Source organism: Rhodanobacter ginsengisoli, assembly GCF_042657065.1.
GTDB classification, from domain to species: Bacteria; Pseudomonadota; Gammaproteobacteria; order Xanthomonadales; family Rhodanobacteraceae; genus Rhodanobacter; species Rhodanobacter ginsengisoli.
On sequence record NZ_JBHSNF010000006.1, the window covers coordinates 1 to 57,671 of the forward strand.

The following is a 57,671-nucleotide window of genomic DNA, read 5'->3' on the forward strand; positions in this document are numbered from 1 at the left end:
ATCGATTTCTACAACAACAAGCGCTTACACTCCGCCTTGGGTTATCGTTCTCCCGTCGAGTTCGAAGCCAGTGCGGCTAACCAACCGGTGTCCACTTTTGCGTAGGAACTCTCCGGCTCCGCCGCCGCTTAATTCCAGCGTTAGGCAAAAATGAAGAACGTCATATCAAGGGTTCTTTCGTCTCTCAACAGAGAGGCACCTACCGAAACTCATCTCTTGGTTTCACGGATGGCGGGCGCAGCTGGCGTGCTATTTGTCTGCTGCGGCATTGGACTCGCGTTTGATGCTCAATGGTCACGTATAGCGCATCCAGCATTGGTAGTCGCTCTATGCTTTGTTCCACTTACTATCGGAGCAGCTCTTATATACACGGCATGGCGCCTGCTCGTTGCCTCAAAGAGAGGTCGGAGCTAAATGACGCCTAACATTTCGTTCAAGGCGGACGGCTTCGCCGCCGCTTAATTCCAGCGTTAGGCCGATGGAAATTCACATGCGTGTGCCACGAATTACTCCCTTGATTCTTGTGGTTTTGTGCTCCACGGGCTTGGCACAAGCCTCGTCCCAGCAATGCGATGGCAATACGCCGGAAATTCAAGCATGTATGGAGAAGAAGCTCGATGAGGCAAACGCCCTGCTCGCCAAGTACCTAACCGCGGCACAAGCAAGGATTGACAAGGACTTCGGTTCTAAACCAAACCTCAGAGCCTCACAAGCAGCGTGGGCGCACTATCGCGACCTCGAGTGCGGAGACGTTTTTGAATTTTGGGTCCAGGGCACGTATCGAACAATTGCAAACTCCGAGTGCATGCTCCGCCTCACGCAACAACGCACCCATGAGGTCTGGCAGGCTTACCTCACCTACCAAGATTCCACTTCTCCGTTGCTCCCTGAGCCCCGGTAGGTATCTGGGCCAAGTGCACGCATTCGCACAGGCCTAACTATTCGTTCAAGACATAAGCGTTAGCTGCTATGGGGAAACCACTGATCGTCTGGAACGAAGATGAGCTAGCTTCCTTGTTGGAAGCGTGCGCTGATCTACCGGTCATTGGCATCGATGGGCTCAAGTACGCCGGCAAGTCCCGCCTCACAGATCGGCTCGGCGCGAAGCTTGGGTGGCAGGTAGTGCACGCGGATGATTTTATTCGTTTTGGAGCGAGGCCCTACCCGGAAATCTTGGATCTCCCTGCTCTAAGCGCTGCCATACAGCGCCCATCGCTTGGGCCCAAGCTCCTTGACAGCATTCTCCTCGGTACCGTTCTGGACGCATTGAGCCTTGCTCCCGCACCCTTTATCTATGTGCGCCGCCGCAATCCGAGCGGCTCACTTTACGACCCCGGGTACTACGAACACTTTGACCCCGAACAGATGCTCGCGGTGGCCGCCGAGCAGTACCTGTTGGCCGGCGCCAATCCTGATGAGCCCATGCTCGAGTGCGAACTCATCCAGTACCACCAACGCTATGATCCTGCCAATCGGGCGACTGCAGTCTTCGAAAATGTCGTCAGCAGCTAACAACTCATCCAAGCAGACGCGATAGTTCCTGCGCTTTGGTGAACACCTACTGGGCGCAGACCGTCCCGGCCGGGGCTCTTGCTTGTCCCGAGCGGGGACCCAGGTTGGAGCTCTCGGTTGGAGACCGAAGCTCGAGCAAGATGCCCGAACTTTGGTATCTCGCACAACACCTGGTTTTCAGTCCCAATCCCAGCCGCCGCGGCATTTGCACCAAAGCATGGCATTGCCCATCATGGTGCAATGAATGCGATGGCGTGGCACGGGTGGGCGGAGCAGATGACGACGGGGATCGCCCTGGTCGATGCGGAGTTGCGCCTGTGCTGGATCAATCCGGCGCTGGCCGAGGCGCTGGGGCTGGGCCGGCGCAGTGCGGTCGGGCAACCGTTTGGCGGGCTGCTGGCTGATCCGGACGGGGTGGCGGAAGGGCTCGCCCAGGCGGCGCGGGTGCTGCGCGAGCAGCGTCCGCTGCAGTGGCGCGGGGTGGCGCTGCTGGCGGCGGGCGGCGGCGAGATCATCGCGGACATCGCGCTGCAGCCGTTCGAGGACGGCCTGCTGCTGGAGGTGCATGTGCTGGCCGAGCCGCTGTCGCTCAGTTCGCCGTTGTCGGCCACGCTGCGCGGCTTCGCGCACGAGGTGAAGAATCCGCTGGCGGGCCTGCGCGGCGCGGCACAGCTGCTGCAGCGGCGGGTCGATACCGAGGATCTGCGCGCGCTGGCCGGGCTGATCATCGACGAGGCGGATCGGCTCGGCGCGCTGGCCAACCGGCTGCTGCACAACGACGGCGCGGCGCAGCTCGGGCCGGTGAACATCCATCATCTGCTGGAACGGCTGGCGGACCTGCTGCAGGCCGAGCCGCAGCCGCCGCAGTTGCGCCACGACTACGACCCCAGCGTGCCCGATCTGCACGGCGATGCGGACCGGCTGCAGCAGGTGCTGCTGAACCTGGCCCGCAATGCCCTCGAGGCCGGTGCGCACACGCTGACTTTGCGCACGCGGGTGGAACACGGCCTGCGGCTGGGCGAGCGGATGCTGCGCATGGCGCTGCGGGTGGACGTGCTCGACGACGGTCCGGGCGTGCCGGCCGCGCTGCGCGACACGCTGTTCCAGCCGCTGGTCTCGGGCCGGGCCGACGGCAACGGCCTGGGCCTGGCGCTGTCGCGCGAGATCGCCCACGAACATGGCGGCGAATTGCGCTTTGCGAGCCGGCCCGGCGAGACGGTGTTTTCGCTGTATCTGCCGCTGGAGCGCGGGCATGACTGAATTGCATTCGAGGTGGGCGAAACCATGAGCGAGGAAATCTGGATCGTCGACGACGATCGCGGCGTGCGCTTCGTGCTGGCCGAGGCGCTGCGCGACGCGGGGCTGGCGGTGCGCGAGTTCGGCGACGTCGCGGCGGCGCGCGCGGCCCTGCGCGATGCGCGCCCCGGCGTGTGGCTGACCGATGTACGCATGCCGGGCGAGGACGGCCTGAGCCTGCTCAACGAACTGAACGCGCAAGGCATCGGTCCGGTGATCGTGATGAGCGCCTACACCGATGTGGCAACCACTGCGGCGGCGTATCGTGCCGGCGCAGTGGACTATCTGGCCAAACCGTTCGACCTCGACCACGCGGTGGAAGTGGTGCAACGCGCGCTGGCCAGCGTGGCGTCGCCGACCGCCCCCGCCGGCAGCGGCGTCGCGCCGGGCCATGCACTGCTCGGCGAGAGCGCGCCGATGCGCGAGGTGTTCCGCCTGATCGGCCGCGTCGCCGCCAGCGATCTCAACGTGCTGGTCACCGGCGAAACCGGCACCGGCAAGGAGCTGGTGGCGCGCGCGCTGCACGAGGAAAGCGCGCGTCGGGACAAGCCATTCGTGGCCCTGAACACGGCCGCGATTCCCAGCGAGCTGCTGGAAAGCGAGCTGTTCGGGCACGAGGCCGGCGCGTTCACCGGCGCCACCCGGCGCGTGGCCGGGCGATTCGAGCAGGCCGAAGGCGGCACGCTGTTTCTCGACGAGATCGGCGACATGCCGCTGGTGCTGCAGACCCGCCTGCTGCGCGTGCTGGCCGGGGGCGAGTTCTATCGCGTCGGCGGGCGCGAGCTGATCCGCGGCAACGTGCGCATCGTGGCAGCCACCCATCAGGATCTCGCCGCCCGTGTCGCGGCCGGCCAGTTCCGCGCCGACCTGATGCATCGGCTCGACGTGGTGCGGATCGAGTTGCCATCGCTGCGCAGCCGGCGCAGCGACATTCCGCTGCTGGCGCAGCACTTCCTGGCGGCCAGCGCGCAGGAGCTGAAGCTACCCCCGAAGCGTTTCGCGCGGGCCACGCTGAAGCTGATTGCGCAGCGCGATTTCCCCGGCAACGTGCGCGAGCTGGAAAACCTCTGCCGCCGGCTGGCGGTGATCGCGCCGGGCAGCGAGATCCTGCCGGCCGACCTCGGCGGCCACGCCGGCGCACCGGCCAGTGGCGAATGGACCGATGCCCTGCGCGAGTGGGCGGTGGCGGCGCTGGCGGGCGGCGAGGCGGACATCCACGCGCGGGCCCGCGATGCGCTCGACCAGACCCTGCTGCTGGCCGCGCTGCAGGCCAGCGAAGGGCACCGCCAGCATGCGGCGCAGGCGCTGGGCGTGGGACGCAACACGCTGACCCGCAAGCTGGGGGCGTCGCGTACCCGACGAACCTAGGTAACACGCCTTGCTGCAGGAGCGACTTCAGTCGCGATGCTTTCGCGCTTGACCAGCTCGACGCCAAGAGCATCGCGACTGAAGCCGCTCCCACAGGTTCAGCGTCAGCCAAGCACGATGCGCAGCCGGTGGGTCTGGCCGTCGTCGGCCAGTACGATCGCGGCACCGGGATCGAGCGTCTGGCCGTCCATTTCCACGGCGGCCACGCCGGCGCAAACCCGCTCCGGATTTTCCACGCTGATCTCGTAGCGGCTGCCGTGCTGGCCGCCGCGATGCCGATAGATCAGTTCAAAGCCGGGCCAGCTGCTCGGGATGCATGGCGCGATGCGCAGCCGGTCGCCCTGCAGCTGGAAGCCCAGCACGGCTTCCAGTCCCGCGCGGTACAGCCAGGCGGCGGAGCCGGTGTACCAGGTCCAGCCGCCGCGACCGACATGCGGCGCCACCGAATAGACGTCCGCGCTGACCACGTAGGGCTCCACCTTGTAGCGCGCGATCGCCTCTGCACTGTCGCTGTGATGGATCGGGTTGAGCAGGTCGAACAGGCCGCCCGCGCGCTCGCCGTCGCCGAGCCCGGCCCAGGCGAAGATCGACCAGATCGCGCCGTGCGTGTACTGGCCGCCGTTCTCGCGCACGCCGGGCGGATAGCCCTTGATGTAGCCGGGGTTCTCGGCACCGTCCTGGTCGAACGGCGGGGTGAACAGGCGGGCCAGCCCATGCTCGTGATCGACCAGCAGGCGATCAACCGAGGCCATCGCCGTGGCCGCGTGCTGGCGAGGGGTGGCGCCGGCGATGACGCTCCACGATTGCGCGATGGTGTCGATCCGGCACTGCGTGCTTTGCTGCGAACCGAGCGGGGTGCCGTCGTCGTAATAGCCGCGGCGATACCACTCGCCATCCCAGGCTTGTTCCAGCGCATGGCGAAGGTCCAGCGCGTGGTCGCGCCATGTCGCGGCGCGTGCGGTGTCGCCGCGCTGTTCGGCCACCGGCGCGAACGCATCGATGGCGCAGATCAGGAACCAGCCCAGCCAGCTGCTTTCGCCCCGACCGCCGGCGCCGACCGCGTTCATGCCGTCGTTCCAGTCGCCGGTGCCGATCAACGGCAGGCCATGCTCGCCGCGCTCCAGGCTGGAATCGATCGCCCGTGCGGCGTGTTCGTACAGCGACGCCACCTCGTCCGAGCGCTCGGGCTGGAAGAACGCGTCGACCGCACCGTCGGCAATCGCCGGGCCGTGCAGGAACGGCAGCGGCTCGTCCAGCACCGCCTGATCGCCGCTGACGTTGACGTAGTGCATCGCCACGTAGGGGAGCCACACGCGGTCGTCGCGGATGCGGGTGCGGATGCCCTGGCCACCGGGCGGCAACCACCAGTGCTGCACGTCGCCTTCGGCAAACTGGCGACCGCCCGCGCGCAGCAGGTGCGCGCGGGCAAGATCGGGCCGGCTCACGCACAGCGCCATCACGTCCTGCAGCTGGTCGCGAAAACCGTAGGCGCCGCTGGCCTGGTAATAGGCCGTGCGCGCCCACAGCCTGCAGGCGGTGACCTGGTACAGCAGCCAGTCGTTGAGCAGGATGTCCATCGACCGATCGGGCGTGCGCACCTGCACCGTATCCAGCAGCTCGTTCCATTGCGTCGCGACCTCGGCGAGCACGTGCTCGACCTCGGTGGCACGGTATTTTTCGATCAGTGCCTGCGCGGCGGTTTCGTCGTCGGCATCGCCAAGCAGGAAGACCAGCTCGATCCGGGTCTGCGGCGGCAGTTCGATGCGGGTCTGCAGTGCCGCGCACGGATCCAGTCCGATGCCCAGCCGACCGGACAACGGGGTGTTGTCCAGCAGCGCCGCCGGCTGCGCCACGCTGCCCAGCGGGCCGAGCAGTTCGGCGCGATCGCCGCTGAGCGAATGCTGCGCGCCGGCCAGGTCGAAGAACGCCACGCGCCCGTCGAAATCCGCGCGCCAGCGGTTGCGCGCGAACAACGCGCCGCTGTGCTCGTCGCGCGAGGTGAGCACGAACGGCGCCGGCGTGCTGCCGTTCGCGCCCAGCGCCCATTCCACATAACCGGTGACCGACAGGCGCCGGGTGCGGTGCGAGCGATTGCACAGGCTCAGGCGCGACAGCTTCAGCGTGTCGGCGGTCGGCACGCACTGGGTCAGCTCCAGTTCGATGCCATGCGCATCGGTCTCGAACCGGCTCCAGCCCTTGCCGTGGGTCACCCCGTAGCGCGCCTCGGCGACGCGGATCGGCGCGGCGGTGGCGCTCCACAAGCCGCCGTTGTCCTCGTCACGCAGATAGATCAGGTCATGCGGGGTGTCGCTGACCGGATCATTCGGCCACGGCGTCAAAGGGTTCTTCTGGCTGTTCTGCGACCAGGCGTAGCCGCCGCCCTCGGCCGACACGATGAAGCCGAAATCCGGATTGGCGATCACGTTGACCCACGGCGCGGGCAGTGGCTTCGCGCCGTCCAGCTCGATCCGGTAGGCACGTCCGTCGTCGATGAAGCCGCCGTGGCCGTTGGCGAACTCCAGCGTACCGGCGGCCGGGAACCTGGCGCCGACCGGGAGGCTGGCGCGGATCGCGTCCGGCGCCGCCGTGGCCGGCGCGGGGGCGCCGCTCGGCTCGCCAACGTCAGCGCCCAGCACCAGCCGCGCCACCGTGAGCAGGCCGTCGCGCAGGTCCGCGCCGATGCCATCGTCGCGCAGGCAGAACAGTTCCGCCTTCGGCGCGCCGTCATCGTGCTTCAGCCATTGTTGTTGGGTGCTCACCCGCGGATCGAGTACCTGCTGCAGCTCATCACCCGCGGCGCCGGCGAGCATGTTGAGCAGGACCACGTCGATCGCCAGCTGCTGGCTGCGCCACCAGTGCTGGGCCAGCAGCAGCTGGTTCACCTGTGCCAGCGCGGCATGGTCTTGCACGCACAGCAGGGCGATCGGGCGGTCGCCGGATATGCCCGCACCCCACAGGGTCGGCGGGCCACCGTGACCACGCGCGCGCTGCGCCGGGGTGGCGCGCCGGCCCGGGTCGCTGCGCAACAGTGCCGTCATCCACTCACCGAAGCGCGACGCCTGGTCGGGCGAGCTGCCGAGCTGCCGCAGGTCGGCGTCGGCATGCCGTGCCGCGTCGACAAGCAGCCGTTCGCCGGCATCGGGGTCCTGCAGCTGCGTCGTCAGTGCCGTCGCACCGGCACGCGTATCGGCCAGCCGCGTCCACAGCAGCAGGCGGACGCTGGCGCCGGGGGCCAGCGTGAAGTGCTGGCGCAGGCTGAACACCGGATCGAGCACACAGCCGGTGGTGTTGGACAGCGCCGCGCCGGCCTGCATCGCCAGCGCGTCGTGCAGCGTGTGGCCGCGACCGAGGAAGCGGGCGCGATCGGTTTCATGCGTCGGCGCCTCGGCGTCCGCCGGCGCACCTTCGAGCTGCAACGCCTGGGCGGCCCAGATTTCTGCCTGGCTGTTGCTGCGTCGTCGCCGGGTGGCCAGCAGCATGCGGTTCGCGGCGTCCCATTCGGTCTGCACGAACATCTTGGAAAACGCCGGGTGTGCATCGTCGTCGCCACGCGGGCCCAGCACCAGTTCGGCATACGAGGTCAGCGAGAACGTGCGGGTGCGATCGCCGTGATTGCTGAGGCTGAGCCGGCGCAGTTCGATGTCGGCGTCGTGTGCCACGGCGACCTCCAGCACGCTGTGCACGCTGGCGTGGCGGCGCTGGAAACGGGCCCTGCCGGGACTGAAATCCATCGCGTCATCCGGCAGGGACGTGCCCATCGGCTGCTGCGTGGGCGACCACACCTCGCCGCTGGCCTCGTCGCGCAACAGCAGGAAACCGCCCCACGGATCGCGGGTCGGATCCTCGCGCCAGCGCGTCACCGCCATGCCCTGCCATCGGCTGAACCCGGCCCCGCGGGTATCCAGCATGGTGGTGAAGCTCCCGTTGGACAGCAGTTGCATCTGTCCGGCGGTGGGGCGTGGTGTCGATGGATGGGATGTCATGGAGGGCGCACTCCTGCAGGCGTCCGGCAGCGGACAGGCCGGAATCTCGCCCCAGCGTACGGCCGCGATGGGGTAATGCACGTGAAAGGACCGCGCGTCGGCGGCGCCGGGCAACGCTCTACACGAGTCTCATGCATTCGTCGCGGCACACTGTCCGACGACCTTCGGGGCAGCTCGAGCGCACGAATGCCGACCGCCGCTGTCTGAGCCCGGGCAGAGGTTCGGCGCAAAAAGTTGCGTCATGCCGGTGCCTCCGGGTCGCCCGTGCCGTACCCGATCCCTGCCACGCACTGCTGGATGCCTCGATGTCTCAGCTCTCCACACTGCCGGATGACGTCCTGCTCGAGCGCCTGCAGCGCGCGGCGTTCGGCTACTTCGTGGAGCACATGAATCCCGCCAACGGCCTGGTGCCGGATACCTCGCGCGCGAATTCGCCGGTGAGCATCGCGGTGGTGGGGTTTGCGCTGTCGGCCTATCCGGTGGCGGTCGAGCGGGGCTGGATGGAGCGCGCCGAGGCGGTGCGGCGCAGCCTGCTGGCGCTGCGCTTCTTCCGCGACAGCGACCAGAGCGGCAGCCCCACGGCCACCGGCTACAAGGGCTTCTACTACCACTTCCTGGACATCCACACCGGGGCGCGGGTGTGGCGCTCCGAACTGTCGATGATCGACAGCGCGCTGCTGCTCGCCGGGGTGCTGACCGCGGCCACCTATTTCGGCGCCGACAATGCCGCGGAAACCGAGCTGCGCGAACTCGCCGACCTGCTGTACCGGCGGGTCGACTGGTGCTGGTCGCAGGATGGCGGCGGCACCATCCGCCAGGGCTGGAAGCCCGATTCCGGCTTCCTGCACTACGGCTGGGAGGGCTACAGCGAAGCGATCGTGCTGTACGCGCTGGCGCTGGGTTCGCCCACCCACCCGATCTCCGCCGACTGCTATCCCGCGTGGACCGCCACCTACCAGTGGGAAAACCTGTACGACAACGATTTCCTGTTTGCCGGCCCGCTGTTCGAGCATCAGTTCTCGCACGCGTGGATCGACTTCCGCGGCATCCGCGACCGTTTCATGCGCGAGAAGCGTTCGGATTATTTCGAGAACAGCCGCTGCGCGGTCTTCGTGCAGCGCAAGTACACCGCGCTCAATCCGCACGAGTTCGTCGGCTACGACGAAAACTGCTGGGGCCTGTCGGCCTGCGACGGGCCCAGCGACGAGCGGCCGGATCTGCAGAACGAGCACCGGCGCCTGTTCGGCTATGCCGCCCGCGGCGTGCCGTACGGACCCGATGACGGCACCTTGTCGCCGCCGGCGGTGCTGGCCTCGCTGCCGTTCGCGCCGGACCTGACCCTGGCCGCGATCCGCAACATCCTGCTGCGCTACCCGCAGGTGCTCACCCACGACCGCCTTGCCACCAGTTTCAATGCCACCCTGGTCGACGGCGACGGACAGCCGTGGGTGTCATCCGGTCACTACGGGCTGGATCAGGGGATCGTGTTGATGATGATCGAGAACCACCGCAGCGAGTGGATCTGGCAGCTGATGCGCGGCTGCGCCTACCTCAGCGACGGCCTGCGCCAGGCCGGCTTCGGCGAAGGCTGGCTGGAGCCACCGATCGACGGAGGGGCAGCGACATGACCGCGACCTTCGACGCCACCGTGCACACGCCGCAGGACGCGTTCGAATGCAAGCGCATCGCCGACGTGCACCCCGCGGCGTGGAACAATCCCGAATCCCCGGATCGCTACCAGCTGGTGATCGTCGGTGCCGGACCGGCCGGGCTGGCCGCCGCCGCCGATGCGGCCGCACTCGGCGCCAGGGTGGCGTTGATCGAGCGGCACCTGATCGGCGGCACCTGCCTCAACACCGGCTGCGTGCCATCCAAGACCCTGATCCGGACCGCCAACGTGTACGCCGAGATGCGCGACGCCGCCCGCTACGGCGCGCAGGTGCCGGGCGACATCCGGGTGGATTTCGCCGCCGTGATGGCGCGGCTGCGGCGCATCCGCAGCCATCTCACCGCCGGCTCGTCGGTGCGCCGGCTGGCGGCCAGCGGGGTCGACGTGTACTTCGGCAACGTGCGTTTCGGCGGCGCCGACCGGCTGAGCGTCAACGGCCAGGAACTGCGTTTCGACAAGGCGCTGATCACGACCGGCGCGCGCCCGGACCTCCCCGCCATCCCCGGTCTCAAGCAGGCCGGCTTCCTGACCAACGCCACCGTGTTCGATCTCACCGAACTGCCGCCGCGACTGCTGGTGATCGGCGGTGGCCCGCTCGGCTGCGAGCTGGCGCAGGCGTTCCAGCGACTGGGCTCGCAAGTCACCATCGTGCAGGACCGGCCGCTGTTCCTCGAACGCGAGGAGCGCGATGCGGCGCAGATCCTCGCCGACGCGTTTGCGCGCGACGGCATCGAGGTGCGCCTCAACACCACGGCGACCGGCGTGCGGGTGGAGGGTGGCGACAAGCTGGTCGACCTGGTCAGCGCCGACTACCGCAGCACGATCCGGGTCGATGCGATCCTCGCCGGCGTCGGCCGCCGACCGAATGTGCAGGGGCTCGAGCTGGAGGCCGCGGGGGTCGACTACGACGAGTGCACCGGCATCGCGGTGGACGATCACCTGTGCAGCAGCAACCCGCGCATCTACGCCGCCGGCGATGTCTGCCTGGAGGACAAGTACACCGACATCGCGGCCGATTCGGCGCGCATCGCGTTGCGCAATGCGCTGCTCGGCGGGCGCGAGCAACTGAGCAAGCTGGTGATCCCCTGGTGCACCTATACCGACCCGGAAATCGCCCACGTCGGCATGTATGTGCGCGAGGCCAACCGGCGGGGCATTCCGGTGAAGACGTTCACCATCCCGATGCACGAGAGCGACCGCGCGATCACCGACAGCGAGGAGCGCGGCTTCGTCAAGGTGCATATCCGCGACGGCAGCGACAGGATCCTCGGTGCCACCATCGTCTCGCGTCACGCCGGCGACATGATCAACGAGATCACCCTGGCGATGGTGGCGGACATCGGCCTGCGCACGCTGGCCAAGGTGATCCACGCCTACCCGACCAAGACCGAGGCGATCCGCCAGGCCGCCCTGGCATACAACCGAACGCGGATGACGCCGCGGCTGCTGGCGCGGCTGCATCGCTGGCTGGCGCGCTGATCGCGGTCACGTCCGCCTGTCACCGGCCAGCCTGGAATCCGTCGTCCCCAACCGCAATATCTCCACCACACTTCACCCAAGGAAATCCTATGCAACTCGGCATGATCGGCCTCGGCAAGATGGGCGCCAATATGGCGGAACGACTGCTCAACGGCGGCCACAAGGTGACCGGCTTCGATCCGAACGCGCAGGCGCGCAGCGGGCTCGAAGGCAAGGGCGGGGCGGCGGCCGATTCGCTGCCGGCGCTGGTCAAGGCGCTGCCCACCCCGCGCGTGCTGTGGATGATGGTGCCGTCGGGCAAGATCACCGACGACACCGTCGACGCGCTGATGCCGCTGCTGGACGAGGGCGACACCGTGATCGACGGCGGCAACTCGAACTACAAGGATTCGCTGCGCCGGGCCGCGAGCTGCGCCGGCAAGGGCCTGAACTACGTCGACTGCGGCACCAGCGGCGGCGTGTGGGGCCTGGCCGAGGGCTACAGCATGATGATCGGCGGCGACGAAAAGGTCGTCGATGCACTGACGCCGATCTTCGCGACGCTGGCGCCGGGCAAGGACAAGGGTTGGGGCCGGGTCGGCCCGGTCGGCTCCGGCCACTTCACCAAGATGGTCCACAACGGCATCGAATACGGCCTGATGCAGGCCTATGCCGAGGGCTTCTCGATCCTGCAGCACAAGCAGGAATTCGCGCTCGACCTGGCCCGGGTCGGCGAGATCTGGCGCTACGGCAGCGTGGTGCGCTCGTGGCTGCTGGACCTGACCACCGATGCGCTGAACAAGAACCCCACGCTGGAAGGCATCGCGCCCTACGTGGTCGATTCCGGCGAAGGTCGCTGGACCGTGGACGAGGCGATCCAGCTGGGCGTGTCCGCGCCGGTGATCACGCTGTCGCTGATGGAGCGCTTCCGCTCGCGCGACGCCGACTCGTTCGCCGACAAGCTGCTGGCCTCGATGCGCAACCAGTTCGGCGGGCATGCGATCAAGAAGGAATAGGCAGGCGCGTTTCGGCAGCGGCGAACGCATCCGCCGCCGCCGGGGGGCGGGCCCGCGCGAGCCCCACTCAGCCGCGGAACCGGAACGCCTGGCGCTTCGTCCAGGCCGAGCCGGTCATGCGCCAGCGCGCGGCGTCACTGCCCGTCAGCGGCGTTCCTCCATCAGCGCCAGCAGGTGGCCGTCCGGATCCTTGAAGAACGTCATCCACAGTTCGTGATCGGGCATCCTGGCGACGAGATGGGCTTCGTCCTCGAACACCACGTCCCTGGCCTTCAGTTCCGCCACGGCCGGTTCGATCCGCTCGACCCGGAAGTAGTGGCATGCGCCGGGGGCGGCTTGCACCGTCTTCGCCGACCCGTCGAGCATCAGCCGGATGCCGGCACAATCGAAGAACACCAGGCTGCCGAAGCGGAACAGCTTCGGCAGGCCGAGCGCTTCGCCGTAGAAGGCTTCGGACCGATCGGCGTCGGCGACCGGCAGTGCGATCTGACCCAGCGTGGAGAGTGGCATGCTGACTCCTTGCGTTGCGGTGACGACGACTGCATCAATCCGGCCCGTGCGACGCGCTTCCGGCATCCGGCGGGTGGGTACACCGGCGATCCGCCGGCGTGCCGGCCGACACTTGATGCGTTGCGCGAACACGAGCGCCGGTCATCCAGGCCGACGAAGCAACAGAAACGCCCAGACCGACAGCGCCGCCGCGAAACCGGTGATCGCGAGGTACCAGGGATCGGTGGCCAGCGCCGGATTCTCCACGAACATCCGGGAAACGTGAGCGATTACAGTCACGGCGAAAATGATGCCGGTGAAGATCACGTAGAGCCGCATGACGGTCGTGCTCCTGTGTGGGTTTGGCTGCGCGGATTGGTCTGCGCCGTCACGCCGCGCCAGACGGCGACGCCTGCTTGAGCCCGGAACTAACCGACGTAGGGATAGATTTCGTCTGCGATCCAGTACCACGCCAGCGCGACGGCAAAAAGCGTACCGGCCAGCCAAAGCATCCACCGCGCGTGCAGCCACGGCGTGCGAAATGGCGAGCGTCGCATCGCGGTCTCGGCGAGGTAAGCGGAGCAATAGCAGGCGTTGGCAGCCAGCGCGAGGACAAGCAGCGTCAGCAAGTCCTGCACGGTGAGGGCGGGAAGAAATTGGGGCCAGGTAAAGGCGAGCCAGCCGATCACGACCAGGGCAAGCACCACGTTGTAGACGATGCGGCGCGGTTCCCAGTAATGCATCGCCTCGCGAAGAGTGGCCTTGAACGCGGACGGCTCGTCGAGCCGGGGCGGAGTGCTCATGCGCAACCTCCTGCTTTGCCTGGCCCAACGGCGAGTCGATTCCAGATCAGGGCCTCTGTGCGGGATGGTCGGCTTCCGGTCGCCCTTCGTCAAGCGAGTGGAATCCGCGCCGGCGCGATATCCCGGACGGGCCGGCGACACGCGTGCCGATGCTGCATGCCGCACCCGTCAGCCCAGTCGCAGCAGTTTCCTCACCGCCGGCAGATTGCGCCGGCTGATTTCGGGATTGAGTTCGGTGCCGTCCAGGCGGGCCAGGACGCGGCCGTCGGCGAGGGTCTTCAGGCCGAGCAGGCGGGCCGGCGGCACCAGGCAGTTGCGGTGCAGGCGGATCAGCTGGTCGGGGTAGGCGTCCTCCAGCTGGCGCAGCGATTCCTCGATCAGCAGCTCGCCGCGGCGGTGCTGCACGACCACGTATTTTTCCTCGGCGAGCAGGCACAGCACTTCGTCCAGCGCGATGCGCACCTGTTCGCCGCGCAGGCGGCCGTGCAGCCAGGCGGCCGACTCGAGCGGCGTGTCGGCGAGGCGGCGTTGCGCGCGCTGCAGCGCATCGCGCAGGCGTTCCAGCCGCACCGGCTTGAGCAGGTAATCGACCGCACCCAGCTCGAACGCCTTCAGCGCGTGCGCCTCGTAGGCGGTGCAGAAGATCACCTGCGGGCGGCTGCGCCCGGCCAGCCGCCGCGCCAGCGTGACGCCGTCGATGCCGGGCATGTTGATGTCGAGCAGCAGCAGGTCCGGTTGCAGCGTGTCGAGCGAAGCGAGGGCGGCCTCGCCATCGTCGAGGCTGCCAGCGATCTCCACGCCGTCGCATTCGCCGAGCAGCGCGGCCAGGCGGGCCCGTGCCAGTGGTTCGTCGTCGACGATCAGCACGCGCATCACGCCTTGGCTCCGGGCAGTTGCAGCAGCACCACGAAGCGGTCGCCCTGCGCGCCGGCCTGCACCTTCGCCAGCGGGCCATAACGGTAGGCGACGCGCTGGCGCACGTTGTCCAGCCCGTGGCCGTTGCCGGGCGTGGCGGGCGCGGTCGGCAATGGGTTGACGATCTCGATGCGGATGCCGTCGCCGTCCCTCCAGCCGAGCAGGCTCACCTCGCCGCCGCCGCGCAGCGGCTGGATGCCGTGGCGTACCGCGTTCTCGACCAGCGGCTGCAACAGCAGGCGCGGCAACGGGAAGTCGGCGGGCAGCTCGTCCAGCTCGCGCCGGATGCGCAGGCGCGTGCCCAGGCGCAACTGCTCGATCGCCAGGTAGCGCTCGATCAGCGCCAGCTCCTCACCCAGCGTGCCGTCGCCGATGTCGTGCTGGCCCAGCGCGGCGCGGAACAATTCGGAGAGGTCTTCGACGGTGCGCTCGGCCGCGGCCGGATCGACCCGGATCAGCGCGGCCACGGTGTTCATGCTGTTGAACAGGAAGTGCGGCCGGATGCGCGCCTGCAGCGCTTCCACCTGGGCCCGCGTGACCGCGGCGAGGCGCGCCTGCCACTGCGCCAGCACGTAGAAGTAACGCAGCATCGCGGCGCCCAGCAGGGCCGCGATCACCACGTTGTCGCGCACGAACACCATCATGCTGCTGCCGATCAGCTGCATCTGCAGCGAGCCGTCCAGCCAGCGTGCCAGTGCGCTGGCGGTCAGCACGATCAGCACGATCAGCAGCCACACGCCCACGTACGGCAGATGGCCGGGCAGCCGCTGCAGCAGGTGGCGCAGCTTGCACAGGGTGACCGCGACGACCAGCGCCAGCCACGTCACGAACAGCATGCTGACGCTGTAGGCGGGCCAGTCGCGCTGGTTGTCGCGCGCCAGCCACATCACCGTCACCGTCAGCGCGCCGACGATGAACAGCGCGAACAGCGCCGGCAGCTGGCAGAAGTCCGGCAGCGGGCTGTGTTCGGCGCGGCCACGCGGGCTGCGGTTGGGCGGGAAGGCACGCATGCGGCAAGTATGCCGCAAGCGCGGATGCGCGAATGAGTACGAAGAGCGGATTCCAGGTGTGGCTGGATGGCCGCTTGCGCCATTTTCTTCTACGTCATTTTGATCAGCGAGAACTTGCGCAATGGGCCGCTGGATTTGTTCGTGCAGACCCGATCAATCCACTTGCACACCCATGCGTGGCTGTTTGAGACCCGGATCAAGCCCACCCACCGGAAGCATCCGTTACTCTTGAGCCGGCACAGGGAATCCACGGAAGGGACGACGGTGACAAGATGGATCGATGACTCGTGGCGCAAATTGCATGACTGGGCCGGCCGGCAGGCAGCCAGTCTCAGGGGTGAAGCCCGCCTGATTGCGACCCGCGCCGACTGCCTGCAACTGGCGATCGAGCGCTCCGAAGGTCTCGCCACCGACCAGATTGTGCGGGACTTCCACGAACTGGATGTGCGCGAGGTCATCAACAACATCCTCGCGGTGCTGCGCCAGTGCCTGATCGTGATGATTACCAGCACTGGCGGTGGCGCGCTGATCGGTGGCATCGCCGGTGGCATCGGCGGCGTGGGTGTCGGCGCCATTCCCGGTGTCGCCATCGGCGCCGCGGCAGGCGCGCAGGTTGGCGAGTGGATCCTGATCGTGATGGGCCTGAAGGCACTGACGGAATACATCGTGCACGACATGCCCGCGATCGCCCGCAACTACCGCGAAGGCTTGTGCCGGGCCTGGCTGGCCGCCTCGTCGCCACCATTGCCCCAGCAGCAGGTCCGTGTCGATGCTTTCGCCCTGCAGAACGCCGCCGCCACCCTCGCCCGCGGCCACGTCGCGATGTTCGTCCTGCTGCTCATGGGCATAGTCGCCTACCTCGCCAAGGGCCGGGGCAGCATCGGCGAACTGGCCGACAACGTACGCAACGGCAAGCTGGGCTCACGCTTCGCCGATTGGATGGTGAGAAACGAAGAGAAATTGAAGGCGGAGCCGCGGTTGCAGACGCCAATCAGCAAACCAGGCAATGAAGCAGCGGATGGTCCGGTTGCTGCCAGGGCACGCCCTCGGAGAGTCGTGGAGAGCAAGCGGCCGGAACCCGTCAGCCTAACCCTGTCAGTTGCACAAAAACGTCAACTTGCGCGCGACTTCTATCTGAAACAGGGATATGGTCCAAAACGGGTTGACTCCCACTTGGCAGGCATAGATTTCGACAAGCCGGTTGAGGTGGTCACTTTGCCAAAGGGTACTCTGCTCGAGCAGTGGCAGGCCCCTCGGGCTGCCCAGGGCAACTACTACTCACCACCGGGGACACCGGCGGAGCAATTGGGGATTTCTCCAGTTGGGCTGGATCCTGCAACCGGACAGATCGCCGACAAGGTTGCCACAACGTATGTCACCAATAGCGAGGTCGAAGTCTTGAAGTCCACGGCAGCAGCAGTGAACGATACGTGGTCGGTTCCTGGTCAGGTCATTGCCACGGAGGGCAAAGGAACCCAGATGTTGAGCGCACAGAGCGGTGCTTTCGATGCCGTTGGAGGCGGTCAATGATCGAGCGCGGGGAAGCCATGAACTCGGTCAGGAAGGCACGGGCTCTAATCGGCGAACGCATGGCCGGGAATCCCGGCTACGGAGTTTATGTTCATGCCAGCGAGCAGTTGGAGCGGATGCTGAAAGATCTCGGCAGTCCCTATCTTCCACCTGCGGCGAAGCGCGAATGGGTTGATATCGGCCTGATGGCGGCCAAGGAACTGGAGGCTGTGGATCCGGATCTTGCGAACGCACTGATGGATGCCGATTACGACTTCAAACACGCCAACTGAGACCAACAAACGCGAAGCCCATGATGAGCGGGCCCCGTTCAATCCACTCTAACTTTGGCGCACGCCAATGGCACCTCGCCCCCGCACGTGGCGCTTCAGCCCAGCAGCGCGCCCAACCAGCGGCGCAGCTCGGCGATCTCGTCGGCGCAAACGGCATGAGCCATCGGGTAGCTGTGCCAGTCGACCGGATAACCCAACGATTGCAGAAGGTCGCGCGAGTCGACGCCGCGCTGCAGCACCACCACCGGATCGGCGGTGCCGTGGCCCCAGAAGATCGGCGTGTTCGCGTTCGCGCCGCTGCGCTCGTCGGCGAGTTTCGCGGCCAGCGGCAGATAGGTCGACAGCGCCACGATGCCGGCCAGTTTCTGCGCATGGCGAAGTCCCGCCGCCAGCGCAATCGCGCCGCCCTGCGAGAAGCCGGCCAGCACGATCCGCTCGCTCGGCACGCCACGATCGTGTTCGCGCTCGATCAGCGTTTCGACCTCGCCGATCGAGGCGCGGATGCCGGCAATGTCCTCGCGGGCCAGGGTGTCAAAGCCGGCGATGTCGTACCACGCGCGCATCGACAGGCCATTGTTGATCGTCACCGGCCGCACCGGCGCATGCGGAAACACGAAGCGCAGCGCCGGCCATGCGCCGTCCACCAGCTCCGGCACGATCGGCACGAAGTCGTTGCCGTCGGCGCCGAGGCCATGCAACCAGATGATGCTGAAGACGGGATGGGCGGCGGTTTCGCGTTCGACGGTGGGCAGGGTCATGCGGGTACTCGTGACGGGATCAACAGGACGCAAGCTTAGCGCGATCTCCCCTCGCGACCGCGGCGCATCCGTATCCCCGCGCACGGCAGGCGCGCGCTCGCGCGCTCGGGGCGTGGTCGCAAAACGCTCGCGGCCCTGACTTCTGGCACGGTGGGCGCGCCTCGCCGCCGTGCTCGGTTATGCTGGTTTTTTTGCCTGGGGAAGATCCATGCGCCGACTGCTGCTTGCCGCCCTCGTTGCCTTCACCGTGCTGCCCGTGGCCGCCGCCGAGTCACCTGCGGCGGCCTCGGGTCCGCTCGATCTGGAAACGATCATGGCCAATCCGGACTGGATCGGGCAGGCGGTGGAAAATCCGTACTGGAGCGTGGACGGGCGCAGCCTGTACTACGCGCTCAAGCGCGACGGCAGCCCGGTGCGCGATCTGTACCGGGTCGACCCGGCCAGCGGCACCAGCGTGAAACTGGACGCCGCCGCGATGGCCCGGGCCGACGGACCGGCGGTGTTCGATCGCGCGCACCGGCACGCCGCCTTCATCCTGCATGGCGACGTGTTCGTGGTGGACCTGGCCACGGGCCGGCGCAGCCAGGTGACGCTGACGCCGCAGCGTGAATCCTCGCCGCAGTTCTCCGCCGATGGCCGCGCGCTGCAGTTTCGCGCGGGCAACGACTGGTATCGCTACGACCTCGCCAGCGCCGTCACCGCGCCGGTGGCGCTGCTGAAATTCGCCGACGACCCGCAGGCGAAGAAGCCCGACCAGCTCGGCGAGCTGCAACTGAAGCTGTTCAAGACCCTGCGCGATGACAAGGCCGACGAGCAGGCGCTGCGCGACGAGGGCAAGGCGCTGGATGCCGCCGATCCCGGGCGCGCGCCGCTGCCGTTCTGGCTGGGCGACAAGGTCACCCCGGTGGATACGGAACTGTCGCCGGACGGCCGCTGGATGCTGCTGGTCACCAAGCCGAAGGATCATGCCGCCGGCAAGGCGCCGCTGGTCAACCACTACGTCACCGACAGCGGCTATGTCGAGCCGGAAGACGCGCGCAGCTACGTCGGCCGCAACGATCCGGCGCCGCAGTCGCTGCTGCTGCTGGATCTGCGCGACCACCGGACGTATCCACTGCAGACCGACGGGCTGCCGGGCATCGGCGAGGACCCGCTGGCGGCGCTGCGCAAGCAGGCGGTGGCCGCGCTGGAGAAGGCCGGCAAGACCGACCAGGCCGAGGCGCTGAAGGCTCCGAAGCTGCGCCCGGTGCGCATCGTGGCCAGCAGCGAGGATGGCGGTGGCGGCGGCATCGTATGGAGCGACGACGGCAGCCAGCTGGCGATCCAGCTGCGCGCGATCGACAACAAGGATCGCTGGATCGCCACGGTGGATTTCGCCAACCACAAGCTGGTTACCCAGGATCGCCTGACCGATCGCGCCTGGATCAACTGGAGCTTCAATGAATTTGGCTGGCTGCCCGACAACCGCACCCTGTGGTTCGAGTCCGAAGCCAGCGGTTGGGCGCAGCTGTACGTCAAGCCGCCAGGCGGCAAGGCGCATGCATTGACCGGCACCGGTTACGAGGTATCCGATCCGGTCGTATCGCGGGACGGCAAGTGGTTCTACCTGCTCGCCAACAAGCAGGCGCCATATTCCTACGATGCATACCGGCTGCCGACTGCTGGTGGCGAGCTGCAGCGCGTTACCCGTTATGAGAGTCTCGGCTGTGCCGAGTGCGGCGTGCCGTTCGTGTTGTCGCCCGATGGCAGCAAGCTCGCCGTGCTTTACTCAACGTCCTACATTCCACCGCAACTGGCGGTGGTGGATGTCGATGGCTCCGCCGCGCATGAACTCACCGACACACGCACCGCGAAGTACAAGGCGATGCATTGGGTCGAGCCGAAGTTCGTCAAGATTCCGAGCAGCCACGGCCATTTCGGTATCTGGGCCAAGTATTACCAGCCGGCGGACCATGACACCTCGCACAGCCATCCGGCGGTGCTGTTCGTGCACGGTGCGGGTTACCTGCAGGACGTGACCAAGAGCTGGTCGTACTACTTCCGCGAGCAGATGTTCCACAACCTGCTGCTGCAGGAGGGCTATGTCGTACTCGACATGGACTATCGCGCCTCCGCCGGCTACGGCCGCGCGTGGCGCACCGCGATCTATCGCCAGATGGGTCACCCGGAACTGGAGGACCTGCTCGACGGCAAGGCCTGGCTGGTCAAGCACCAGGGCGTCGATCCGCAGCGGGTCGGGATCTACGGCGGCAGCTACGGCGGCTTCATGACCGAGATGGCGCTGCTGCGCGCGCCGGGTGCCTTCGCCGCCGGCGCCGCGCTGCGCGCGCCGTCGGACTGGACCAGCTACAACGACGAGTACACCTCGAACATCCTCAACGACCCGCAACTCGATCCCGAGGCCTACCGCACCAGCTCGCCGATCGAATACGCCGACCAGCTGCAGGATCCGCTGCTGATCGCGCACGGCCTGATCGACAACAACGTGATGGCCAGCGATTCGATCCGCCTGTACCAGCGTTTCATCGAGCTGCACAAGAAGAACTTCTGGATCTCGCTGTACCCGGTCGAGCGCCACGCGTTCGAGCACGCCGATTCCTGGCATGACGAATACCGCCGCATCGACGAGCTGTTCAACACGTACGTGAAGCCGTTGAAGGCGGACGCCACGGGCCACTGATCCGCACCATCGGCGAGCGCGGGGCCCGGCCATCACGGTGGCGGCGACCTGGCGCTCGCCGTCCTTCGACGGGATCGAGCGGAGGTGCCGATCGAGCTGCCAGGCCGGCCGCGGCGCTTCCGACCGGCCCGCCGCGGCATGACTTCCGGCAGGACTGTCACTGTCAATTGCAATGTTATATCGTTACCCTCTGTCGCTTCTCTTGCTGAAGATGCTCTGGCATGAACGAGACGTGGGTTGATGTGCTTGCCAGGGTCCGGGGAGGGAGAGCGCAGCGCGCCGACGGCGTGTCACGGCTTCGCGATGGCTTGCCTTCGGCGCTCCGCTGCGGCGGTGCGGCGTTGCTCCTGCTGCTGGCCGGCTGCGCGGTAGGCCCCGATTTCAGCAAGCCGTCCGCGCCGGACGTCCACGGCTACACCCGCCGTCCGTTGCCCGCCACGCTGGCCAGTGCCGATGTTGCCGGCGGGCAGGCGCAGCAGTTCGTCGAGGGCGGCGACATCCCCGCCGACTGGTGGACGCTGTTCCACTCGCCGCCGCTCAATGCGCTGATCGAGCAGGCGCTCGCCCACAATGCCGATCTCAAGGCCGCGCAGGCTGCGCTGGCGGTGGCCAGGGAAAATACCAAAGCGGGACGCGGCGCCTACTATCCCAACGTTTCGGCCGGCTTTTCGGCGAGCCGCGAGCAGGATCCGCCCGGCGCGCTGGCGGCGGTGCCCAGCAACAACGCGTTTCTGTACAACCTGTTCACGCCACAGGTCAGCGTGTCGTACGTGGCCGACGTATTCGGCCTGAACCGGCGCACGGTCGAGTCGCTGCAGGCGCAGCAGCAGGCCGTCCGTTTCCAGATGCTCGCCACGCGCATCACGCTGAGCACCAACGTGGTGGCCGCGGCGGTGCAGCAGGCCTCGCTGCGGGCGCAGATCGAGGCGACCCGTGAGCTGATCGCGATCAACACGAAGATGGTGAAGATCCTGCGCTATCAGCTGGCGAAAGGTTATGCCGGGCGGCTCGACCTCGCCGCGCAGGAATCGCAGCTGGCCCAGCTGCAGTCGACGCTGCCGCCGCTGCTGACCCAGCTCGCGCAGCAGGACGACCTGCTGGCGGTGCTGGCGGGCCGGTTTCCCAGCCAGGCCGAGGCACAGACGTTCGACCTTGCCAGCCTGCAACTGCCGCAGCAGTTGCCGCTGAGCCTGCCGTCGGCGCTGGTCGCGCAGCGACCGGACGTGGGCCAGGCCGAGGCGAACATGCACGCGGCCAGCGCCCAGATCGGCGTGGCCATCGCCAACCGCTTGCCGAACATCACCTTGAGCGCGAACGCGGGCAGCACGGCGCTGGCGATCAACCAGCTGTTCAAGTCCGGCACCGGTTTCTGGAGCGTGGGTGCGGATCTGGCCGCGCCGATTTTCCAGGGTGGCACCCTGCTGCATCAGGAGCGCGCCGCCAAGGCCGCCTATGTGCAGGCGGCCGAGCAATATCGCGGCACGGTGCTGACCGCATTCCAGAACGTGGCCGACACCCTGGCCGCCCTGCAACATGACGCCGAGGGCCTGCAGGCGGCCGCCCATGCCGCGGATGCGGCCAAGGTGACCCTGGATCTGTCGCAGCGCCAGTACAAGGACGGCTACGCCGGCTACCTGTCGCTGTTGAGCGCGGAGCAGGGCTACCAGCAGGCGCGCATCGCGCTGGTGCAGGCGCAGGCCAGTCGCTACGCCGACACCGCGGCCCTGTTCCAGGCGCTCGGTGGCGGCTGGTGGCATGCCGCCGATGCAGGCCAGTCCGACGCCGTGCCTTCCGAGCCGGACCCGACCCATGCCGGTCATGCCCCCACCACCCGGGACAGCGATGAAAAGTAGATCCGCTTGCGCGCCGCCTTCCGCGCCGCGACGCCCTGCCATGTTCGTGTATGCCGTGGTGACGGCTCTGCTGTCAGGGGCATTGGCCCTGTCCGGCTGCTCGTCGAACAGTGACCACGATGCGCAGGACGCCGCCACGACGCCGCACGACGTGACCCTGAGCCAGGCGCAGCGTCAGCACATCCACCTGCATACGGTGGCGTTGTCCAGCTTCCATCGCGCGATCGAGACGACCGGCGTGGTCGATTTCGACAACGACCAGGCGACCAGCGTGCTGGCGCCGTTCTCCGGCCCGGTGTCACGGCTGCTGGTCTCGCCCGGCGACAAGGTGCGCAAGGGACAGCCGCTGGCGCTGGTGGATTCGCCGGACTTCTCCGCTGCCATCAACGGCTACCGCAAGGCGCTGATCACCGCCCGCAACGCGCGCCGGCTGGCCGATGCGGACAAGGATCTGGTGCAGCACGAAGGCGTCTCCCGGCGCGAGGCCGAGCAGGCGCAAACCGACGCGGTCAGCGCCGAGGCCGATCGCGATGCCGCGCTGCAGGCTCTGGTCGCGCTGGACGTCGATGCCGGCACGATCAAGGCAATCCGGGCCGGTCGCCCGGTAACGAGCGCGCAGGGCATCATCCGTGCGCCGATCGCCGGCACCGTGGTGGAGAAGCTGATCACGCCGGGCCAGCTGCTGCAGGCCGGCAGCACGCCGTGTTTCACCGTGGCCGACCTGTCGCGGGTGTGGGTGATGGCGCAGCTGTCCGCCGCCGAGCTGGCGGCGATCCGGGTCGGCGATCCGGCGCAGGTGGATACCGGCTTGGGCGCCGCCGGGTTGCCGGGCACCGTGGACAACATCGCTGCGGTGGTCAATCCGGACACGCGTGCGGTGGCCGCGCGGGTGCTGGTGCACAACCCGCAGGGCTTGCTGCGCAAGCAGATGTACGTGCGCGTGCGGATCCAGTCGCGGCAGGCCAGCCAGGGCCTGCTGATCCCGGTCTCGGCGATCCTGCGCGACGACGAGAACCTGCCGTTCGTGTATGTCGCCCAGCATGACGGCGGCTTCGCCCGGCGCCACGTGACCCTGGGCCCGCGCAGCGGCGACGACTACCAGATCAGCGAAGGCCTCGAGCCCGGCGACCAGGTCGTGGTCGATGGCGGCATCTTCGTCCAGTTCATGCAAAACCAATGAGCGACCATCTGCCGCCCATGCCGCCGCGCGCGGCGTCGCTGATGAACCGGATCGTGGGCGCCTCGCTGGCGCAGCGCTTCCTGGTCGCGCTGCTGATGCTGATCCTGGTCGGCGCCGGCGTGCGCGCGCTGCATCGCCTGCCGGTGGACGCCTATCCGGACCTGTCGCCGCCCAGCGTCGAGATCGTCACCCAGTGGCCCGGACACACGGCGGAGGAAGTGGAGCGCCTGCTCACGGTGCCGACCGAGCAGGGCATGACCGGCATTCCGAAGACCGACAATACCCGTTCGATCTCGCTGTACGGGCTGTCGGTGGTGACCCTCACGTTCGACAACGGCACCGACAACTATTTCGCGCGCCAGCAGGTGTTCAACCGGCTCGGCGATCTGGATCTGCCCGATGGGGTGAAGCCGTCGGTATCGCCGCTGTCGTCGCCTTCCGGGCTGATCTATCGCTACGTGCTGCAAAGCTCCGACCGCTCGCCGATGGAGCTGAAGACGCTGGAGGACTGGGTGGTCGAGCCGCAGTTCCGCTCGGTGCCCGGCGTGGCCGACGACTCCGGTTTCGGCGGCGGCAGCATGCAGTACCAGGTGCTGCTCGATCCGGCGAAGATCGCCGGGGTCGGGCTCACCGCGCAGCAGGTCCAGGCCGCGCTGGCAGCCAACAACAGCAACGCCGGCGGCGGCTTCTACTCGCAGGGCGGCCAGTTCTATTACGTGCGCGGGTTCGGCCGGCTGCAGACGCTGGAGGACATCGGCAACGTGGTGCTGGCGGTGCATGACGGCAACCCGGTGCTGGTCAAGGATGTGGGTCGCGTGGTCATCGGCATCGCCCCCCGTCTGGGCGAGTTCGGCTACGAGAAGCAGGATGACGCGGTGGAGGGCGTGATCTCGCTGCGCACCGGCGAAAAGACCCAGGATGTGCTGGAACGGGTCGAGGCCAAGACGAAGGAGCTCAACGAACAGATCCTGCCGAAGGACGTCAGGATCCATTCGTTCTACGACCGCAGCGACCTGATTGCGCTGACCACCCAGGTGGTCAAGCAGAACCTGGTGCGCGGCATGCTGCTGGTGGTGGTGATCCTGATTTTCTTCCTGTACGACGTGCGTGCCGGGTTGATCGTCGCGGTCACGATTCCGCTGTCGTTGCTGGTCGCCTTCATCTGCCTGGATCTGCAGGGTGCCTCGGCCAACCTGCTGTCGATCGGCGCGGTGGATTTCGGGATACTGGTCGACGCGGCGGTGGTGATGGTGGAGAACATCTACCGCCAGCTCGCCGATCGCGCGGGCACGAAATTCAATGTGATCGAAGTGATCCGCGACGCCGCCGCGGAAGTGGACCGCCCGCTGTTCTACGCGGTGGCGGTGATCGTGGTCAGCTTCCTGCCGATCTACGTGTTGTCCGGCCCGTCCGGCACGCTGTTCAAGCCGATGGCGGACACCATGGTGTTCGCCCTGATCGGCTCGCTGGCGATCACCCTGACCCTGCTGCCGGTGCTGTGCTCGTGGTTCATGCGCAAGGGCGTGCGCGAGCGGCCCAACCGCGCGTTCGAGGCGATCAAGTCGGTCTACATCAAGGGGCTGGATTTCTGCCTGGCCCGGGCGTGGGCGACCACGATCGCCTCGGTCATCCTGCTGGCGCTGTCGCTGCTGCTGATCCCGCGCATCGGTGCGGAGTTCATGCCGAAACTGGATGAGGGTGCGCTGTGGGTGCGCGCCACCATGCCGTACACCATCTCGTTCGACGAGTCGGCCAAAATTGCGCCGAAGATCCGCGACATCCTGCACTCGTTCCCCGAGGTCACCACGGTCGCCTCGGAGCTGGGTCGTCCCGACGATGGCACCGACTCGACCGGTTTCTTCAACGTCGAGTTCTATGTTGGGCTGAAGCCTTATTCGCAGTGGCGCGGGAAGTACCGCGACAAGGCGGCACTGATCGCGGCGGTCGACAAGAAGCTGGAGGCGTTTCCCGGCATCACCTTCAACTACACCCAGCCGGCCGAGGATGCGGTGGACGAGGCCGAGACCGGCCTGAAGAGCGCGCTGGCGGTGAAGGTGTTCGGTCCGGACCTGCACACGCTGCAGCTCAAGGGCAAGGCGATCAAGCACGTCCTGCAGAAGGTGCGCGGCATCCACGACGTGACCCTGGTGCAGGAGCTCGGCCAACCCAGCCTCAGCATCAAGATCAATCGCGCCGCAATCGCCCGCTACGGCCTGAACGTGGACGACATCAACGGCCTGATCCAGACCGCGATCGGCGGCGACGTGGCGACCCAGGTGATCCAGGGCGAGAAGCAGTTCGACCTGGTCGTGCGGCTGGATCAGAAGTATCGCGACAACCCGCAGGAGATCGGCAACATCCTGGTGGCGACGCCCGGCGGGCAGCAGCTGCCGCTGAAGGAGTTCGCCGACATCCAGGTGACCAATGGCGCCTCCTTCATCTACCGGCAGGACAATTCGCGCTACATCGGCGTGCAGTTCTCGGTGGCGGGCCGCGACCTGGCCGGCGCGGTCGAGGACGCGATCGGGCAGGTCGACGCCAAGGTGAAACTGCCGCAGGGCTACCGACTGGACTGGGGCGGCGAGTACAAGGAATACACCGCCTCGCGCGCGCAGTTGAACATCATCGTGCCGCTGACGGTGGGGCTGATCTTCCTGCTGCTGTTCACCCTGTACAGCAACTTCAAGTTTCCGTTCATCACCGTAGTCGGCGTGGTGCTGTCGGCGCCGGTGGGCGGCATCGTGGCGCTGTGGCTGACCGGCACGCCGTTCTCGGTGTCGTCCGGGATCGGCTTCCTCGCGCTGTTCGGCGTGTCGGTGCAGACCGCGGTGGTGTACATCTCCTACGTCAACGAGTTGCGTCGCAACGGCACCACCCTTGGCGAAGCCATTCGCGAAGGCGCGATCCTGCGCCTGCGCCCGATCATGATGACCGCGCTGGTGGCGGCGCTGGGCCTGTTGCCCGCGGCCCTGGCCACCGGCGTGGGCACCGACACCCAGCGGCCGTTCGCGCTGGTCATCGTCAGCGGCCTGTTCACCCGCTTGCTGATCAGCGTGTTCCTGATGCCGGTGCTGTACACCCTGGTGGCGCGTCCGCACGACCGCCTGGAAGTGTGATGGAGCGGTCGACCGCCGCACACCGGCTGGGCACGGCCGCGTGGCTCGGCCTGCTGCTGTTCGTCGTCACCGCGGTGGCGGTGCAGCCGATGCGCGAGGACCTGCACTGGCTCGATGCGCCGCTGAGCCTGTACCTGATGGGTCCCGGCGGGCACTGGCTGCAGGCGGCCTACTTCGTGCTCGCCGCGGCGCTGGGCCTGCTCGGCGCGGGTTACTACCTCGCGTTGTCGCGCCGGGCGCGCAGTGCGGCGCCATGGCTGCTGTTCGTCGGCGCCGGGCTGGGCCTGTGCGTGACCGCGCTGGCGCACAGCAACCTGCCCGGGCGCGAGCCCACGCTGGAAGGCTGGCTGCACGGCACGGCGGCACAGACCGCGTTCCTGTGCGTCACCACCGCGATGCTGCTGCAGTCGTGGCGGTTGCGCGGCGACCCGCACTGGCGATCGCGTTTCCCCGCGGCGTTCGCGCTGGCGCTGGCGTGCTTCGTGGCGATCTGGGTCGATGCGTTGTGGCATGGCATGCCGCGCGGACTGGAGCAACGGCTGGTGATCGGGTTGATCCTGGTCTGGCTGCTGCAGGCCGCCCGCTGGCTGCGCGTCGGGCCGGCCCGGCGATAAGCCGCATGCCCGGCCAATGCGGCCGGGCTTCGGATCATCTGACCACCAGGGTGGCGGTCATGTCGGGGTGGAACTTGCAGAAGACGACGACCGTGCCGGCGGTGGCGATGGAGCGCACGCTGCGGCCCGGTTTCAGGTCGACATCGAAGCGGCCATCGCGCGCGGTGGCGCTGTGTTCGAGGATGTCGCGATTGACCCACTCGATGATGTCGCCGGCGCGCACGCCGCTCGGCATCGGGCCGTACTGCATCCGGTCGATCACGATCACGTGCACGCGATGGGCCGGCGAGCTGGTTGTCGGCTTCGCCGCGCCGGTGGCGCCGACCGGTGCAGACGCACCGATCAGCGCCAACATGCCGGCAAGCAGGATCGTCATGCGCAGCATGGGACGCTCCCTACTTCAGCAGGCTTTGGGCCAGATGCTCGGCGTGCATCTGGTGCGACTGGAACAGCTTCAGCCCGGTCTGCAGCAGGGACTTCAGCTGCGCGTTCCGCGCCGATGGAATCAGCGTGCCGCTCAGCGCGGCGTTGACCGCCCGGTGGTAGGCCACCTCGTTGGCGACATAGGCCCGGTCATACGCCGCACCGCTGAGCGCAGCCAGCTTGTCCTGCTCGGCGGCGGCATCGCTGGAAAGCGACTGGCTGGTGGCATTGTCCTGCGGCGTCACGCCGAGCTGCTTCACCAGCGCCAGCGCCTGCGCGTTGACCGCCGCATGATCGCGGGCCATTTCCTGCGCGAACGCGAGTACCGCCTGGTTGTGCGATTTTGCCAGCGCCTGCGTCGCCGCGGTGACGTCGATCGCGCCCGCGGTATAGGCGATGTGCGCGATCTGCGCATCGTTGATGGCGGGGGCCTGCCGCGCCTGGGCGCCGGCGAGCGTGCCCAGGCCGAGGGCGAAGATGAGGATGGGCAGTGACTTGTTCATGGCGATTCCTGTGGGTGAGCGGCGGGCGGTGCCTGCCGGTGCCCATGGGATGCAGCAGCGGCGCCCAGGTTCCGGTCGCGGTCCCGGGCGCGGGCGGGAACCTCGTCCGTGGTGTGCGCATCGGATCAGCTGTCACCCCCATGGAACAACCCGTCGCATGCTCGATGCCGATCACGCCCATCGCCGCTCCGTTGCCGTGTCGCCGGCGGCCAGCGAAACACCCCACCCGTCGCGCGCCGAGGCGGAAGCGGCCGTGCGCACGCTGATCCGCTGGGCGGGCGACGAGCCCACGCGCGAAGGCCTGCTGGCCACGCCGGCGCGCGTGGTGCGCGCCTACGAGGAATGGTTTGCCGGCTACCGCTGCGATCCGGCCAGCTTGCTCAGCCGCACTTTCGAGGAAGTCGGCGGTTACGCCGAGCCGGTCCTGTTGCGTGATATCCCGTTGCAGTCGACCTGCGAGCACCACATGGCGGCGATCCGCGGCGTGGTGCACATCGCCTACCTGCCGAATCACCGCGTGGTCGGCATTTCCAAGCTGGCCCGGCTGGTCGAGGCGTTCGGCCGGCGTCTGCAGATCCAGGAGCGGCTCACCGTCGAGATCGCCGACACGCTGGCCCGGGTGTTGCAGCCGCGTGGCGTCGCCGTGGTGGTGCAGGCCCGCCATGAGTGCCTGTCCTCGCGCGGAGTGCGTCAGCACGGGGTGTCGATGCTGACCCGGCGCCTGCTCGGCGAATTCGCGCTGGAACCGCAGCGGCGGGAGATCCTGGCCGCGCTGGCCGGCTGAGCCGGGAACCTTCCGTGCTGCAGCTGCATCCGATCAGGAGTAGAAGGAGAACACCATGCAGGCATCCATCCATGCGGTACCCGTCGACTACCTCGCGCTGGACGACCACGCGCTGGTGGCGCTGGTCCGTGGCGGCCAGCGCGAGGCGTTCGGGCAGATCATGCAACGCTGCAACCAGCGCCTGTTCCGTATCGCGCGCAGCGTGATCGGCGAGGATTCGGAGGCCGAGGACGTGCTGCAGGAATCGTACCTGCGTGCCTACCGCAAGCTGGATTCGTTCCGCGGCGACTCGACCCTGTTGACCTGGCTGACCAGCATCGTGCTGAACGAGGCGCGCGGGCGGTTGCGACGGCGGCACCGCATGGTCGGGCTGGACCAGCTCGACGCGGCGCCGGACGACACCCACCAGATCATCCGGTTTCCCTCGAAATTCGGCAGCGAGGACCCGGCGGTCTCGGCCGCGCGGGTGCAGATCCGCCACCTGCTCGAGCACGCCATCGACGCGTTGCCCGAGGCGTTTCGCACGGTCTACATGATGCGCGACGTCGAGGAATGCACGGTGGAGGAAACCGCGCAGCTGCTGTCGATCAGGCCGGAAACGGTGAAGACCCGCCTGCATCGCGCGCGGCGCCTGCTGCGCACCTCGCTGCAGGGCACCCTGGCCGCCACCATGAGCGAAGCGTTCCCGTTCATGGGTCAGCGCTGCGCCCGTGTCTCCGCGGCGGTGATGGCGCGGCTGAACGCCGAATCCACCGGTACCTGACGCCGCGATGCGAGCGGCGTTCAGCCGGGCTTGCGCAGCCCGGCCGCCTCGCGCGCCAGCAGTTCGATGCCGGCCCAGTCGCCCGTTGCCAGCTTGTCCGCCGGGGTCAGCCACGAGCCGCCCACGCACAGCACGTTCGGCAGCGCGAGGAAGTCGCCGGCGCTGCCCAGGCTGATGCCGCCGGTGGGGCAGAAGCGGATCTGCGGCAGCGGGCTGGCCCAGGCGCCGAGCAGCTTGTGGCCGCCGGCCGGCACGGCCGGGAAGAACTTCAGGTGGCGATAGCCGCGCTCGAGCAGGCTCATCGCCTCGCTGGCGGTGGCGACGCCGGGCAGCAGCGGCAGCGCGCTGTCGTCGGCGGCATCCAGCAGGTACGGCGACATCCCGGGCGACACCGCGAAGCGTGCGCCGGCCTGCAGCGCGGCGTGCAGGTCGCGCGCATTGAGCACGGTGCCGACGCCGATGATGGCGCCTTCCACTTCGGCGGCGATCGCGCGGATCGCCTCCAGTGCGGCCGGCGTGCGCAGGGTCACCTCGATCGCGGGCGTGCCGCCGGCGACGAGGGCACGCGCCATCGGCACCGCGGCCTTCGCGTCGTCGATCACCACCACCGGGATCACCGGCGCCAGTCGCATGGTGGTCTCGATCTGCTGCTGCTTGGCTTCGATGTTGTTCATGGATAGGATCGCCGCGGGTTAAGGGGTGAGTTGCTTGTGGGAGCGACTTCAGTCGCGATGCTCTTCTCCAGCTTCAGCAAAAGGCATCGCGACTGAAGTCGCTCCCACGGGGTCGGAGGATTGTCACAAGACGCCGGCGCCCATGTCGGCCGTGGCGGCGGCCTGGCGGAACAGGCCGAACAGCTCGCGGCCCATGCCGCTGTGCTGGGCCGACAGGTCCGCGTGCTGCGGCAGGCGCGCATCCAGTTCATGCGCCTCCATCAGCACGTCCAGACGTCCATTCACCGCATCCAGCCGGATCAGGTCGCCGTTGCGGATCTTCGCGATGTTGCCGCCGGCCACCGCCTCGGGCGTGACATGGATCGCCGCCGGCACCCGGCCGGACGCACCGGACATGCGGCCGTCGGTGAGCAGGGCGATGCGATGGCCGCGATCCTGCAGCAGTGCCAGCGTCGGGGTGAGCTTGTGCAGCTCCGGCATGCCGTTCGCCTGCGGGCCCTGGAAGCGCACCACCGCCACGAAATCGCGGTTCAGTTCGCCGCGCTTGAACGCGCCGGCCACCTCGTCCTGGTCGTGGAACACGATCGCCGGCGCCTCGATCAGCAGGCGGTCGTCCGGTACCGAGGAGACCTTGATCACGGCGCGGCCGAGGTTGCCCTCGAGCATGCGCAGGCCGCCGTCGGCGCGGAACGGTTCGTCGACCCCGCGCAGCACGCCGCGGTTGCCGCTCTGCTTCGATACCGGCACCCAGCGCAGCGCGCCCGCATCGTCCAGCTGCGGCAGCTGCGCATAGCCGTCCAGGCCGGTGCCGAAGATCGTCTTGACGTCGCCATGCAGCAGGCCGGCGCCGAGCAGCTGGTCGATCAGGAACGCCATGCCGCCGGCCTGGTGGAACTGGTTCACGTCGGCATAGCCGTTCGGGTAGACGCGGGCCAGCAGCGGGATCACCCCGGACAGCGCGTCGAAATCGTCCCAGCGCAACTGGATGCCGGCGGCGTGGGCGATCGCGACCAGATGCAGCAGGTGGTTGGTCGAGCCGCCGGTCGCATGCAGGCCGATCACGCCGTTGATGATCGCGCGCTCGTCGATGATGTGGCCCAGCGGCAGGTAGTGCTCGCCCAGCGCGCTGCTGGCGGCGGTGCGACGCACCACCTCGGCGGTCAGCGCGTCGCGCAGCGGCGTGTCCGGTGCCTCGAAGCTGGCGCCGGGCAGGTGCAGGCCCATGATCTCCATCAGCATCTGGTTGGAGTTGGCGGTGCCGTAGAAGGTGCAGGTGCCCGGCGCGTGATACGACGCGGCCTCGGCCTCCAGCAGCTCTTCCCTGGTGGCCTTGCCGTCGGCCCAGGCCTGGCGCACCTTCGACTTCTGCTCGTTCGGGATGCCGCTGGGCATCGGCCCGGACGGCACGAACGCGCCGGGCAGGTGGCCGAAGCTCAGTGCGCCGATCAGCAGGCCCGGCACGATCTTGTCGCAGATGCCCAGGTACAGCGCGCCATCGAACATGTCATGCGACAACGACACCGCGGTGGCCATCGCGATCAGGTCGCGCGAGAACAGCGACAGCTGCATGCCCGGCCGGCCCTGGGTCACGCCGTCGCACATCGCCGGCACGCCGCCGGCGACCTGGGCGGTGAAGCCGCTGTCGCGGGCGATCGTGCGGATCAGCGTGGGGTAACGCTCATACGGCTGGTGCGCCGAGAGCATGTCGTTGTAGGCGGTGATGATCGCCAGGTTGGCGCGATGGCCGTTGCGCAGCGCGTCCTTGTCCTCGCTGCCGCAGGCGGCGAAGCCGTGGGCGAGGTTGCCGCAGGACAGATGCCCGCGCTGCGGGCCGCTGCGATCGACGGCGTCGATCCGCTCCAGATAGGCCGTGCGGGTGGCCGCGCTGCGCTCGCGCAGGCGTTCGGTGACTTCGGCAACAACGGGATGCAGCGTGCTCATGACTTGAATCCAGAAAATAGTGGAGAGGAGTGAGAAACGAGTGGGCTTACCCCGTCGTCACCCGAGTCGCCTGTTGCGGACCCACTGGCTGCCAATGAAGCGGCAAGCGAGTAGGAATGAGGGCTGGCGAAAGCAATCGAGGGCGTTGGCAAAACTCATTTCTCACTTCTCGACTCTCATTCCTGCCTTCAAGGGCACCAGTACACGGCGACCGGCACGCGCGGCTGGGTCAGCACGGCGCGCACCGGATAATGCTGGGCGGCGCCCAGCCCCAGGCGGGCATCGGCGAGCAGGTCGCGTTTCTTCTCGCCGCTGACCAGCAGGTACAGCGCGCGGGTGTGCAGCAGGGTCGGCAGGCTCAGCGTGATGCGCGGTTCATCGGCGCCGGGGGCCCGCATCGACAGCACCGGGGCGCGGCCGTCCAGATCGAGCGCCGCGGCGAGGTGGTCGCCGCCGGGAAAGAACGACGCGGTATGACCATCCTCGCCCATGCCCAGCACCACCGCGTCGAACGGCAGCGGCAGCGCGTCGATCCGCGCGGTCGCCGTGCCGAGGCCCGCATCCGGTGTGGGGTCGCCGGTATACAGCGGGACGAACCGCGCCGCGGCGGCGGCACCCTGCAGCAGCTGCGACCGGACCATGCGGGCGTTCGAGCGCGGGTCGCTCTCGGGCACCCAGCGCTCGTCGACCAGGGTGACGTGCACGTTCGCCCAGTCGAGCGCCTCGCCCGACAGCCGGGCCAGGAATGCCTTCGGCGTGCTGCCGCCGGAGACCGCCAGGACCGCGCTGCCGCGCTCGGCCAGGGCCTGGCGCAGGCAGCCGGCCACGCGCTCGGCCAGCGCCACGGCCTGGGCCTGGCAATCGCTGAAGCTGTGGGTGGTGACGTTCAAATCGGTGTGCATGGTGAGGTGGCTCGCCAGCCGCCGGCGATGCGGCGCGGTCGTCGTGGGAGGGGGAAGGGACAGTGTGCCGCAGGCCCCGGCATGCCCGGGTGAAGCCATGGTGAATGCGCCGGCCTACTCACTTTCGTCGTGCCAGGTGCGGCCATCGCGCTCGATCAGGGCAACGGCGGCGCTGGGTCCCCAGGTGCCGGCAGCATACGGGCGCGGCGACTCGCTGCTGTTGGCCCAGCCGGCGAGGACGGGGCCGGCCCAGCGCCACGCCGCCTCGACTTCATCGCGGCGCATGAACAGGGTGGGATTGCCGCGCACCACATCGAGCAGCAGGCGCTCGTACGCATCCGGCTGCTGCACACCGAACGCCTCGGCGAAGCTCATGTCCAGCGGCACGTTGCGCAGGCGCAGCCCGCCGGGACCGGGGTGCTTGATGGTCAGCCACAGTTTCACGCCTTCGTCCGGCTGCAGCCGCAGCACCAGCCGGTTCTGCGCCAGCGTGCCGGAGTCCGCCGAGAAGATCGAATGCGGCACCGGCTTGAACGCCACCACGATTTCCGACACACGGCTGGGCAGGCGCTTGCCGGTGCGCAGGTAGAACGGCACGCCGGCCCAGCGCCAGTTGCCGATCTCCGCCTTCAGCGCCACGAAGGTTTCGGTGTTGGACTTGGTGTCGCCCAGTTCGTCCGGGTACCCGGGCACGCTGGCGCCCTCGGCCACGCCGGCGCGGTACTGGCCGCGCACGGTGAGCTGGTTGACGTTGCTGTCGTCGATGACCTTCAGCGAATTGAGCACCTTCAGCTTCTCGTCGCGCACCGCGTCGGGCTCCAGCGACGAGGGCGGCTCCATCGCCACCATGCACAGCAGCTGCAGCATGTGGTTCTGCACCATGTCGCGCAGCGCGCCGGCATGGTCGTAGTAGCCGGCACGGTGACCGACGCCCACGGTTTCGGCCACGGTGATCTGCACGTGGTCGATGTGCCCGGCGTTCCACAGCGGCTCGAACAGCGCGTTGCCGAAGCGCAGCACCAGCAGGTTCTGCACGGTCTCCTTGCCGAGGTAGTGATCGATGCGGAAGGTCTGCGATTCGTTGAAGACCCTGCCGACCGCGTCGTTGATCCGGTTCGCGCTGTCGAGATCGCGGCCGATCGGCTTTTCCAGCACCACGCGCGACTTGCCCTGGTTGAGCCCGTGTTCGCCGAGCCGTCCGCAGATGTCGACGAACAGGTCCGGCGAGGTGGACAGGTAGAACACCCGCACATGCTCCGGCTGCGACTTGATCAGCGCGGCGAAATCCGCCCAGCCATCGTCCTTGCGCGCGTCCAGCGAGCGATAGCCGACCTGCTGCAGGAACACGTCGAGCTTGGCCGCGTCGCAGATACCGACCAGCGCCTGGCGCAGCAAGGCACGGTAGCCGTCGTCGTCGAGCGCCTCGCGGGCGATGCCGATGATCCGGCTGCTGGCGGGAATCTGGCCGTCGAGAAAGCGGTGGAACAGGGCCGGCAGCAATTTGCGCACGGCGAGGTCGCCGGTGCCGCCGAAAATCACCAGGTCGAACGGTTCGACCAAGGGGGGGGAAGCAGTCACGCAGTCACCTCGACATGATGCCGGATGGCGGGCAGGGCCGGATGGCACGATCGCCCGGGGTGCCGTGGATCATACCAGTGAAATACCAGGTCGACTACGGTCATGCATACGAATTCATCGACGCGGCGTGATCGGATGAGTCCGGGGTTGCGGCGTGGGGGCCCGGTCGGGCGGCGGGTGGACGGGCTTGCGGTTAGTGGTTTGCTATTGGTATCGTGCCGGCATGGAAACCGCCCTGGCCAACGAATACCGCCGGATCTGCCACGATCCGACCACCCATCAGCCGCTGGCCTACCTGCGCCTGCGCCGCGCGATCCGCAACATCGTCGAGCATCGCGACATCGAGCCGGGCCAGGCGCTGCCCAGCGAACGTGATCTTTCGGTGGCGCTGAAGCTGTCGCGGGTGACCGTGCGCAAGGCGATCGCCGGGCTGGTCGAGGAAGGCCTGCTGACCCAGCGGCACGGCGCCGGCACCTTCATCGCCGAACGCATCGTCAAGCCGATGTCGCGCCTGACCAGCTTCACCGAGGATCTGCGCGAGCGCGGCCTGCGGCCACGTTCGGAATTCTTCGAGCGCGGCATCGGCGAGGTGACCCCGGAGGAGTCGATGGCGATGAACCTGTCGCCCGGCTCGCTGGTGGTCCGGCTGCATCGCGTGCGCTACGGCCAGGACGAGCCGCTGGCGATCGAACGCAGTGTGGTGCCTGCCAGCGTGCTGCCGGATCCGATGCTGGTGCACGACTCGTTGTACGAGGCGCTGGAACTGCTCGGCTGCCGTCCGCGCCGCGCGCTGCAGCGGCTGCGCGCGGTGTCGCTGAATGCCCAGCAGGCGCGACTGCTGCACGTCAACGTGGGCAGCGCCGGACTCAACATCGAACGCCGCAGTTTCCTCGACGACGGTCGCGTGGTCGAGTTCACCACCTCCTGGTATCGCGGCGACATCTACGACTTCGTTGCCGAACTGCAAACCGATTGACCGACCCGGAACCCCACGCCATGCAAGCCAGCGACACCCTGATGTACCGCGAAGCGCACGAGGCGGCCGATGTGGTCGCGCGCCAGTTCGCCGCGAACGAGGCGGTGGTGAGCGCGCTGGCTCGCACGCTGCGCGCGCAGCCGCCGCGTTTCATCGTCACCTGCGCGCGCGGCAGTTCCGATCACGCCGCGGCGTATGCGAAGTACGTGTTCGAAACCCAGCTCGGCATCGTCACCGCCTCGGCTTCGCCGTCGGTCACCTCGATCTACGCAGCCGAACAGCAGTGGCGCGACGCGCTGTTCATCGCGATCTCGCAGTCGGGCAAGAGCCCCGACCTGCTGCGCAACGCGCAGGCCGCGAAGCTGGCCGGCGCGCGGGTGGTGGCGCTGGTGAACGTCGAGGATTCGCCGCTGGCCGCGATCGCCGACACGGTGATCCCGTTGCACGCGGGTCCGGAGCGCAGCGTGGCGGCGACCAAGAGCTACATCGCGGCGCTGGCCGCGGTGCTGCACCTGTGCGCGCGCTGGCATGGCGATCCGGCGCTGGTCGCCGCGCTGCAGCGCCTGCCCGACGCCCTGCGCGCCGGCTGGGACGCCGACTGGTCGCCGTTGAGCGAGGGCCTGCTCGGGGCGCACAACCTGTTCGTGGTCGGCCGCGGCTTCGGTCTCGGCATCGCGCTCGAGGCAGCGCTGAAATTCAAGGAAACCTGCGGCCTGCATGCCGAGGCGTTCAGCGCGGCCGAGGTGAAGCACGGGCCGATGGCGCTGGTCGGCCCGGCCTTTCCGGTGCTGGTCTTTGCGCAGGACGACGACACCCTGCAAGGCACCCTGGCGGTGGCCGACGAGTTCCGCCGCCGTGGCGCGCAGGTGTTCGTGGCGGCACCCGGGGTGGACGGCGCGGGCACGTTGCCGGTGCCCGGTGGGCTGCCGGCGATGTGCACGCCGCTGCTGATCGTGCAGAGTTTCTACCGCGCCGCCAGCGAGCTGGCGCTGCGTCGTGGATTCAATCCCGATGTGCCGCCGCATCTCAACAAGGTGACCGAGACGGTCTGAGCCACGCCATGACACTCGCCCTGATCAATGCCCGCGTACTCACTGCGCACGGTTGGCATGACGACCTCGCCGTGCTGCTGGATGGCGCCCGGATCGCCGATCTGCTGCCGCTGTCCGATCCGCGTCTGCGCGATACGCCGCAACAGGACCTGGGCGGCGCCATGCTGCTGCCCGGCTTCATCGACGTGCAGGTCAACGGCGGCGGCGGCGTGTTGTTCAACGACAGCCCCACGGTGGCGACCATCCGCCGGATCGGCGCGGGGCATCGGCGCTACGGCACCACCGGCTTCCTGCCGACCCTGATCAGCGACGACCCGGACGTGATGCGCGCGGCGCTGGCTGCGGTCGAGCAGGCGCTGGCCGAAGGCGTGCCCGGCGTGCTCGGCATCCATCTGGAGGGGCCGTACCTGGCGCGGGCGCGCAAGGGCGTGCACGACCCCAAATATTTCCACCGGCCGGACAGCGAGGAACTGGCCCTGCTGAGCGCCGGGCATCGCGGTGTGCGGCTGCTGACGCTGGCGCCCGAATGCGTGCCGCTGGCCAGCATCCGCGCGCTGGCCGCCGCGGGCGTGATCGTCAGCGCCGGGCACACTGCCGCCGACTATGCGACCGTGCGCGCGGCCCTGGCCGGCGGCGTGCGTGGCTTCACCCACCTGTTCAACGCGATGACGCCGTTCGGCAGCCGCGAGCCCGGTGTGGTGGGCGCCGCGCTGGAAGACCCGAACAGCTGGTGCGGGCTGATCGTCGATGGCCATCACGTGCATCCGGCCAGCCTGCGCGTGGCGATCGCCGCCAAGCCCCGCGGCAAGATGCTGCTGGTGACCGACGCGATGCCGCCGGTGGGTTCGGACTACCCGGATTTCGTGCTCAATGGCGAGATCATCACGATTCAGGACGGCATCTGCCAGACCGCGCAGGGCGTGCTGGCCGGGTCCGCGCTGGACATGGCCGGCGCGGTGCGCAACACGGTGCAGCTGCTGGGCCTGCCGCTGGACGAGGCGGTGCGCATGGCCAGTACCTACCCGGCCGACTTCCTCGGCCTCGGCGCCAGCCACGGCCGCATCGCCGCCGGCTATCGCGCCGACCTGGTACTGCTGGACGACGACTATCGCGTGCAGCAGAGCTGGATCGGCGGTGTAGCAATGTAGAGCTGCCTGTGGGAGCGACTTCAGTCGCGATGCACTTCAGTTGTGGCACCAAAGCAGAAGCATCGCGACTGAAGTCGCTCCCACAGCTTGAGAGTGTTCCTGCCCATTCCGATCTGCTGTGGATTGCCCAAATAGCCATCCGAAGCTACAGTGGCGCGGTTCAGGTGTCCCGACGGTGTCACGCCGAAGGGATGAAACGGGAAGCCGGTGCGCGGTGTTCATCACTGCAAGGCCGGCGCTGCCCCCGCAACGGTAAGCGAGATTCACGAACGGCGAACGCCACTGTGCACAGCACGGGAAGGCGCCGTTCGGGGCATGCGGATCACCGCAGGCCGCTCGCGAGCCCGGAGACCGGCCCGAACGATTCCTGGTGGCTCGCGGTGGGCGAGGCCGAACCACGTGTGTGGCGTGCCTGCCTGCCCGTTGTTCCGTCTTTTCCTCCCGCCGGTTGCCAGCTCATCGAACGCATGAGCCGTGCGCGGGTGCGCGGCCGAGGAAGAAAGCATGAAGAAGTCTTTGCTGGCAGCGGCGCTGCTTGCTTGCACGACGGCCGCCCAGGCCGCCGATCAGAACAACCCGGCCGCGCTGAGCCCGGTGGTCGTCACCGCCACGCGTACCGCGATCAACGTCGACGACGCGCTGTCGTCGGTCAGCGTGATCACCCGCGCCGACATCGAGCGGCTGCAGCCGCTGTCGCTGCAGGACCTGCTGACCGGCCTGCCTGGCGTGAGTTTCGCCAATTCCGGCGGCTACGGTCAGCAGACCTCGCTGTTCATGCGCGGCACCAATTCCTCGCACACGCTGGTGTGGGTCGATGGCGTGCGCATCGGTTCGGTCGGCAACGGACTGGCGGCGATCGAACAGATTCCGGTCGAACAGATCGAGCGCATCGAGATCGTGCGCGGCCCGCGCTCGAGCCTGTACGGCGCCGACGCGATCGGCGGGGTGATCCAGATCTTCACCCGCCATGGTTCACCCGATGGCGGGCTGCGACCCTCGTTCAGCCTCACCACCGGCAGCGACCATCTGCTGCGCGGACAGGCCGGCCTGTCCGGCGGCAGCGATCACGCCTGGTACAACCTCGGCGTGGGCGCCCAGTACACCCGCGGCATCAATGCCTGCCGTGTCGGCGCCGCCGAGGCGTTCGCCGGCTGCTTCGCCGACGAGCCGGATCGCGACGCCTACCGCAACAAGAACCTTGCCGCCAGCGGCGGCTACCGCTGGGACAACGGTACCGAGCTCAGCGGCAACTGGCTGCGCAGCCTGGGCGAGATCCATTTCGACGGCAGCTACCAGAACCGCAGCCGCACCGTGCAGCAGGTCGCCGGCAGCCGCCTGAGCTTCCATCCGCTGGGGGCGTGGCAGACCACGCTGAGCGTGGGCCAGAACCTGGATCGCTACGACAACTACGAGAACCGCGATTTCGTCGGCTACATCTATTCGCGGCGCAACCAGGCGTCGTGGCAGAACGACATCAGCCTGGCCACCGGCCAACTGGTCACGCTGGGCCTCGACTGGCAGGGCGAGCACATCGACAGCGACACCGGCTTCCTCGCCACCCGGCGCCACGACACCGGCGGCTACGCGCAGTACCAGGCCACGTTCGGCCGCAACGAACTGAAGCTGTCGGCACGGCGCGACCACAACAGCCAGTTCGGCAACCACAACACCGGCGCCGCGGCGTGGGGTTACCACTTCGATGACGGCCTGAAATTCTCCGCCAGCTACGGCACCGCCTTCCATGCGCCGACCTTCAACGACCTGTATTACCCGTACGGCAGTGGCAACCCGGACCTCGAGCCGGAGAAATCGCGCAGCGCCGAGCTGGGCCTGAGCCAGCAGCGCGGCGACTGGAACTGGGCGCTGAACGCGTACCAGACCCGCATCGACCAGCTGATCGCGCTGGACAGCAACTACTTCCCGAGCAACCTCAGCAAGGCGCGCATCCGCGGCGTCGAAGGCCAGCTCGGGGTCGACCTGGCCGGCTGGCAGCTGCAGGGTTACCTGAGCTGGCTGCAGCCGAAGAACCAGGACGGCGGCCCGAACGACGGCAAGGTGCTGCCGCGGCGCCCGCAGCACACCGCGCGGGTGGATCTGGATCGCCGCTTCGGCGCGGTCGGCCTCGGCGCCACCGTCTACGCGGCCGGGCGCAGCTATGACGACGCGGCCAATGCCCATCCGCTGGGCGGCTACTCCACCACCGACCTGCGCGTGAGCTACCACTTCAGCACGGACTGGCAGGTCGAGGCACGCCTGGCCAACGTGTTCGATCGCCACTACGAGACGGTGTGGTACTTCAACCAGCCCGGTCGCAGCGTGTTCCTGACCCTGCGCTACAGCCCCGCGATGAAGTGAGGCCCGCCGGCAACGAAACGGCCTCCGTCGCGATGCGCGCGCCGACATGGGCAAGGCCATCGCGACGGAAGCCGCCCGTCCGCAAAGATTCCCCGTCACGCACCGTCTCCCTGCGACGGCAGCCACCTGCCGAGGCGGCCCTGCCGCTATGCTTGCGCATCAGGGAGACCACGTGAACATTTTTGCCCCCATGATCCGCCGCCCCGTCGGCACCTCGCTGCTCGCGATCGGGCTGATCCTGGCTGGCTTCATGGCCTACCTGCTACTGGGCGTGGCGGCGTTCCCGTCGATCGAGTTTCCCGGCGTGGTGGTGGTGGCGCAGATGCCCGGCGCCAGCGCGCAGACCATGGCCAGCACGGTGGTGGCACCGCTGGAGCGGCACCTGGGCCGCATCCCGGGCGTGAAGCAGATTGCGTCCACGGCCAACGAAGGCGGCGCGCAGATCCAGGTGCTGTTCGACTTCGGGCGCACCACCGACGACGCCGCCCGCGACGTGCAGGCGGCGATCAACGCGGCCGCGGCCGACCTGCCGCCGGGCCTGCCGACGCCGCCCCAGTACTTCAAGTTCGATACCTCGAAGATCCCGGTGCTGCTGGTGACGCTGACCTCGACCAGCCTGCCGCCGGACCAGTTGTACGACCTCACCGATACCCTGCTGAAGCCCGCGGTGGCGCAGATCCCCGGCGTGGCCCAGGTGCAGATCGGCGGCGGTACGCCGTATGCGGTGCGCATCGCGCTGAACGCGAACGCGCTGGTGATCAAGGGCATCACCACCAACGACGTGGCCAATGCGTTGCGCGCGGCCAACGTCACCTCGCCGCAGGGCACGCTGAGCGATGGCGTCAGCCAGATGACGGTGACCGCCAACGGTGCGCTGCACACGCCGCGGGATTTCGCCGGGCTGGTGATCGCCAGCCGCCACGGCGTGCCGGTGCGGCTGGCCGACGTGGCCACCGTCAGCAGCGGCCAGCAGGATCGGTACGCGGCGGCGTGGTTCAACGGCACGCGGGCGGTGACCATGCAGATCAGCAAGCGGCCGGAGGCCAATGCGGTGGCCACGGTGCGGGCGATCCGCGCCGCGCTGCCGAGACTGGGCCGGCTGCTGCCGGCCGACGTGCGGATCACCCCGATCTTCGACCTCACCCCGACCACCGAATCGGCGCTGCACGAGGTCGAGGTGGCGCTGCTGATGAGCATCGTGATGGTGGCGCTGGTGATGCTGGTGTTCCTGCGCCGGCTGCGGCCGACCCTGATCGCGATGCTCAGCGTGCCGCTGTCGCTGGCCGGTGCGTTCGTGGTGATGTGGGCGATGGGCTTCACCCTGAACATCTTCTCGCTGGTGGCGCTGGTGCTGTGCGTGGGCTTCGTGGTCGACGATGCGATCGTGGTGATCGAGAACATCGTGCGCCACATGGAGCAGGGCATGGCGCCGCTGCAGGCGGCGCTGACCGGCGTGCGCGAGATCGGCTTCACGGTGATCTCGATCACGCTGTCGCTGATCGCGGTGTTCGCGCCGATGGTGTTCGGCAACAACCTCTTCACCGTGCTGATGCGCGAGTTCGCGGTGACCCTGATCGCGACGATCGTGATCTCCGCCGTGGTCTCGCTCACGTTGACCCCGGCGCTGTGCGGGCGCAGCCTGCTGCACGAGCGGCCGGGCAGCCGCGTGCCCGGCCGGCTGGAACGCCTGGCCGAGCGTTTCGACGAGGGGCTGCTGGGGATCTACCGGCGTTCGCTGGACTGGGCCATGCGCCACCGCCGGGTGATGCGCTGGCAACCGCCGATCCTGCTGGCGCTGACCGTCGGCCTGGCCATCGCGGTCGGCAAGACCGCGGGCGGCGGCTTGATGCCGCAGGAGGACACCGGGCTGATGCGGGTGCAGATGACCGCCAGCGCGAACATCTCGCCGACGCAGCTGGCCACGCGCACCCGCGAAGTGGCCGCGACGATCCGGGCCGACCCGGCGGTGCTCGACGTCACCACCATCCTGGGCGGTCTCGGCAGCAACGGCGCGATCGGCAACCAGTCGCGCCTGTTCGTGGACCTCAAGCCGCTGGGCGACAAGCCCGGCGACCGCCACGCCTCGGCGCAGCAGGTGGTCGACCGGTTGGCCACGCACTACAAGGACGTCACCGATCTGGACGTCACCCTGACCACGGTGCAGTTCTTCGGCGGGGGTGGCGGCGCCGGCGGCGGCGCCGCGCAGTATTCGTTCCAGCTCGACAGCACCGACGGCACCCCGCTGCAGGCGCCCACCCTGCGGCTGGCGCGGGTCATGCGCGGCATGAAGCAGTTCCGCGACGTCGCCAGCAGTTTCGACGGCATCGGCAAGCAGCAGCTGGTGCAGGTCGATCGCGATGCGGCCGCGCGGCTGGGCGTCGGCATGGGCCAGATCGACTCGGTGCTGTACAACGCGTTCGGCCAGAATCAGGTCTCCACGATCTACTCCGACATCAACCAGTACCGGGTCGTGCTGACCGCCGACAGCGGCAGGACACCGAGTCCGCAGGGCCTGCTCGAGACCTACGTGCGCAGCAACCAGGGCCGGATGATCCCGTTGTCCGCGCTGGCCACGATCCGGCCCCATCTGGCGCCGGTCTCGGTCGATCATTTCGACCAGCTCGAATCGGCCTCGATCAGCTACAACCTGGCCAAGGGCATCACCCAGGCGGACGGGCTGAAGCTGGTCGACCAGGCGATCTTCGCGGCCCACCTGCCGCCCGGCGTGCAGAAGAAATACACCGGCGACAACCAGAACCTGGTCGAGGCGCTGAACAATTCGCTGCTGATGTTGCTGGCGGTGATCCTGGTGATGTACGTGGTGCTGGGCGTGCTGTACGAGAGCCTGATCCATCCGCTGACCATCCTGTCGACCCTGCCGGCCGCCGGCATGGGCGCGTTCCTGGCCATGCTGGTCACCCACACCCAGCTCACCCTGATGTCGATCATCGCGGTGCTGATGCTGATCGGCATCGTCAAGAAGAATGCGATCCTGATGGTCGACTTCGCACTGGTGGCCGAGCGCGAGCACGGCATGTCGCCGCCGGAGGCGATTCGCGAGGCGGCGCTGGTGCGTTTCCGTCCGATCACCATGACCACCCTGGTGGCGATGGGCGCGGCGCTGCCGCTGGCGATCGGTTTCGGCAGCGGCTCGGAGCTGCGCCAGCCGCTGGGCATCGCGATCCTCGGCGGCCTGCTGGTATCGCAGCTGCTGACCCTGCTGAGCACGCCGGCGATCTACCTGTGGCAACACGATCGACGCGAGCGCAAGGCGGCGCGACAGCGTCTGCGTGCCGAGATCAAGCGCCAGCGCGAGCTGCAATGGCAGATGCCGGCGTTGCCGAAATAGCCGGCGTGCCACCCCTGCCTTCCGGCATGGAAGGGACTTCAGGCACATACGCCCGGGCGCGCCGGATGGCATAACGTCGCCATGAATGGAACTCTCCCCACTTCCCCGTGTTCATCGTGCCTGTGTCCATCGCAGGGAGTCCCGGCGTACGCTGAATACCTGTCCGGCTTGCAGGTCGCGGCTGCGCCATGAATGTCTTTGCACCTTTGATCCGCCGCCCGGTCGGCACCTCGCTGCTGGCCATCGGCCTGATCCTGGCCGGGTTCTGGGCCTATCTGCTGCTCGGCGTGGCGGCGTTGCCGTCGCTGGATTTTCCGGGCGTCTATGTCGGCGCGAACATGCCCGGGGCCAGCGCGCAGACCATGGCGAACACGGTGCTGGCGCCGCTGGAACGCCACCTGGGCCAGATCCCCGGCGTCGACGAAATGTACGGCAACGCCACCGAGGGTTCGGCTTCGGTGAGCGTGCGCTTCAACTTCAGCCGCACCGCCGACAGCGCCGCCCGTGACGTGCAGGCCGCGATCAACGCGGCCGCGGTCGACCTGCCCGCGGGCATGCCGTCGCCGCCGCAGTACTTCAAGTTCGACACCTCGCAGATCCCGATCCTGTTCCTCACGCTGACCTCGACCGGGCTGCCGCAGGACAAGCTGTACGACCTCGCCGACACCCTGCTGAAGCCCGCGGTGGCGCAGATCGACGGCGTGGCCCAGGTGCAGGTGTTCGGCGGCACCCCGCATGCGGTGCGGATCGAGCTGGACAATCGCTCGCTGGCCGCCAAGGGGCTCACCGCGAACGACGTGGCCAACGCCCTGCGTGCCGCCAACGTCAATTCGCCGCAGGGCATCCTCAGCGACGGTCGCACGCAGATGACGGTGACCGCCAGCGACGGCCTGCAGGATCCGTCCGAGTTCGCCCATCTGCTGATCTCGGTGAAGAACGGCACGCCGGTGCGGCTGTCCGACGTGGCCAGGGTCTACGGCGGCCAGCAGGACGAGTACCAGGCCGCCTGGTTCAACGGCATGCACACGGTCGGCCTGCAGATCACCAAGCGGCCGGAGGCGAACGCGGTGGCCACGGTCGAGGCGATCCGCGCGCGGCTGCCGCAGCTGGCCGCGTCGATGCCGTCGAACGTGAAGATGATGCCGGTGTTCGATCTCACCCAGACCACCAAGTCGGCGCTGCATGAAGTGCAGGTCGCGCTGATGATCTCGATCGCCATGGTCGCGATGGTGATGCTGGTGTTCCTGCGCCGGCTGCGGCCGACCCTGATCGCGATGCTCAGCGTGCCGCTGTCGCTGGCCGGCGCCTTCGTGGTGATGTGGATGCTCGGCTACACGCTCAACACCCTGTCGCTGGTGGCGCTGGTGTTGTGCATCGGCTTCGTGGTCGACGACGCGATCGTGGTGATCGAGAACATCGTGCGCCACATGGAGCAGGGCATGGCGCCGCTGCCGGCGGCGCTGACCGGCGTGCGCGAGATCGGCTTCACGGTGATCTCGATCACGCTGTCGCTGGTGGCGGTGTTCGCGCCGCTGCTGTTCGGCAACAACGTGCTGGTGCTGCTGCTGCGCGAATTCTCGGTGACCCTGACCGCCGCGGTGGTGATCTCGGCGATCGTCTCGCTGACCCTGACCCCGGCGCTGTGCGGCCGGCTGTTGAAGCACGAGCCGAAAAATCCGCCGCCGCCGGGCCGCATCGAGCAAGCGGTGGAGCGCTTCGATCGCGGCATGCTGCGGCTGTACGAGCGCGCGCTGGACTGGGCGATGCATCACCGCCGCATCATGCGCTGGCAGCCGCTGGTGCTGCTGTTCCTCACCTTCGCGCTGGGCTTCGCGGTGGTCAAGACTGCCGGCGGCACCTTCATGCCGGACGAGGACACCGGCCAGCTGCAGGTCGACATCAGCGCCGATGCCAACATCGCGCCGACGCTGATGGCCGAGCGCGCGCAGCAGGTCGAGAAGATCATGCAGGCCGATCCGGCCGTGCTCGACCAGCTGACCATGCTGGGCGGCAACGGCTTCGGCGGCGCGGTGGGCAACAACGCGCAGATGTTCGTCGACCTGAAGCCGCGCGGCCACGGACCGGGCGGACGACCCGACAACATCAAGGTGATCGTCGAGCGGCTGACCAAGCGCTACGACCAGCTGCCCGACGTCAAGGTCTCGGTCAGCGCGGCGCAGTTCCTCGGTGGCGGCGGCAGCGGCGACAAGGGCGGCCAGTACGAATTCCAGCTCACCAGCAGCGACGGCGGCGACCTGCAGCCGTGGGCGCTGAAGATGGTGCGACACCTGCGCACGATCAAGGAGTTCCGCGACGTCAGCAGCGCCTTCGACCAGGTCGGCAAGCAGCAGCAGCTGAAGGTCGACCGCGAGGCGGCCGCGCGCCTGCACGTCAGCATGGGCGCGATCGACACCGCGCTGTACAGCGCGTTCGGCCAGCGGCTGGTGTCGCAGATCTATTCCGACATCAACCAGTACTGGGTCGTGCTGACCAGCAGCCCCGGCGAGAACCTCAGCCCGCAGTCGCTGCTGAACATCCGCGTGCGCAGCGACAAGGGCGAGATGATCCCGCTGTCCGCGCTGGCGCGGATGGCGCCCAGCATCAGCCCGATCCGGATCCGCCATCACAACCAGATGGAAGCGGTCACCATCAGCTACAACCTGGCCAAGGACGTGCCGCAGGACCGCGGCATCGCGCTGGTCGACCAGGCGGCCTATGCGATCAATCTGCCGGCCGGCATCAAGGTCGACTACACCGGCGCCAACCAGCGCCTGAAGCAGGCCCAGTCGAACGGCATGGTGCTGCTGCTGGGCTCGATCCTGGCGATGTACATCGTGCTGGGCATCCTCTACGAGAGCCTCGGCCATCCGCTGACGATCCTGTCCACGCTGCCGGCGGCCGGTGCCGGTGCGTTCCTGGCGATGCTGGTGACCCAGACCCAGCTGTCGCTGATGGCGATCATCGCGATCCTGATGCTGATCGGCATCGTCAAGAAAAACGCGATCCTGATGGTCGACTTCGCCCTCGTCGGCGAACGCGAGCGCGGCCTGTCCGCGCCCGAGGCGATCCGCGAGGCCGCGCTGGTGCGCTTCCGCCCGATCACCATGACCACGCTGGTGGCGATGGGCGCGGCGCTGCCGCTGGCGATCGGCTTCGGCATCGGCTCGGAGATGCGCCAGCCGCTCGGCATCGCCATCGTCGGCGGCCTGCTGGTGTCGCAACTGCTGACCCTGCTCAGCACCCCGGCGATCTACCTGTGGAACTACGACCGCAAGATCCGCAAGGCCACCCGCAAGGAGCGCCGCGCGGCGCGCAAGGCGGCGAAGGCGGAGAAGAAGCGGTTGAAGGTGATCGGGAAGGTGCAGACGGCGGGGTGAGGGAGGTGAGTGCACGCAAGCACGGGTGACTTCGATGCGACCTGTAGGAGCGCACCCTGTGCGCGATGCTCCTGGCTCGGGTTGTTCGATGTTGCATGGAACCAGAGCTTTCGTGCGCCTTCGGCGCCCGAGTCACTTTTCTCTTGCGTGGCCACGCGCCCGTCGGGAACGGGCGCGAACGGCGGAGCCGGCCCGAAGGGCGGAGGGCAGGATGCCCGGAGTAAAGAAAAGTAACCAACAGAGAAGGCCACCCCACTTGGCGCTTGCCGGGCATCGGGCAACCGCTCCTGCGTTGCCTCAACTCGGGCATCCATGCCCTCGCCCTGCCCGGCAAGTCCGTGAGCTGGGGCCGGGCTTTTCGACCGGACTCCGGCAACTGCTCCTGCGTTGCTCTGACTCCGGCATCCATGCCGTCGCCTGTCCGGGCGAAAAGGAGCCGACATCCCTGTCGACTCCCCTGCGGGCCTGTCGTCCCCACCTCACCGCCGCACAGGGGCCCCGGGTAGAGCTGCGGGCCATCGTGGCCCGCACTCGGTGTGCCACCGCTGCGCGGTGACGAAAGCCCAAGAGCCAAGTGCGAAAAAGCCCGCGTCGCGCGGGATTTTAAGTGTGTGAGTGTCTCAGTTCGCCAACAACGGCCGGTCGGATGCTGCGAATGTGCGCCATAAAGCAGCGATTCGAAAACTGACCTCCTCCCCGACATGGGTTGCTTCAGTCAGCAGATCATCGAAGGTTGGCTGCACGCGGCCAACGTTATTCCGCTCTAGTGCAGAGGAGCCTGCAAAGCAGAGTTCAATTTCCGAATCGTCGGGCTGCGCTTCGCCGCCGCCAGGCCGCCAGCCCTGCGCCAAGCGCGAGAGCGAAGATCCCGCACAGCCACGGGAAGGCGTTGCCGATCCGCGTATAGAGTGTTGGCCCGGATCCCAGCGGCAGGTCGGCGACGATCATGGTCACGCCCGCAGGCGCATCCTTCTTGAGGGCGACCAGACGCCCTTGCGCGTCGCTAGCGAACACCAGGCCGTCATGGGCAGCCCGCACGATCGAAAATCCGCCTTCGACGCCGCGCATCACGGACATGATTCCGTGCTGCCAGCCGTCGATGCCCATGTCGCCCGCGGGCACGCCCATCAGGCGGATGCCCTTGGCGGCATCGGAACGAATGGTGTCGGGGAAATCCATGTCCTTGCAGATCTCCTCGGCACGGCCATCGCCCAACCAGCCCGAGACATGACCCGGCGTGAAATCGTCCTCAAGGCCCGGCACCGGATGGCGCTTGTCGTAGCGCTGAATCCTGCCATCGGGCGTGATCGCAAGCGCGAAGTCGGCGGCCGGCGTCTCGGAATGGAAACCGGCAATGATCTGCACACCCGTATCCTTGGCGGCGGCAACGAGCGGCGCAACAATCGTGCTCTGTCCGGCAGGGATCGATGCCATGCCGCCTTCCGACGTAGCCACGAATCTGGCGCCTTCCCGGGCGGCTGCACGGATCTCGCGCGCATAGGTTTCGGTCACCGCGAGACCGGCGGACACGGTCTTCGCCCGCCAGGAATCCGCTACGGCCGTCTCATCGACGATTCCCGCCACCCGCAGCACGTCGGGCTGCGGGTGTGCGAGCCGCACGATACCGAACACCAAATTGGCCGCACAGATCGTCAGCCCGAGGCAGACTGCGGCCGTGTCTCGTTTGGGTCGTAGCGCCATGGCGAGGGTATTGGCAAAGAGGCAAATCAGGAACGTAACGGCGTACATCCCCACGAGGGATGCGCTCTGGATCAGGACGGGCGCCGACATCGTGCTGTAGGCGAGCGATCCGTAGGTGCCGTTCGGGGACTGCAATTCAATCAGGAACTCGAAGGCTGTCCAACAGGCCGGAAACGCAAGCAGCGTGAGGAGCGGTGACGCCCGGTGATGCACGAAGCGCGCAAACCATACCGCGACGCAAAACAGCCCGATATCGACCGCCAGAACCGACGTGAGGACGAGCGGTGGTATGAGGTGGAGGTAGGGGGACTGCAACATATAGCCTGCGCCGCCAAGGAGCGCGATGGCGCTTGCCCCGATCACTTGCCACGTTCGCGCTTTGCCATAGGCGAGCCACAACAGCGGCACGGGCGCGAGCCAGATCAGGGCCCAGACGTGGTCGTATCCCTGTGAGAGATAAAACATGATGCCGCTCAATACGGCGGCCAGCAGGGTGATCATTCGTTTTTCCCGGATGGTTTGAGGGAATCGAGGAACTGGCGCTGCGCCGCGCGGTACAGCGCCTTGAACTGTTGGTCGCTCGCGAAACGCCTGGCGCGCTGCATCGACACGAATCCCTGTCCGTAGGCCGCGAGCGCCACCGCGATCCCGAGTGTCGGCTCGTCGCGGAACCGACCATCGGCCTTCGCCTGATCGATGCGAGCCATCGCGAGCGCAATCGCCGGCGAGCGGCCCGCGGCGAAATCATCGGGGAACCGGCGCGCCGCGGGCGCAGGCAGGAAGAACGCCGCGTCGAACCTGTGCGGCTGCTTGAGCGCGAAATCGAGATAGGCTTCCGCGAGCGCCTCCAACCACTTCACCGGGTCTTGGGTGCGGATGCCGCGAACGATCGTCTCCCACGCGGAGATGCCGTCCTGCATGAGGGCGTTGAGCAGCTCGTCCTTGTTCTTGAAATGGCGGTAAAGCGCCATCGGCGAGAGGCCCGCTCGCTGGGCGACCCTGCGAATGGTCAGCCCCTCGAAGCCTGCGGATTCGAGCACTGCTTTCGCGGCCGAGAGTATGCGGTCCTTGGTCATGCGTACACTGTACACAAACGGGTACTAAGTACACAAGCCAATCTCGCGACCATAGTCCCAGGCACCCGAGGTGCTCAGGTTCATCCCATTGTTCGAAGTCACCGTAAAAGGACGCGGCATTCGTCTCGTAGTCGCGGACGGCGAGGCGGCAGGATTGATCCTGCCTGCCAGTCACTTACTGCGGGCCGCTGCGTTTCGTATTGGTGACCGGCCTTCCCGAAAACGGACGGTCGTGACCGGCTCATACGGGTCGAAGGAGGACCTTGCACCACGCTGGTCCAACAACATCCGCGATTGATCCAGTAGCGGGATTCTTGTCGCTCAAAATGCGCCTGCGATCGGGGCATACCCGTGGCCGACGCTCTGCGCTTCATCCACGGCATCCGCGGCTTTGCGATATCGCCCCGGTGCGACCCCCATTGCACGCTTGAACGCGTGGCTGAATGCGCTTTCGGACGTGTAGCCTGTCGCGTCCGCCACTTCGGCGACGGTCGCCCCCGCCAGCAGTCGGCGCTCCGCGACATGCATGCGCCAGTTGGTGAGGTAGGCCAGCGGCGGCACCCCCATAACCTCGCGGAACCGAACGGCGAAAGATGTGCGTGACATACCAGCGGCTTTTGCAAGGTCGTCGAGACCCCATGGTCGCTGGGGTTCCGCGTGCATGCGGCTCAGCGCGCATGCCAGTCGCCGATCACCCAGCCCCTTCAACCAGCCTGCGTCATGGTCCGAAGCATGTGCCAGATAGGCGCGCAAGGTGTTCACAAATAGCAGCTGCGCAAGCTCTGCCAGGATGACGGTGCGCCCCGGGCGGTCGGTGTGCTCCATTTCGCGGGTGAGCTGTTCGAGCAACCAACCGATGGTCGCCGCCTCCGACGTCGTGCCTTTCACGTGAAGCATAGGGGGCAGGCCGTCCAGCAACAGCGACTGACGCCTGTCGTCGACGTGCACCATACCGCCGAGCATGACGAAGCTGCTGCCTGTCCCGAGGCGATAGATACCTTCCGGATCCCTTTCCACGGGAGTGGTCTCGGCGATTGCCATTCGTTCTGGATCGCTGGCCATCATTAGCGAGCGCGTCCCGTTGGTCACGAGCACATCACCCGCCTCGAACCGGGCGGGCGGCCCCATCCCATCGATGTCGCACCAGCACGAGCCTTCTATGGCCGCGCAGAACTTGATGGCATGGAGGTTGGAGAAGCGGCGTGCCCAAGGGCCACCCGCAACGAAACGGCCAGAGAGGCTGCATCGCGCCTGGACGAGTTCGAGCACATCGGAAAGCGGGTCAAGGCTCATGGCTGAACTATCGCGCATAAATGGCGCACGGGTAAGCATTCTGCATTCGGGCGCCGGGGCCTAGCTTATATCGACCCCTTTTGGAGCCTCCCCATGTCTACCCCCCAAATCCCCATCGGCAGCGGTTTCGGCGCTGCCTCGACCGCTCAAGACGTCATCCAGGGCATCGACCTCACCGGCAAGAATGCCGTGGTCACCGGCGGTTATTCCGGCATCGGCCTGGAAACCGTCCGTGTGTTGCGTGCCGCCGGCGCGCGTGTTTTTGTGCCGGCCCGTGACATGGACAAGGCCAGGAACGCCTTGCGCGACATGCCGGACGTCGTCGTGGATGCGATGGATCTGCTCGATCCGGTGTCCATCGAACGCTTTGCCGAGCGCGTCCTCGCGTCAGTGGGCGCACTGCATATCCTGATCAACAACGCCGGCGTCATGGCACCACCGCTGGCGCGCGACAGTCGCGGCTATGAGTCTCAGTTCTCTGCCAACCACCTCGGTCATTTCCAGCTCACGTGCAGGCTATGGCCCGCGCTGGTACTTGCCGGCGGCGCCCGCGTCATCTCGCTGAGCTCTTATGGCCATCGGCGGGGAGGTATCGACTTCCGGGATCCCAACTTCGAGCAGCGTCCGTATGATCCCTGGATCGCCTATGGGCAGTCGAAGACAGCCAACTCGCTGTTTGCGGTGGCGCTGGATGCCATCGGCCAGTGCGATGGCGTACGCGCGTTTGCCGTACATCCGGGTGGCATCGTCACCGACCTCATTCGTCACATGTCGCCCGAGCAGATTGAGGCTAGCCAAATCATCGACAAGGATGGCGGGCTGATCATCGATCCGGAGAACAACAAGAAGACGATCCCGCAGGGCGCGGCCACCAGTGTGTGGTGCGCGACAAACCCGATGCTCGATGGCAAGGGCGGCGTGTACTGCGCCGATTGCGACATCGCCGGTTCGCTCCCGAGCGACGAGAGCGACGAACTGCATGGCGTGCGTCCGCGCGCGACCGATGCGGTGGCCGCAGGTAGGCTATGGGCACTCAGCGAATGCCTTACGGGCGCGAATATCGCCTGAAGACCGACAGGGGGCGTCTGCCCCTTCGATGCCTCGCACGGTGGTCGCGACATGGTCACCGAGAACGAGGCGGAATTCATATATTGGGTCGACCTCTGCCCGTAGCAGCATGCCAAGCCATCACCAGGATCTCAAGGGCAACCCCCGGCCAGTAGCCGTCGTTCGAAGCAAGGTAAAACGCTCCTGGGCCCTCCTGGACGTGTCCGCGCTAACCGGTGGAACCCGGTTCGTCTTTCGGCAGTCGGTCAAGGCGGCGGCATAGGCAGCCGGGATGGCGAAGCAGCGGCGTAAGCATTCGATCTCTTCTTGTGGGTGCGTCGGCCATTGGCGTTTCCGATCAATCGGAAAGCAGTGGGCATTTCAAGGTCCCGCGAAACACTTGCATGGCCCCTTTGGCCGAGCGCAGTCTAGTCAATGCGCAAGCGGGCATGTGCACCGTGCAACACCCAACTCAGGTGCTGGCCGTTTGTCAGGCGGTGCTGTCGCAGGCGCGTGTACTGAAATGGAGGCCGCTTGTGGAAGAGAAGATCATTCGGATAGTCATCGATCGACATTGGGCCGCATCTGCAGCGGGTGATTTGGCGGCCGAGCATGAGATCTATCACGACGATGCTGTCTGTGAGTACCCACAGTCAGGTGAAGTCATTCGCGGTCGGGGTAACCTGCGGGCACTTCGTGAGCATCACCCTGGTAGACCTTCGGGGTTCGCGGTGCGACGTATCGTGGGAAAGGGCAGCCTCTGGGTCACCGAATATGTGATTACCTACGGAGGTCATCCCGTACACACGGTGAGCATCATGGAGTTCCGGGACAGAAAGGTATCGCACGAAACTCAATACTTCGCGGACCCCTTTGAGGCGCCTGCCTGGCGAGCCCAGTGGGTTGAGCGAAGCACCTGATTCAGGGGGCGGGCGCCATTCAAGGGGGCTCAGAATCCCGCGCTGGGCATGGCAGTCAACGCGCATCGGATCCGCCCTGCAGCAATGAGCTTGGAGCGCCCTTCAGGAGTCAGCCCTTCCCCGATGCCTTACCCGATACGTAACGGCTGCCGGGCACGCTCCAGCGCCAAGGGAGATCCTTGCCGACGCTGATCCCAATACGCGGGCCTCCCTTCAGGTCTTTTGGCGGACTCATGCCATCGTCGACGATGGTGAACTCTCCGCTGGCACCGATCAAATCCATACCATCGTGGGTTCCATTGATGCCCATCGCCTGGGTCAGGCGAGCTGGTCCGCGGCATAAATCACGATCGCGCGTTATGCGCGGGCGGTCTACACGCATTTGTGCGAGCCCGTGCATGGGCTCAAGCGCTCGGATAAGCACACCGCAACCATTGCCGGCGGGTCCACACACGCAGTTGCAGCACCAGTGCATGCCATAAGTGAAGTAGACATACATGTGACCCGGCGGTCCAAACATGGTCGCATTCCTTGGTGTCTTGCCACGGAATGTATGCGCCGCCGGGTCGAGGGCGCCTCGATAGGCCTCCACCTCTACAATGCGGCCTGCTCGACCATCGGCTGCCGCCAGAATCTTGTTGAGGAGTTGCGGCGCAACCAAGGTGGCCGCCTGATCAAAGAATGAGCGTGGCAAGGGCTTTCCCGGCCAGTCGATCGGCGCCATCTCGTTTGTAACCACACATGTCTCCGTGGACTGCTGCCGGGCCCGTAGACACTAACCCAAGTGACTCCCCGATGCTGGATCGGGTCGGCGGATTCAGCGAGTTGCGACTGGCCGTCGGGAGGAGACCTTCAGTCGGATGCTCGACTGGTTGGACGCATCGGTCAGGTTGTGCCGGAAGAACCTTTCGAAGGTCCCTCTCCCCGGCTTTGCCAAGGGAGAGGAATGGTTCGCGGCGAAGTCTTCCAGCGCGACGAGCTCAACCCGCCGGCGCCGCCTCCACTCGCGCCGCGCCGATGCTGCGCAGCGCGGGGCTGCTCATGCAGCCGAGGGCGATGGCGGTCAGCAGGAGGCCGGCGCCGACGAACAGGTTCGGCAGCGAGATGACTTTCAGCAGGCTGCCGGCGAGGGCGGCGGAGAGAGGCCCCAGGCCCATGAAGGTGAACATCAGCACGCTCATGGTGCGGCCCATCATCTCCGGGGCTACGCGACGCTGGATCCAGCTGACGATGGCGATCTGGGCGATGCCGCCGAACACGCCAGTGCCGGCCAGCAGGATCGCGCCGGTGATGGTCGAATGCGCCAGTGCCAGTGCGGCCAGCGCCAGGCCGACGAGGCTGTCGATGGTCAGCACCATCAGGCCCAGGCGGCCGCGCACGAAGCGGCCGGCGAGGCCGGACAGTGCGCTGCCGATCAGCATGCCGCCGCCGTTCGCGGTCATCAGGATGCCCAGCGAGGCGGCGCCCAGATCCATCCGGGTATCGGCCAGCACGGGCAGGCCGACCTGCAGCGGGCCGCCGACGAACACCGAGACCACCGCCGCGTAGAGGATGAACGCGCGCAGCGGCAGGTCGGCCCAGATCGCGCGCACGCCGCTGGCCACGTTCGACAGCACGCCGCCGACCACCGCCTTCGGATGAAAGTCGCTGTGGATGCGGATCAGCAGCAGCGAGCCCAGCGAAAACGCGAAGCTGATCGCGTCGATGCCGAAGGCCAGGCCCAGTCCGCCGGCATCCTGCAGGCCTTGCGTGTGCGCACCGTGCGCGCCCACGCTGATCACCACGCCGGCCAGCGCCGGACCGACGAACATGCTGAGCTGGCGCATGCCCATCACCAGCGCGTTGGCCGGCTGCAACTGATCGGGTTTGACCAGCTGCGGCAGGATCGCCGAACCGGCCGGATAGGCGAACGCGGTGGACAGGCCGATGCCCAGCGCGATCAGGTACACCAGCCACATGTGGATCGCACCCAGCAGCACCAGCACGGCGAGCAGGGCCACCAGCAGCGCATTGGTACCGCGCGCCGCCAGCAGCACCTTGCGCGGGGACAGGCGATCGACCACGGCGCCGCCGATCAGCATGAACGCCGCGCGCGGCAGTGCCATCGTGGCCAGCACGATGCCCAGCGCGGCGGGGTCGCCGGTGAGTTTCAGCACCAGCCACGGCAGCGCCACCAGGGTGAACTGGTCGCCCAGCATCGAGATCGTGCTGCCGCCGAACAGCAGGCGGAAATTGCGGTTGGCGAAGACGGAGTCGCGGCGTGCCTGCTGCATGGATAGTCCCTGGCGTGGTGGTGGATGAATGGCTGGAGCGGAGCTGGTGGTGGCTAGACGGCGGCGGCGCTGTCCCATGCACCGATCGCGAGTCGGCGCAGATGATCGCGCACATCGACCGGCCATGCCTCGGTCAGGGCGGCGAAGCGCTCGCGCTCGCCCCGGTAGAACGCCCGCGAGGCCTCTTCGTGATCGGGCAGGTTGCCGGTCATCGCCTGCATGAAGCGATCGACTGCCTCCATCGCCCGTCGCGAGCGTTCCTTCGCGCCATTGCCGCGCAGGTCCTGCTCGACCAGCCGCCGCAATACCGCCGAGGCGCCGCCGGGTTGCCGGGCCAGCCAGTCCCAGTGGCGCGGCAGCAGGGTGACTTCGCGCGGTACCACGCCCAGTTTCGGCCGGCCGCGCCCCCGCGCCACCGCGGGGCCGGCGGCATCCGTCGGCAGGCGCGCCAGCACCTGATCCAGCGTGCCGCGGAAATCGACCTCGATCGGCTGACTGCTGCGGTCGTCGAAAATCAGCAGCGGGCCAGAGGCGCCGGCATCGAGCGCCTGCTTGGCCGCGCGCACCACCTCGGCCAGCGGCCCGCGGCCGAGCAGTCGCTGATGGTCGAATGCGGCGGCCATGCCGTGGGCGGTATCGGGAGGCACCATGAGCGGCGTCCTGGGAGAAGGTCGGCATATTCTACCCGGATCAAAATGTCTGTCAATACTGTCCGGGTAAATTGCCACGAAGACCCGGCCGTGGTCCGGAAGTCATGCCCCGCCGGGTCGACCGGCTTGCTATCGTGGGCGCTTTCCACCTGAACGGATTGAGGGGATGAGCATGCGTTTGCGTCCGGCCACTTTGCTGGCCTCACTGAGCCTGTTCGTGGCCGCCGCGGTGTCAGCACCGCTGGCGGCGGCCGAACTGGCGATCGCACCGATCCAGTACCACCAGCGCACCCTGCCGAACGGCCTGAAGGTGCTCAGCGTGGAGGATCATTCCAGCCCGAACGTGGCGGTGCAGATGTGGTACCACGTCGGCTCCAGGGATGACCCGCAGGGGCGCTCGGGTTTCGCGCACCTGTTCGAGCACCTGATGTTCAAGAGCACCCGGCACATGCACGCCGAGCAGATGGACCGACTGACCGAGGATGTCGGCGGCGCCAACAACGCGTCCACCGGCGACGACGTCACCAACTATTTCGAGGTGGTGCCCAGCAACTACCTGCAGACCCTGCTGTGGGCCGAGGCCGAGCGGCTGTCCAACCTCAACGTGGACGAGAAGAACTTCAAGTCCGAGCGTGCCGTGGTGGAGGAGGAATACCGTCAGAGCGTGCTGGCCAATCCCTACGGCAAGCTGTTCAACGCGATCGACCCGCACTCGTACACGGTGCATCCGTACCGGCGCCCGACCATCGGCAGCATCGAGGATCTGGAGGCGGCCTCGCTGAAGGACGTGATCGCGTTCCACGACACCTTCTACCGGCCGGACAACGCCACCCTGATCGTCAGCGGCGATTTCGATCCGGCCCGGCTCGACGCCTGGGTCGATCAATACTTCGGCTGGATTCCGAAACCGGCCACGCCGATTCCGCAGGTCACCGTGCAGGAACCCCGGCGCAGGAAGAACCTGCGCTATACCGAGACCAGCGAGACAGCGCCGCTGCCCGCGGTGGCGGTCACCTGGCTGATTCCGCCGGCTGCCGACAGCGCCGACCGCATCCCGCTGGAGGTGGCCGCCGCGCTGTTGTCGCAGGGTGATTCGTCACGGCTGTACCAGTCGCTGGTGTATCGCCACCAGGTCGCCCAGCAGATCGGCGCCGACGCCGACAGCCGGGTCGGACCGGGCCTGTTCGTCGTCTACGCGATCCTCGCCAGCGGGCACCAGCCGACCGAGGCGGAGAACCTGCTGAGCGAGGAAGTCATCTGGCTGGCGACCCAGCCGATTCCCGCCAGCGAACTGGACAAGGTGAAGACCCAGCTGCTGACCAGCGAACTGAAGCAGCGCCAGACCGCGCAGGGCACCGCGTTCG

The 57,671-nt window shown here is 67.5% G+C and carries 44 protein-coding genes and 1 riboswitch (1 of these 45 running past the window's edge); of the genes, 25 read left to right on the plus strand and 19 right to left on the minus strand.

Annotation, left to right across the window (positions count from 1 at the left end; translation table 11 throughout):
• Positions 1–490: 490 nt before the first annotated feature.
• The 4 genes from ACFPPA_RS18505 (at position 491) to ntrC (ending at position 4,176) form a co-directional block, all read left to right on the plus strand.
• Complete coding sequence (locus ACFPPA_RS18505) at positions 491–901, plus strand: lysozyme inhibitor LprI family protein (RefSeq protein ID WP_377322640.1); 411 nt, start codon at positions 491–493, stop codon at positions 899–901.
• Positions 902–969: 68 nt separating this feature from the next.
• Positions 970–1,512, plus strand: a complete 543-nt coding sequence (locus ACFPPA_RS18510; protein WP_377322642.1) for a hypothetical protein — start codon at positions 970–972, stop codon at positions 1,510–1,512.
• Between the two features lie 240 nt (positions 1,513–1,752).
• The gene (locus ACFPPA_RS18515) at positions 1,753–2,772 is read left to right on the plus strand and encodes a two-component system sensor histidine kinase NtrB (RefSeq protein WP_377322644.1); all 1,020 of its coding nucleotides are present in this window, start codon (positions 1,753–1,755) and stop codon (positions 2,770–2,772) included.
• A gap of 24 nt (positions 2,773–2,796) precedes the next feature.
• Complete coding sequence (ntrC, locus tag ACFPPA_RS18520; RefSeq protein ID WP_377322646.1) at positions 2,797–4,176, plus strand: nitrogen regulation protein NR(I); 1,380 nt, start codon at positions 2,797–2,799, stop codon at positions 4,174–4,176.
• Between the two features lie 104 nt (positions 4,177–4,280).
• Here ntrC and ACFPPA_RS18525 read toward each other — a convergent pair whose 3' ends face one another.
• The gene (locus tag ACFPPA_RS18525) at positions 4,281–8,159 is read right to left on the minus strand and encodes a GH36-type glycosyl hydrolase domain-containing protein (protein ID WP_377322648.1); all 3,879 of its coding nucleotides are present in this window, start codon (positions 8,157–8,159) and stop codon (positions 4,281–4,283) included.
• A 305-nt stretch (positions 8,160–8,464) separates the two neighbouring features.
• Here ACFPPA_RS18525 and ACFPPA_RS18530 point away from each other — a divergent pair, with 305 nt between their 5' ends.
• The 3 genes from ACFPPA_RS18530 (at position 8,465) to gnd (ending at position 12,302) form a co-directional block, all read left to right on the plus strand.
• Complete coding sequence (locus ACFPPA_RS18530; RefSeq protein ID WP_377322650.1) at positions 8,465–9,787, plus strand: glucoamylase family protein; 1,323 nt, start codon at positions 8,465–8,467, stop codon at positions 9,785–9,787.
• Complete coding sequence (locus ACFPPA_RS18535; RefSeq protein WP_377322652.1) at positions 9,784–11,307, plus strand: mercuric reductase; 1,524 nt, start codon at positions 9,784–9,786, stop codon at positions 11,305–11,307. The genes ACFPPA_RS18530 and ACFPPA_RS18535 overlap by 4 nt, the downstream gene beginning before the upstream one ends.
• 89 nt (positions 11,308–11,396) lie before the next feature.
• Positions 11,397–12,302, plus strand: coding sequence for a phosphogluconate dehydrogenase (NAD(+)-dependent, decarboxylating) (gnd, locus tag ACFPPA_RS18540; RefSeq protein WP_377322654.1), 906 nt, complete (start codon positions 11,397–11,399; stop codon positions 12,300–12,302).
• 144 nt (positions 12,303–12,446) lie between these two features.
• Here the strand turns inward: gnd and ACFPPA_RS18545 are convergent, their stop codons facing one another.
• From ACFPPA_RS18545 to ACFPPA_RS18565, 5 genes are all read right to left on the minus strand, one after another.
• Positions 12,447–12,944: a VOC family protein gene (locus ACFPPA_RS18545; RefSeq protein ID WP_377322656.1), complete on the minus strand. Its 498-nt coding sequence runs from the start codon at positions 12,942–12,944 to the stop codon at positions 12,447–12,449.
• A gap of 9 nt (positions 12,945–12,953) precedes the next feature.
• Positions 12,954–13,130 carry a hypothetical protein gene (locus ACFPPA_RS18550; RefSeq protein WP_377322658.1) on the minus strand — a complete coding sequence of 59 codons (177 nt, stop codon included), beginning with the start codon at positions 13,128–13,130 and terminating at the stop codon, positions 12,954–12,956.
• A gap of 89 nt (positions 13,131–13,219) precedes the next feature.
• Positions 13,220–13,594 carry a hypothetical protein gene (locus ACFPPA_RS18555; protein ID WP_377322660.1) on the minus strand — a complete coding sequence of 125 codons (375 nt, stop codon included), beginning with the start codon at positions 13,592–13,594 and terminating at the stop codon, positions 13,220–13,222.
• A 168-nt stretch (positions 13,595–13,762) separates the two neighbouring features.
• On the minus strand, positions 13,763–14,467 hold the full coding sequence (locus ACFPPA_RS18560) for a LytR/AlgR family response regulator transcription factor (RefSeq protein WP_377322817.1): 705 nt from the start codon (positions 14,465–14,467) through the stop codon (positions 13,763–13,765).
• Positions 14,467–15,519: a sensor histidine kinase gene (locus tag ACFPPA_RS18565; RefSeq protein WP_377322662.1), complete on the minus strand. Its 1,053-nt coding sequence runs from the start codon at positions 15,517–15,519 to the stop codon at positions 14,467–14,469. Before ACFPPA_RS18565 ends, ACFPPA_RS18560 begins: the two co-directional genes overlap by 1 nt.
• Before the next feature lie 66 nt (positions 15,520–15,585).
• Here ACFPPA_RS18565 and ACFPPA_RS18570 point away from each other — a divergent pair, with 66 nt between their 5' ends.
• Entirely contained in the window at positions 15,586–17,049 is a 1,464-nt protein-coding gene (locus tag ACFPPA_RS18570; protein WP_377322664.1) for a DUF6861 domain-containing protein, read from the plus strand.
• Positions 17,046–17,321 (plus strand): immunity protein Tsi6 family protein, encoded by a 276-nt coding sequence (locus tag ACFPPA_RS18575; protein ID WP_377322666.1) that lies wholly within the window; start codon positions 17,046–17,048, stop codon positions 17,319–17,321. The genes ACFPPA_RS18570 and ACFPPA_RS18575 overlap by 4 nt, the downstream gene beginning before the upstream one ends.
• A 95-nt stretch (positions 17,322–17,416) precedes the next feature.
• Here the strand turns inward: ACFPPA_RS18575 and ACFPPA_RS18580 are convergent, their stop codons facing one another.
• Positions 17,417–18,079 carry an alpha/beta hydrolase gene (locus ACFPPA_RS18580; RefSeq protein WP_377322668.1) on the minus strand — a complete coding sequence of 221 codons (663 nt, stop codon included), beginning with the start codon at positions 18,077–18,079 and terminating at the stop codon, positions 17,417–17,419.
• 208 nt (positions 18,080–18,287) lie between these two features.
• Here ACFPPA_RS18580 and ACFPPA_RS18585 point away from each other — a divergent pair, with 208 nt between their 5' ends.
• The 5 genes from ACFPPA_RS18585 to ACFPPA_RS18605 all read left to right on the plus strand — a co-directional run bounded on the left by ACFPPA_RS18585 (position 18,288) and on the right by ACFPPA_RS18605 (position 27,522).
• Positions 18,288–20,759, plus strand: coding sequence for a S9 family peptidase (locus ACFPPA_RS18585; RefSeq protein WP_377322670.1), 2,472 nt, complete (start codon positions 18,288–18,290; stop codon positions 20,757–20,759).
• A 221-nt stretch (positions 20,760–20,980) separates the two neighbouring features.
• On the plus strand, positions 20,981–22,612 hold the full coding sequence (locus ACFPPA_RS18590) for an efflux transporter outer membrane subunit (RefSeq protein WP_377322672.1): 1,632 nt from the start codon (positions 20,981–20,983) through the stop codon (positions 22,610–22,612).
• 40 nt (positions 22,613–22,652) lie between these two features.
• Positions 22,653–23,792, plus strand: coding sequence for an efflux RND transporter periplasmic adaptor subunit (locus tag ACFPPA_RS18595; protein WP_377322674.1), 1,140 nt, complete (start codon positions 22,653–22,655; stop codon positions 23,790–23,792).
• The gene (locus ACFPPA_RS18600) at positions 23,789–26,908 is read left to right on the plus strand and encodes an efflux RND transporter permease subunit (RefSeq protein ID WP_377322676.1); all 3,120 of its coding nucleotides are present in this window, start codon (positions 23,789–23,791) and stop codon (positions 26,906–26,908) included. Before ACFPPA_RS18595 ends, ACFPPA_RS18600 begins: the two co-directional genes overlap by 4 nt.
• A complete protein-coding gene (locus tag ACFPPA_RS18605; RefSeq protein WP_377322678.1) occupies positions 26,908–27,522 on the plus strand; it encodes a DUF998 domain-containing protein in 615 nt (204 codons plus the stop codon). The genes ACFPPA_RS18600 and ACFPPA_RS18605 overlap by 1 nt, the downstream gene beginning before the upstream one ends.
• A 34-nt stretch (positions 27,523–27,556) precedes the next feature.
• Here ACFPPA_RS18605 and ACFPPA_RS18610 read toward each other — a convergent pair whose 3' ends face one another.
• Both ACFPPA_RS18610 and ACFPPA_RS18615 read right to left on the minus strand, forming a co-directional pair.
• On the minus strand, positions 27,557–27,907 hold the full coding sequence (locus tag ACFPPA_RS18610) for a cupredoxin domain-containing protein (protein WP_377322680.1): 351 nt from the start codon (positions 27,905–27,907) through the stop codon (positions 27,557–27,559).
• A 10-nt stretch (positions 27,908–27,917) separates the two neighbouring features.
• Complete coding sequence (locus tag ACFPPA_RS18615) at positions 27,918–28,448, minus strand: DUF4142 domain-containing protein (RefSeq protein ID WP_377322682.1); 531 nt, start codon at positions 28,446–28,448, stop codon at positions 27,918–27,920.
• 157 nt (positions 28,449–28,605) lie between these two features.
• Here ACFPPA_RS18615 and folE point away from each other — a divergent pair, with 157 nt between their 5' ends.
• Both folE and ACFPPA_RS18625 read left to right on the plus strand, forming a co-directional pair.
• The gene (gene folE, locus ACFPPA_RS18620; RefSeq protein WP_377322684.1) at positions 28,606–29,232 is read left to right on the plus strand and encodes a GTP cyclohydrolase I; all 627 of its coding nucleotides are present in this window, start codon (positions 28,606–28,608) and stop codon (positions 29,230–29,232) included.
• Positions 29,233–29,287: 55 nt separating this feature from the next.
• On the plus strand, positions 29,288–29,995 hold the full coding sequence (locus ACFPPA_RS18625; protein ID WP_377322686.1) for an RNA polymerase sigma factor: 708 nt from the start codon (positions 29,288–29,290) through the stop codon (positions 29,993–29,995).
• 20 nt (positions 29,996–30,015) lie between these two features.
• Here ACFPPA_RS18625 and eda read toward each other — a convergent pair whose 3' ends face one another.
• The 4 genes from eda to zwf form a co-directional block, all read right to left on the minus strand.
• Positions 30,016–30,669, minus strand: coding sequence for a bifunctional 4-hydroxy-2-oxoglutarate aldolase/2-dehydro-3-deoxy-phosphogluconate aldolase (eda, locus tag ACFPPA_RS18630; protein ID WP_377322687.1), 654 nt, complete (start codon positions 30,667–30,669; stop codon positions 30,016–30,018).
• Positions 30,670–30,792: 123 nt separating this feature from the next.
• Entirely contained in the window at positions 30,793–32,610 is a 1,818-nt protein-coding gene (gene edd, locus ACFPPA_RS18635) for a phosphogluconate dehydratase (RefSeq protein WP_377322689.1), read from the minus strand.
• A gap of 188 nt (positions 32,611–32,798) precedes the next feature.
• Positions 32,799–33,512 carry a 6-phosphogluconolactonase gene (gene pgl / locus ACFPPA_RS18640; protein ID WP_377322691.1) on the minus strand — a complete coding sequence of 238 codons (714 nt, stop codon included), beginning with the start codon at positions 33,510–33,512 and terminating at the stop codon, positions 32,799–32,801.
• A 114-nt stretch (positions 33,513–33,626) separates the two neighbouring features.
• Entirely contained in the window at positions 33,627–35,090 is a 1,464-nt protein-coding gene (zwf, locus tag ACFPPA_RS18645; RefSeq protein ID WP_377322693.1) for a glucose-6-phosphate dehydrogenase, read from the minus strand.
• A gap of 223 nt (positions 35,091–35,313) precedes the next feature.
• Between zwf and ACFPPA_RS18650 the strand changes: the two genes are divergently transcribed.
• The 6 genes from ACFPPA_RS18650 to ACFPPA_RS18675 all read left to right on the plus strand — a co-directional run bounded on the left by ACFPPA_RS18650 (position 35,314) and on the right by ACFPPA_RS18675 (position 47,347).
• Positions 35,314–36,066 (plus strand): GntR family transcriptional regulator, encoded by a 753-nt coding sequence (locus ACFPPA_RS18650; RefSeq protein ID WP_377322695.1) that lies wholly within the window; start codon positions 35,314–35,316, stop codon positions 36,064–36,066.
• A gap of 20 nt (positions 36,067–36,086) precedes the next feature.
• Positions 36,087–37,118: an SIS domain-containing protein gene (locus tag ACFPPA_RS18655; RefSeq protein WP_377322697.1), complete on the plus strand. Its 1,032-nt coding sequence runs from the start codon at positions 36,087–36,089 to the stop codon at positions 37,116–37,118.
• A gap of 8 nt (positions 37,119–37,126) precedes the next feature.
• Positions 37,127–38,266, plus strand: a complete 1,140-nt coding sequence (gene nagA, locus ACFPPA_RS18660) for an N-acetylglucosamine-6-phosphate deacetylase (RefSeq protein WP_377322698.1) — start codon at positions 37,127–37,129, stop codon at positions 38,264–38,266.
• Positions 38,267–38,411: 145 nt separating this feature from the next.
• A riboswitch (cobalamin riboswitch) is annotated at positions 38,412–38,640 on the plus strand.
• Between the two features lie 130 nt (positions 38,641–38,770).
• Positions 38,771–40,621 (plus strand): TonB-dependent vitamin B12 receptor, encoded by a 1,851-nt coding sequence (gene btuB, locus ACFPPA_RS18665; protein ID WP_377322700.1) that lies wholly within the window; start codon positions 38,771–38,773, stop codon positions 40,619–40,621.
• A 172-nt stretch (positions 40,622–40,793) separates the two neighbouring features.
• A complete protein-coding gene (locus ACFPPA_RS18670) occupies positions 40,794–43,970 on the plus strand; it encodes an efflux RND transporter permease subunit (protein WP_377322702.1) in 3,177 nt (1,058 codons plus the stop codon).
• Between the two features lie 188 nt (positions 43,971–44,158).
• Positions 44,159–47,347, plus strand: coding sequence for an efflux RND transporter permease subunit (locus tag ACFPPA_RS18675; RefSeq protein ID WP_377322704.1), 3,189 nt, complete (start codon positions 44,159–44,161; stop codon positions 47,345–47,347).
• 792 nt (positions 47,348–48,139) lie between these two features.
• On the opposite strand, the gene ACFPPA_RS18680 is transcribed toward ACFPPA_RS18675, so the two are convergent.
• The 3 genes from ACFPPA_RS18680 to ACFPPA_RS18690 all read right to left on the minus strand — a co-directional run bounded on the left by ACFPPA_RS18680 (position 48,140) and on the right by ACFPPA_RS18690 (position 51,417).
• On the minus strand, positions 48,140–49,549 hold the full coding sequence (locus ACFPPA_RS18680) for a nitrilase-related carbon-nitrogen hydrolase (RefSeq protein ID WP_377322706.1): 1,410 nt from the start codon (positions 49,547–49,549) through the stop codon (positions 48,140–48,142).
• A complete protein-coding gene (locus ACFPPA_RS18685; RefSeq protein WP_377322708.1) occupies positions 49,546–50,124 on the minus strand; it encodes a TetR/AcrR family transcriptional regulator in 579 nt (192 codons plus the stop codon). Before ACFPPA_RS18685 ends, ACFPPA_RS18680 begins: the two co-directional genes overlap by 4 nt.
• A 321-nt stretch (positions 50,125–50,445) precedes the next feature.
• A complete protein-coding gene (locus tag ACFPPA_RS18690) occupies positions 50,446–51,417 on the minus strand; it encodes an AraC family transcriptional regulator (RefSeq protein ID WP_377322710.1) in 972 nt (323 codons plus the stop codon).
• A gap of 93 nt (positions 51,418–51,510) precedes the next feature.
• On the opposite strand from ACFPPA_RS18690, the gene ACFPPA_RS18695 reads away from it, so the two are divergent.
• Both ACFPPA_RS18695 and ACFPPA_RS18700 read left to right on the plus strand, forming a co-directional pair.
• Positions 51,511–52,485, plus strand: a complete 975-nt coding sequence (locus ACFPPA_RS18695; protein ID WP_377322712.1) for an oxidoreductase — start codon at positions 51,511–51,513, stop codon at positions 52,483–52,485.
• Positions 52,486–52,868: 383 nt separating this feature from the next.
• On the plus strand, positions 52,869–53,384 hold the full coding sequence (locus ACFPPA_RS18700; protein ID WP_377322714.1) for a nuclear transport factor 2 family protein: 516 nt from the start codon (positions 52,869–52,871) through the stop codon (positions 53,382–53,384).
• A gap of 109 nt (positions 53,385–53,493) precedes the next feature.
• Here ACFPPA_RS18700 and ACFPPA_RS18705 read toward each other — a convergent pair whose 3' ends face one another.
• From ACFPPA_RS18705 to ACFPPA_RS18715, 3 genes are all read right to left on the minus strand, one after another.
• Positions 53,494–54,108, minus strand: coding sequence for a DNA-3-methyladenine glycosylase (locus ACFPPA_RS18705; RefSeq protein ID WP_377322716.1), 615 nt, complete (start codon positions 54,106–54,108; stop codon positions 53,494–53,496).
• A 256-nt stretch (positions 54,109–54,364) separates the two neighbouring features.
• Positions 54,365–55,657: an MFS transporter gene (locus ACFPPA_RS18710; protein ID WP_377322718.1), complete on the minus strand. Its 1,293-nt coding sequence runs from the start codon at positions 55,655–55,657 to the stop codon at positions 54,365–54,367.
• 53 nt (positions 55,658–55,710) lie between these two features.
• A complete protein-coding gene (locus tag ACFPPA_RS18715; protein ID WP_377322720.1) occupies positions 55,711–56,307 on the minus strand; it encodes a DUF2239 family protein in 597 nt (198 codons plus the stop codon).
• Positions 56,308–56,473: 166 nt separating this feature from the next.
• Here ACFPPA_RS18715 and ACFPPA_RS18720 point away from each other — a divergent pair, with 166 nt between their 5' ends.
• On the plus strand, positions 56,474–57,671 hold the 5' portion of the coding sequence (locus ACFPPA_RS18720; protein WP_377322722.1) for a M16 family metallopeptidase. It continues 179 nt past the right edge of the window; 1,198 of the gene's 1,377 nt are visible here — the first part of the coding sequence; its start codon is at positions 56,474–56,476; its stop codon lies off the right edge, out of view.

Coding starts and splice junctions, on each gene's coding strand:
- ACFPPA_RS18595 (WP_377322674.1), top strand. CDS start 22,653: ATGTTCGTGTATGCCGTGGTGACGGCTCTGCTGTCAGGGGCATTGGCC.
- gnd (WP_377322654.1), top strand. CDS start 11,397: ATGCAACTCGGCATGATCGGCCTCGGCAAGATGGGCGCCAATATGGCG.
- nagA (WP_377322698.1), top strand. CDS start 37,127: ATGACACTCGCCCTGATCAATGCCCGCGTACTCACTGCGCACGGTTGG.
- ACFPPA_RS18685 (WP_377322708.1), bottom strand. CDS start 50,124: ATGACCAAGGACCGCATACTCTCGGCCGCGAAAGCAGTGCTCGAATCC.
- edd (WP_377322689.1), bottom strand. CDS start 32,610: ATGAGCACGCTGCATCCCGTTGTTGCCGAAGTCACCGAACGCCTGCGC.
- ACFPPA_RS18585 (WP_377322670.1), top strand. CDS start 18,288: ATGCGCCGACTGCTGCTTGCCGCCCTCGTTGCCTTCACCGTGCTGCCC.
- pgl (WP_377322691.1), bottom strand. CDS start 33,512: ATGCACACCGATTTGAACGTCACCACCCACAGCTTCAGCGATTGCCAG.
- ACFPPA_RS18625 (WP_377322686.1), top strand. CDS start 29,288: ATGCAGGCATCCATCCATGCGGTACCCGTCGACTACCTCGCGCTGGAC.
- ACFPPA_RS18560 (WP_377322817.1), bottom strand. CDS start 14,467: ATGCGCGTGCTGATCGTCGACGACGAACCACTGGCACGGGCCCGCCTG.
- btuB (WP_377322700.1), top strand. CDS start 38,771: ATGAAGAAGTCTTTGCTGGCAGCGGCGCTGCTTGCTTGCACGACGGCC.
- ACFPPA_RS18510 (WP_377322642.1), top strand. CDS start 970: ATGGGGAAACCACTGATCGTCTGGAACGAAGATGAGCTAGCTTCCTTG.
- ACFPPA_RS18600 (WP_377322676.1), top strand. CDS start 23,789: ATGAGCGACCATCTGCCGCCCATGCCGCCGCGCGCGGCGTCGCTGATG.
- ACFPPA_RS18675 (WP_377322704.1), top strand. CDS start 44,159: ATGAATGTCTTTGCACCTTTGATCCGCCGCCCGGTCGGCACCTCGCTG.
- ACFPPA_RS18700 (WP_377322714.1), top strand. CDS start 52,869: ATGGCCCCTTTGGCCGAGCGCAGTCTAGTCAATGCGCAAGCGGGCATG.
- folE (WP_377322684.1), top strand. CDS start 28,606: ATGCTCGATGCCGATCACGCCCATCGCCGCTCCGTTGCCGTGTCGCCG.
- ACFPPA_RS18525 (WP_377322648.1), bottom strand. CDS start 8,159: ATGACATCCCATCCATCGACACCACGCCCCACCGCCGGACAGATGCAA.
- ACFPPA_RS18605 (WP_377322678.1), top strand. CDS start 26,908: ATGGAGCGGTCGACCGCCGCACACCGGCTGGGCACGGCCGCGTGGCTC.
- ACFPPA_RS18710 (WP_377322718.1), bottom strand. CDS start 55,657: ATGCAGCAGGCACGCCGCGACTCCGTCTTCGCCAACCGCAATTTCCGC.
- ACFPPA_RS18655 (WP_377322697.1), top strand. CDS start 36,087: ATGCAAGCCAGCGACACCCTGATGTACCGCGAAGCGCACGAGGCGGCC.
- ACFPPA_RS18615 (WP_377322682.1), bottom strand. CDS start 28,448: ATGAACAAGTCACTGCCCATCCTCATCTTCGCCCTCGGCCTGGGCACG.
- ACFPPA_RS18610 (WP_377322680.1), bottom strand. CDS start 27,907: ATGCTGCGCATGACGATCCTGCTTGCCGGCATGTTGGCGCTGATCGGT.
- ACFPPA_RS18695 (WP_377322712.1), top strand. CDS start 51,511: ATGTCTACCCCCCAAATCCCCATCGGCAGCGGTTTCGGCGCTGCCTCG.
- ACFPPA_RS18570 (WP_377322664.1), top strand. CDS start 15,586: ATGGCCGCTTGCGCCATTTTCTTCTACGTCATTTTGATCAGCGAGAAC.
- ACFPPA_RS18550 (WP_377322658.1), bottom strand. CDS start 13,130: ATGCGGCTCTACGTGATCTTCACCGGCATCATTTTCGCCGTGACTGTA.
- ACFPPA_RS18555 (WP_377322660.1), bottom strand. CDS start 13,594: ATGAGCACTCCGCCCCGGCTCGACGAGCCGTCCGCGTTCAAGGCCACT.
- ACFPPA_RS18535 (WP_377322652.1), top strand. CDS start 9,784: ATGACCGCGACCTTCGACGCCACCGTGCACACGCCGCAGGACGCGTTC.
- ACFPPA_RS18705 (WP_377322716.1), bottom strand. CDS start 54,108: ATGGCGCCGATCGACTGGCCGGGAAAGCCCTTGCCACGCTCATTCTTT.
- ntrC (WP_377322646.1), top strand. CDS start 2,797: ATGAGCGAGGAAATCTGGATCGTCGACGACGATCGCGGCGTGCGCTTC.
- ACFPPA_RS18680 (WP_377322706.1), bottom strand. CDS start 49,549: ATGATCACCCTGCTGGCCGCCGTATTGAGCGGCATCATGTTTTATCTC.
- ACFPPA_RS18690 (WP_377322710.1), bottom strand. CDS start 51,417: ATGAGCCTTGACCCGCTTTCCGATGTGCTCGAACTCGTCCAGGCGCGA.
- ACFPPA_RS18580 (WP_377322668.1), bottom strand. CDS start 18,079: ATGACCCTGCCCACCGTCGAACGCGAAACCGCCGCCCATCCCGTCTTC.
- ACFPPA_RS18650 (WP_377322695.1), top strand. CDS start 35,314: ATGGAAACCGCCCTGGCCAACGAATACCGCCGGATCTGCCACGATCCG.
- ACFPPA_RS18565 (WP_377322662.1), bottom strand. CDS start 15,519: ATGCGTGCCTTCCCGCCCAACCGCAGCCCGCGTGGCCGCGCCGAACAC.
- eda (WP_377322687.1), bottom strand. CDS start 30,669: ATGAACAACATCGAAGCCAAGCAGCAGCAGATCGAGACCACCATGCGA.
- ACFPPA_RS18575 (WP_377322666.1), top strand. CDS start 17,046: ATGATCGAGCGCGGGGAAGCCATGAACTCGGTCAGGAAGGCACGGGCT.
- ACFPPA_RS18715 (WP_377322720.1), bottom strand. CDS start 56,307: ATGGTGCCTCCCGATACCGCCCACGGCATGGCCGCCGCATTCGACCAT.
- ACFPPA_RS18515 (WP_377322644.1), top strand. CDS start 1,753: ATGAATGCGATGGCGTGGCACGGGTGGGCGGAGCAGATGACGACGGGG.
- ACFPPA_RS18530 (WP_377322650.1), top strand. CDS start 8,465: ATGTCTCAGCTCTCCACACTGCCGGATGACGTCCTGCTCGAGCGCCTG.
- ACFPPA_RS18505 (WP_377322640.1), top strand. CDS start 491: ATGCGTGTGCCACGAATTACTCCCTTGATTCTTGTGGTTTTGTGCTCC.
- ACFPPA_RS18590 (WP_377322672.1), top strand. CDS start 20,981: ATGAACGAGACGTGGGTTGATGTGCTTGCCAGGGTCCGGGGAGGGAGA.